This is a genomic window from Janthinobacterium sp. GW823-FHT03B06, assembly GCF_058796955.1.
The window spans coordinates 522,334-577,802 of record NZ_JBXAJE010000003.1 but is presented as its reverse complement, the minus strand read 5'-3'; the positions used below and the strand labels follow the sequence as shown (position 1 = coordinate 577,802).

Below are 55,469 nucleotides of genomic sequence, written 5' to 3'. Positions count from 1 at the left end.
TCCTTGATGAAGGGGAAGAACTTGAGCTTGTTCTCGATGTAGTTGGGGGCGAACATGGCGCCGCAATTCATCTTGCCCACGTCGGCCGCGCGGTCGATGATTTTCAAATGGCCTTCGCTGTCGAACACGCCCGCGTCGCCCGTGTGGAAGTAGCCGTCGTTGTCGATCACTTCGGCCGTGGCGTCGGGACGCTTGAAGTAGCCGCTCATGGTGGCGGGCGACTTGACCAGCACTTCGCCATTGGCCGCCAGCTTGACTTCCACGCCTGGCGCCGGCAGTCCGACGCTGTCGAACTTGATATTGCCGTCCGGTTGCAAACACACATAGGCGCAGGTTTCGGTGGAGCCGTACAGCTGCTTGAGGTTGACGCCGATCGAGCGGTAGAAGCGGAACAGGTCGGGGCCGATGGCGGCGCCGGCCGTGTAGGCGACGCGCACGCGCGACAGTCCCAGCACGTTTTTCAGGGGGCCGTAGACGAGCAGCTCGCCCAGCTTGTAGCTGAGACGGTCCGTCAGCGAGACTGGTTTGCCGTCCAAAATCTGCGCGCCGCAGCGCTTGGCCATGTCCATGAAATGGCTGAACATGCGGCGCTTGATGCTGCTCGCGTCTTCCATGCGTATCATCACGCTGGTGAGCATGTTTTCGAACACGCGCGGCGGCGCGAAGTAGCAGGTGGGGCCGATTTCGCGCATGTCGATCATCACCGTGTCGCCCGATTCGGGGCAGTTGACGGTAAAGCCGGCCACCATGGCCTGCGCCAGCGAGAACAGGCAGTCGCCGACCCACGCCATGGGCAGGTAGGACAGGATGTCTTCATTGTCGGTGAGCTGGTCGAAGGCGACGCCGCCTTCGCCGGCTGCCAGCAGCGCCGTATGGCTCTGGCACACGCCCTTCGGTTTGCCCGTGGTGCCCGAGGTGTACAGGATCACGGCCGAGTCGCTGCCCTGGCCCGCTGCCACGGCGGCGTCGAAAAACCCCGGATGTTCGCGGTCGTAGGCGCGGCCCAGCGTCTGCAGGGCGGCAAAGGACGTCAGCTCCGGCTGGCGGTAATGGCGCATGCCGCGTTCATCGTCATAGGCGATGTGGGCGACGTGCGGATACAGGGCCTTGAGTTCGAGCAGCTTGTCGACCTGCTCCTGGTCTTCGACGATGGCGTAGCGGATTTCCGCATCCTGCAGCACGTAGGCCATGTCGGCGGCCGGCGCGTCCTGGTAGAGTGGCACGGGCACGCCGCCCAGGCTTTGCGCGGCCAGCATGGCCCAGTACAGGCGGGGACGGTTGTCGCCGATGATGGCCAGATTCATGCCGCGCCGGAAGCCGATGGCGGCCAGGCCGCAGGCCAGCGCGCGCACTTCCTCGTTGACCTCGGACCAGGTCCAGGTTTGCCAGATGCCCAGGTGTTTTTCGCGAAATGCGGGCTTGTCGGATCGTACTGTCCCGTGTTGCAATAAGCGCCGCGGAAAAGTCGGCATTGCTGCTGTGGTATGCGTTTGCACCAGTGTCTCCCTGTTGCTTGTCTCAGGACCCACCTCGTTGGATGGCGCTCTGTGTTTTTTATGTGTAAGGCGTTTGTGCAATGATAGTAGCCTGCGTTAGTTTGCCGAGTTGTCTTTTCGGGGACATTTACCCACTTTTCGATGGTGCATCGCACAATGATCAATCCTGATATCAGCCTCAAGGATGCCGTGCGCGCGGCTCACTGGGCGCAGCTGCTCGACCCCGTGCAAATGGCCCGGGTCGAGGCCGATGTGTTCGAGACTTTCGTGCCGAAAGGCGGCTTTGTCTGCCGCAAGGGCGAGCCGGTGGACAACTGGATCGGCGTCATCAGCGGCATGGTCAAGATGAATAATTTTTCCGCTTCCGGCAAGGCCATGACGTTTACGGGCTTGTCACCGGGCAGCTGGTTTGGCGAAGGTTCGCTGCTCAAGCGCGAGATGCGCAAATACGACACCATCGCCGTGCGCGATACGCGCGTGGCGCGCCTGCCCGCCACCACCTTCCACTGGCTGCTGGAAACGAGCCTGCCATTCACGCGCTTCCTGCTGATGCAGCTCAACGAGCGCCTGGGCCAGTTCATCGGCATGATGGAAAACGAGCGCCTGCTCGACCTGAACACGCGCGTGGCGCGCTGCCTGGCCTCGATGTTCCACTCGCACCTGTACCCGAGCGTGGACACCCTGGTGCAGCTGTCGCAGGAAGAAATCGGCCTGCTGTCCGGTTCCTCGCGCCAGCGCGCCAACCAGGCCTTGCAGGTGCTGGAAAAAAAGGGTTTATTGCGCCTCGATTACGGCGGCATCCGCGTGCTGGACCTGGAAGGCTTGCGCCGCTACGAGGCCGATGATGGAGACTGAGATCTCCAGCCGTGCCGCAGCGCTGCGTGCACGCCTCGAGGGCGCTGCCGTCGACCATGCGCGTTTCGCGGGGCCGCCGGTCGATTTCAGCGACTGGACACCGGAAGAACTGGGCGCCGTCTGGGGTGCGCTGCACCGCGCGGCGGGCTTCGGCCATGACGATTATGCTCGGCGCGAACTGGCGCTGGCGCTATTGGCGCAAGCGAGCAGCATGAACCTGGCACCGGCGCTGGCAGGCGAGATGTTCCTCGATGCGCTGGACGCGGCCCGCGTGCACGACTGGGACTACGCAATCGGCTGCGTGGCTTGCCTGCGCGGCGCGCCACCGGAAGGCAGCGCGCAGCTGGCGCTGCGCATCCTCGATGAACCGAAGCATTGGGGCGAACAGCATTTTGCCGCCTGGCTGCTGGCGCAGCTGGCCGGCGGCGACGCCCTAACCCAGTTCGGGCAGATGATGGATGAGCGTCATGCGCGCTACCCGATGCCCTTGACCTTGCAGGAACTCACCGTGCTGCCGCAGCTGGCGAAAACGTCGCTGCTGGCGCTGGCCGGCTCGCGCTACAGCGGCCACTGGAACCGCGACAGCATCGGCGAGGCCGATCCCGCCGACGTGCTGGCCGACGATGCGGTGTATGTCGATTTTGCGCGCACGATACTGGAGCAGGCGGCGCGCCATATCGCCGCCATCCATGACGGCAGCGTGCCGTATGCTGCCGATGCCGCCTTTGCCACGGCAGATTCTCCGGTGCTGGCGCGCGCCGCGCGGGTGGCGTCCTATCGCGACGATGCCTGGTTCAGGCCCGTGATTACCGTCCTGCTGCCGTTGGCATGCGTGGCGCCTGGCGCGGCCAAAAGCGCGCCGTCGCAATCGCTGGCGATGGCGCTGGGCCATGCGGTGGAAACCATTCCCACGCCCGAAAGCCTGCAAGCCCTGCGCGCGGCGCTGGCCCAGGTGCGCCATGCGGGCATCCGCAAGAAACTGGAACGCAATCTGAAACCGGCCGAACGGGCGCTGGCCGAACGGCCCGATATCGCCTGGAGGATCGGCATGCCGGGTCCCATGGGCAAGCGGCGCCAGACCATGCTGGCGCGCCGCCTGGAAGCGGGCTACGCCAGCGAGGTGTGGTTTGGCCTGGACCAATGGCGTGGCCTGCGCGACGATGCCGATATCGACGCGGTGGCGCGCGCGCTGGTCTGGCGCACGGGCGATGGGCTGGCCTTCATGCTCGACGGGAAGGGCGCCATCGACGCGCAGGGGCAGCCGGTGGATGTGCCGGAGCAAGGCGAGATCGGCCTGTGGCACCCCTTGCATGGCAGCGGGGAAGAGCGCGCCGCCTGGCAAGCGCTGCTCGCGCGGCGGCGCCTGCGCCAGCCGCTGCGCCAGGTTTATCGCGAAATATATGCACCGCCCGGCGACGGCGGCGCCCCATTTGCCGGCTACCAGCTGTCGCTGCCCACCTTGCTGGGACTGGCGCGCCGCGAAGGCTGGCACCTGGACCACGATGAAGGCCTGTCGCGCCAGTTCGGTGCCTGGCGCGTGTCGCTGCGCATCGAGGGACACGTGTATCCGGGGGCGGGCGGCGCCTGCACGTCAAACGGGCTGGCGCCCGCGCAGATGATGCCGATGGCGCCGGTGGCGTATTCGGAAGCGTGCCGCGCGGTGGACCTGCTGGTCAGCGTCAGCGCCTTGGCGCTGGTGGAGGAAGAGCAAAGCGTGGAGCGCGAACAGCGCCTGTTTTACCTGGCCAACCTGGCACCGGGGCCGATGGCGGGCATGCGGCGCGCCGTGCTGGAACAGGTATTCGCGGACCAGATCGAGGATGGCCGGATGACGCTCGAAGCGCGCCACCTGATGGTGGGCCGGCATGCGATCCACCTGACCACCGGCAGGGTCACGAAGGATGGCGCCGAGGCGGTGATCGAGGCGGTAGCGCAGGGGAACAAGCTGGGCGCCGTGCCGTGGCTGCCCTACGACGAGGCGCTGCTGGAAAAAATCGCCGCCGCCGCCGGGGCGCTGCTGGCGTTGCAGCGAGTGCAACCCGGCTGCTAATCGCGGTATCATAGACGCTTCCCAGCACCGCTCCATTTTCGCTCCCATGCAGACACCAGACCAATCCACTCCCGCCTCCCGTTTGTCGCAGCTGCGCGGCGCCATGCGCGCGCAGCACATCGATGCCCTGATCGTGCCATCGGCCGACCCGCATTTGTCCGAGTACCTGCCGGCCCGCTGGCAGGGCCGCGAGTGGCTGTCGGGTTTTACGGGTTCCGTCGGCACCCTGGTGGTGACGCAGGATTTCGCCGGCGTGTGGACCGATGGCCGCTACTGGGAGCAGGCGGAAGACGAACTGGCCGGCAGCGGCATCGTCCTGAAGAAAATCCCGTCCGGCGCCAGCGTGCTGTATATCGACTGGCTGGGCGAGACCATGCGGCCGGGGCAGACGGTGGCCGTCGACGGCGCCGTGCTGGGCCTGGCCAATGCGCGCCTGCTGCAGCAGGCGCTGGGCGCGCAAGTGACTCTGCGCACGGATACCGATGTGCTGCAAGCCGTGTGGCCGGATCGTCCGGCCATGCCCGCCGCGCCGGTGTATGAGCATGCTGCCGCGTATCCAACGCTGTCGCGCACGCAAAAACTGGCGGCCCTGCGTGCCGGCATGGCGGCGCACGGCGCCAGCCACCACGTCATTTCCACCCTCGACGATATCGCGTATTTGTTCAACCTGCGCGGCGCCGACGTCAACTACAACCCCGTCTTCCTCGCGCATGCGCTGGTGGGCCCTGAGCGCGCCACCCTGTTCGTCGCCGACGGCAAGCTGCCCGCCGCCCTGCGCGCCATCCTGGAGAGCGAAGGCGTGGACGTGGCCGCGTATGACCGCGCGGCCGCCGCGCTGGCCGCCCTTCCGGTCGGCGCCACCCTGCTGCTGGACCCGCGCCGCGTCACGTTCGGCACGCGCCAGGCCGTGGCCGAGGGCGTGCGGGTGGTCGAATCGATCAACCCCACCACCCTGGCCAAGTCGCGCAAGACGGACAGCGAAGCGGCGCACGTGCGCGCCGCCATGGAGCAGGACGGCGCCGCCCTGTGCGAATTCTTCAGCTGGTTGGACGCCACCCTGGCCGACCCGCAGCGCGCGCCGTTGACGGAAATCGGCGTCGACGCGCACCTGACGGCCGCGCGTGCCCGCCGCGCCGGTTTTGTCAGCCCCAGTTTCGGCACCATCGCCGGCTTCAATGCGCATGGCGCCATCATGCATTACCACGCGCATGCGGATTCGGCCGCCACCATCGAAGGCGATGGCTTGCTGCTGATCGACTCGGGCGGCCAGTACTGGGGCGGTACCACGGATATCACGCGCGTGGTCCCCGTCGGCACGATCACGGCAGAACACCGGCGCGATTTCACCCTCGTCTTGCGCAGCATGATCGCCCTGTCGCGCGCGCAGTTCCCGCGCGGCGTGAAGTCGCCCATGCTCGATTCGATTGCCCGCGCGCCCCTGTGGGCCGAAGGCATCGACTTTGGCCACGGCACGGGCCATGGCGTGGGCTTTTTCCTCAACGTCCACGAAGGGCCGCAATCGATTTCGCAGTCCGCCATGCCGGAGCCGCAGACGGCGATGGAACCGGGCATGATCACCTCCATCGAGCCGGGCATCTACCGTCCCGGCCAGTGGGGCATCCGCATCGAGAACCTGGTGCTCAACGTGCCGGCCGATACGACGCAGTTCGGGGAATTCCTGCGCTTCGAGACATTGACCCTGTGCCCGATCGACACGCGCTGCGTGGAACGCTCGCTGTTGCGCGACGACGAGGCGGCCTGGCTCAACGACTACCACGCCACCGTGCGCGCGCGCCTGGCGCCGCACCTGGCGGCGCCGGCCGATGCGCCTGCGCTGGCGTGGCTGGAACAGCGCACGGGAGCCATCTGATGCGCTCGACCCGCGCCACGTCCGCCATCGAGCGGCTCAAGGAACGCACCGGCAACCGCCTCTACACGATGGCGCGCACGGGCGATGAACTGTTCTTCCTCACGGAAGGCCCCGGCTTGCCGCCCCTGTGCCCGCCGCTGGAACTCGACGCCTTCGTCGCCTTCGTAAACGGCCTGGGACCGCAAAAGGCGCGCCGCGTCAGCAAGCTCGACGTGGCGTTTGAAAAGCAGCTGACCAAAAAACCCCAGGATTAAATGCCGACCATCGACTTCCTGCGCGCCTACTGGTCGCCGGCCGAGCTGGCGACGAATGGCGTGATCCTGCTGAACCTGCTGGGCGCGCTGCTGCTGGGCTTGCTGGTGGGGTACGAGCGTTCGTATCACGGGCGCGCGGCCGGCATGCGCACCTACAGCCTCGTGTGCATGGCCTCGGCCGCGCTGACCGTGCTGGGCGGCTATCCCGAGTTCTGGTACGGCGGCCATGGCGCCGTCGTCGGCAGCGATCCCACGCGCGTCATCCAGGGCATCGTCACGGGCGTGGGTTTTCTGGGCGCCGGCGTCATCATGCGCGAGGGCTTCAATATCAGCGGCCTGACGACGGCCGCCTCGATCTGGGCTTCGTCCGTGATCGGCATCATGGTCGGCATCGGCTTTTATCTATCGGCCATGGGCCTGGCCTTTTTGTGCGCGATGGCGATGATTTTTCTGTCAAAATTGGAGAACTGGCTGCCGTCGCGCCATGCGGTGGCCATCACCATGCGCTTCAAGCAAGGCTTCATTCCGCGCGAGGATGCGCTGCGGCGCATGGCCGCCAAGCGCGGCTACGACATCGCCGGCGGCTCGCTGACCATCGGCAGCACGGACGGCATGCAGGAATGGCGCTTTGTCGCCATCGCGCATGGCAAGAACACGGGCGCCAGCCTGTCGGCCATGTCGGCCGAACTGGCCGCCTTCGACGGCATCGCCGGCTTCCAGCTGTCGCATGCACGCAACTGAAAAGGATGGACATGGACCCCCAGGCTCAAAAAGTACTCGATTTCTGGTTCCTGCCGCCGGATCACCCCGGCCACGGCCAGGCGCGCATGGAATGGTTCCGCAAGGATGACGGTTTCGATGTGCTGATACGCGCGCGTTTCGGCGCGCTGATCGATGCCGCCATAGCCGGCGGCTTGGGTGAATGGGATGCGACGCCGCACGGCGCGCTGGCGCGCCTCATCGTGCTCGATCAGTTTACGCGCAATGTGTACCGCGGCACGCCGCGCGCCTTTGCCGGCGACGCCTGGGCGCTGGCGCTGGCCGTCGCCATGACGCAGCAGGGGCTGGACCAGCAGCTGCCGCCGATGCTGCGCGCCTTCGTGTATTTACCGTTCGAACACGCGGAAGACCTGGCCATGCAGGCGCGCGCCGTCGAGCTGTTCCAGCGCTTGTCGCAGGCGCAGCCCGGTTTTGACAGCATGCTCGACTACGCCGAGCGCCACCAGGAAGTGATCGCCCGCTTCGGCCGCTTCCCGCACCGCAACGCCATCCTCGGCCGCGCTTCCACGCCGGAAGAAGTGGAATTTTTGCGCCAGCCGGGATCGAGCTTTTAGACAATCATCATGAACGTGACATTGAATATCATCGGCGCCGGCCACGTGGGCAAGGTGCTGGGCCGTCTGTTCGCCGGCGTGGACGGGATTGCGGTGCAGGATGTGCTGACGCGCTCGATGGCGTCGGCGCAGACGGCCGTGGACTTCATCGGCGCCGGCACCCCCGTCGACAGTTATGCGGCCTTGCGCCACGCCGACGTCACCATGCTGGCCGTGTCGGACGACCAGATCGGCCCGGCCTGCGCGGCGCTGGTGGCCGAGGGACGTCAGGCGGGCGCCATCGTGTTTCACTGCAGCGGTGCGCTGGCCTCGAACGTGCTGCTGGCGGCCACGCAGGCCGGCGCCTTTGTCGCCAGCGCCCACCCGATCCGCAGCTTCGCCGACCCGCAGCAGGTGGCCGCCACCTTCGACGGCACGTTTTGCGGCGTGGAAGGCGACCCGCTGGCGCTGGTTTTCCTCACGCCGGCCTTGATCGCCATCGGCGCGCGCCCCGTGCCCATCGATCCGGCCGCCAAGACCCTGTATCACGCCGCTGCCGTCTTCGCCAGCAATTACCTGGTGACGGTGCTCGACGCGGCCTTGCGCGCCTACCAGGCGGCCGGCATTCCCGAACCGGTGGCGCGCGAACTGGCGCAGCCGCTGGTGACGGAAGCGGTGGCGAACGTGTTTCGCCTGGGGGCCGCGCCCGCGCTGTCCGGCCCCATCGCGCGCGGCGATTCGGCTACCGTGCAACGCCAGCAGCTGGCCGTGCAAAGCTGGGATGCGGCCACGGGCGAGTTGTACCGGGCACTGGTGGCGCCCACGCAGGACCTGGCCCGGCGCAAGTCCGCGCTTTAAGCGGCGTGCAGGCGGTTGCGGCCCTGCTCCTTGGCCTGGTACAAGGCGCTGTCGGCGCGCGAAAAGAAGGCCGATTCGCTTTCCTCTGGCCGGTACTCGGTCACGCCCAGGCTGATCGTCACGGGGACGCGCGGTTCGGGCAGGCCGAAATCGTGGCGTTCGATGGCGGCGCGCAGGCTTTCCGCCACTTCCGCCGCTTTGGCCAGGCTGCAGTCATTCAGCAGCACCAGGTATTCCTCGCCGCCCCAGCGCGTGATGACGTCGCTTTCGCGCACGGTGGCGCGCGCCACGTCCGCCACGCCACGGATGACCTTGTCGCCCCACAGGTGGCCGTGGGTATCGTTGACGCGCTTGAAGAAATCGATGTCGAAGAGGATGGCCGACATCGGCTGTTCATTGCGTTTGGACAATAACATCGCGCGCTGGAACAGCAATTCCAGCGACTGGCGGTTCAATAGCCCGGTCAGCGCATCCGTCGAGGCGATGCGCTCGATGCGGCGCTGGTAGCGGTTCACCGTCAGCAGGGTCAGCAGCAGTACCAGCAGGGTGACGCCAAAGCTGATGGCCAGGTTGAAGATGAACACGCGCTGCAGCGACTGGACTTCGTCGCTGACGTTTTGCTCGACCACCAGGTACCAGCCCAGTTCGGGAATGAAACGCGAGTTGACGAGGATTTGCGCGCGGCCCAGCTGGTACGACAAATGCGTCGGCTCGCTGCGGTGGTTGATGATCTGCTCGGCAATGGCGTTCACGCCGGGCAGGCTGCGGATGTTGCCGTGCCCGTTGCGCACGCTCTTGCCTGCCAGCACCAGGGAGCCGGCGGCATCGACAAAATAGATGTTGCGGTGGAAGCGCGCCTGGTAGCGGTCGATGATGTGGCTCATGGTGGCCAGGGTCAGGCCGATGCCGGTGGCGCCGATGAACTGGCCATCGTAATCGACCACGCGGTGGTTGATGAAGATGGTCATGCTGTCGCGGTTGGCCATGTCCACGTCGACATTCGTTTCATAGTCGGTCTTGTCCATGGCGCGCACGCGGTAGTACCAGATGTCGCGCGTCGCCTCCGGACTGACGGATTTCAAGGTGCCTTCCGCGTAATAATATTTGCTGCTCTTGTCCGAGACGAGAAAGCTGGTGATGGCGCCGTACTTTTTCTTGACTTCGGCCAGGTAGCGCACGATCTGTTCCGGCTTGTTTTCGCCGGCCAGTATCCAGTCGCGCACGAAGGTGTCGTGCGCCATCAGCGAGGAGATGAAGACGGGGCGCAGCATGTCCTTCTGGATTTCCGAGTAAATATTGTCGCCCGTCAGCGGCAGGGTCTGGTCTGCGATGCCGTGCTCGATGGCCTGGCGCGAAGCCAGGTAGCTGGCCAGGCTGGTGGCCATGAAGCCCGCCCCCAGGATCAGGGTCAGGAGGATAAGCAGGCGGTATTTGATCGACAGAAGACGCATGGAGACGAGGTAGTGGCAGGCGGGAAGGCCATGGTGAGGCAAGCTAAAAGTATGCAGCAGGGCGGATATTGGCGCAATGATAACTGGTTTTATTGACAATTTATGCTGGCGAACGCGACAAGATAACCACGACTTACCAAATAAAAGTGCCGATTTGTCGACAAAGATGCAAATTAGCAATAAGATTTGATGAGGGGAATCATTGCGCATCGCCCCTGTCTTGCCGCCCGTTTCAGGCGCGGGACATTCCGCGCAGGGAGTGTTGCATGTTATTTTTAAAGAGTACGTCCGTTAGCAAGGCCCCCGGCATCTACGAGGTCGACATCGCCGCCAAGCCGCCAGGCAAGACCTTCGGCATTTTTCTTGCCACCGATCCCGACCATCCGCCGCTGGCCTTGCTGGAGCAATTGAAGGCGCTCGGTTTCGAGAACACCTATAGTTCGCCCTACCTGCACAAGGATTCGGGCAAGGTGCTGGACCTGCATTTCCAGAAGGATGGCACGGATATCTTCAAGGGCTGGAAAACCGAGGAGTGCACGCACAACCTGGCGGCCATCACTGCCCTGTTCGAAGAGCACGGCATTACCATCGCGCCACGGGTGATGTCGATGGCCGAAGCCTACGCGTAATTTATCTCAACCGCTTCAACCCGCCTCCACGCCGATGTGATACAGCGCCCACGGGCAGCTGGCGAAGCGCTCGGCCAGGGGCAGGGCCGCCACGGCCGCGATGCGGTCCGCGTCGTGGATCGCCCATAGCGGCCCCAGGCCGCCCAGCGCCATCGGCTGCCCATCGAGGTGGGTGGCGACAATAAAACGCTGTGCGCGCGCCTGCGCCATGGTCAGCGCCGCCGCATAGCCATCCACGGCGCGCAGCAGCAGGCGGACCTCGCCTTCCTCGGGTGCGCCCGCCGCCTTCAAGACATCGACCAGCAGCGGCCCGCGCAGCGCATGCGCCTTGCCGTCGTATTCCAGGGTGGGGCGAATCGTGTGTGCCGGCAAGTTCGTCAGCGCCGCAAAGTCGAATGCCCGCGCCCGCTCAAAACTGATTTTCTGCTTGTGCATCATCTGGTCGCGCACGGCGTCGAACGGGCCCCGGTTCGGCTTGTCGACGCTGCCCGTGACGGTCAGCAGGGCAGGACCGCGCAGGCCGGCGGGCGCCGCCCGGCCGATGGCCGGCAGGGTGGCTGCCGCCATGGCGGCGGCGAGAAACTGGCGTTTGTGCATGCACTGCTCCTTCGGACTGAAAATCGTTAATGTACTTAAGTCTAGCTTAAGTTCGTTCAACGGTGCGCATTTTACGGTTATTGTCAGTTTGCAATTTCCGCTTACATCTTGTCACAGTTCTTACGCAATGGAGAAAGACTTAGCTTTTTTCGGCTGTTATTGTGTACTCATCGCACTTCGCTGAACTGCGAATCCAGGCACCATTCACTAATTGAGAGAGAGAACATGATGAAGAAGAAAATCCTGTTTGCAATGATCGCTTCCGTTACTGCACTGACCGGCATGAGCGCCGCGCACGCCGAAGGCGCCTATGTGGGCGCCGGTGTCACGGGCAACCGCTACAACTTCGATATCCCCGGCGCCACCAGCGCCGATAATCACAGCGGCTACAAGGCCGGCGCCAAGATCTTCGCCGGTTACGATTTCGATAAAACCTGGGCGGTCGAGGGCGGCTACGCCGATTTCGGCAGCAAGGATTACAGCTATGTCACCGGCGCCGGCAACGGTTCCGTGAAAAGCGATTCGCACGGCTACTACCTGGCCGGCAAGGCCACCATGCCGGTGAGCGACAAAGTCGGCGTGTTCGGCAAGCTCGGCGTGGCCAAGGTCAAGAACAGCTTGAGCGGCACGGGCCTGTCGACCGGCATCAGCGGCAATGACAAGACGGGCGTGTACGCTTCCGTCGGTGCCCAGTACGCGATCAACGAGAAAGTCTCGCTGACGGCGGAAGTGGAACACTTCGGCAAGAGCGCCGACCAGGGCCGCAAGGCCACCGGTTTGGCACTGGGCGCACGCTACAACTTCTAATTTACTGGAAGTTTGCTGAAAAAAAAGGCAGTTACCGCGAGGTAACTGCCTTTTTGCATTGCCAGAGATAAATTACGTCGTCAATGGCTTGTAGCGGATACGCTTCGGTTTCGCGCCTTCTTCGCCCAGGCGTTTCTTCTTGTCGGCTTCATATTCCTGATAGTTTCCGTCAAAGAAGGTGACCTGCGAATTGCCTTCGAACGCCAGGATGTGCGTGGCGATACGGTCGAGGAACCAGCGATCATGGGAAATGACCATGACGCTGCCGGCAAATTCCAGCAGGGCGTCTTCCAGCGCGCGCAAGGTTTCCACGTCCAGATCGTTCGACGGTTCATCGAGCAGCAGGACGTTGCCGCCCATCAGCAGGGTTTTCGCCAGATGCAGACGGCCGCGTTCACCGCCGGACAGGTTGCCCACTTGCTTTTGCTGGTCCGAGCCCTTGAAGTTGAAGCGGCCCAGGTAGGCGCGCGACGGCATTTCGAAGCGGCCGACCGTCAGCATGTCGGCGCCGCCGGAGACGTCTTCGAACACGGATTTGTTGTCAGCGAGACTATCGCGGTTCTGGTCGACGATGGACACGCGCGCCGTCTGGCCGATGGCCACTTCGCCGCTGTCCGGCGTTTCCTTGCCGGTGATCATCTTGAACAGGGTCGACTTACCGGCGCCGTTGGGGCCGATGATGCCGACGATGGCGCCTGGCGGCACGGTAAAGCTCAGGTTATCGATCAGCAAACGGTCGCCGAACGCTTTCGACACGTTCTTGAACTCGATGACTTCATTGCCCAGGCGCTCTGCCACGGGAATGAAGATCTCCTGCGTTTCGTTGCGCTTCTGGTATTCGTGCTCGGACAGCTCGTTGAAGCGGGCCAGGCGGGCTTTCGACTTGGCCTGACGCGCTTTCGGGTTCTGGCGCGACCATTCCAATTCCTTCTGCAGCGCTTTCTGGCGCGCCGATTCCGTCGCTTCTTCCTGCTTCAGGCGGGCTTGCTTCTGGTCCAGCCAGGTCGAGTAGTTGCCCTTCCATGGAATGCCGTGGCCGCGGTCCAGCTCCAGGATCCACTCGGCCGCGTTGTCGAGGAAGTAGCGGTCATGGGTGATGGCCACCACGGTGCCGGGGAAGCGCAGCAGGAATTGTTCCAGCCAGTCGACCGATTCCGCATCCAGATGGTTGGTCGGCTCGTCGAGCAGCAGCATGTCCGGTTTCGACAGCAGCAGCTTGCACAGCGCCACGCGGCGCTTTTCGCCGCCGGACAGCACGCCGATGGTGGCGTCCCACGGCGGCAGGCGCAGCGCGTCGGCGGCCATTTCCAGCTGCAGATTCAGATTGCCGCCGTCGGAGGTCGAGATGATCGCTTCCAGGCGTGCCTGTTCCGTGGCCAGGGCGTCGAAATCGGCGTCTTCCTCGGCATATGCGGCGTACACGGCTTCCAGCTTGGCTTGCGCTTCAAACACTTCGCCCAGGCCCGACTCGACTTCCTGGCGCACGGTTTTTGCCGGGTCCAGCTGCGGTTCCTGCGGCAGGTAGCCGATGTTCAGGCCCGGCATCGGCACGGCTTCGCCCTGGATGTCGGTGTCGATGCCTGCCATGATTTTCAGCAGGGTCGATTTGCCGGAGCCGTTCAGGCCCAGCACGCCGATCTTCGCGCCTGGGAAGAAGGAGAGGGAAATATCTTTCAGAATCTGGCGCTTGGGCGGGACGATTTTGCCCACGCGATTCATGGTGTAGACGTAATTTGCCATTAGAAATCTCGGGTGATATACAAAGACGGACAGGATACGGTAAACGCCCGCTTCCGGCCAGCGCTGCGCGCTGCCGGAACGGACCGATCAGGCGGCCAGGCGCGCGCGGCGGCTACTCCACAGGCCTTCGGCCGCATACAGGCCCAGCGCCGTCCAGATGACGAGGAAGCCCAGCATGCGTTCGGGCGTGAACGATTCGTGGAAGACCCATACGCCGATCAGGAGCTGGCCCGTGGGGGCGATGTATTGCAATAGCCCCAGCACGGCCAGCGGCAGGCGGCGCGCGCCGGCGGCGAACAGCAGCAGGGGAATGGCCGTGATGGGGCCGGACGCCAGCAGCAGCGCGCGCGTGGCGGTGGAATCCGTATTGACGAAGCCGCTCTGGCCATGCCAGGCCAGCCACAGCATGTAGGCCAGCGCCAGGGGAAATAAAATCAGGGTTTCGAACGACAAGCCTTCCAGCGCGCCCAGCGCGGCCGTCTTGCGCAGCAAGCCATAGCCGCCGAACGTGGCGGCCAGCAGCAGGGCGATCCATGGTACTTGCCCCGCCTGCCAAGTGAGCCAGGCCACGCCGCAGGCGGCCAGGCCGATGGCCAGCCACTGCAGGCGGCGCAGGCGTTCGTGCAGCAGCAAAAAGCCCAGCATGACATTGATCAGGGGCGTAATGAAGTAGCCGAGGCTGGCGTCGACCACGTGGCCGTTGTTGACGGCCCAGATATAGATGAACCAGTTGGCGGACAGCAAAAACGCGCTGGCGACGAAGCTGGCCACCACCTGCGGCTGGCCTTTCAGGGCGCCCAGCCAGCTCCACTGGCGGCGCACGGTCAGCACGATGCCTAGAAACAACAGCGACCAGACCATGCGGTGCGCCAGGATTTCCTGTGGTGCAATCTCGCCGATGGCGTGGAAATACAGGGGAAACAGGCCCCAGCACAGGAAGGCGAGGGAGGCGTACAACATGCCTGGATTCATGATGGGCTTCGCTGGAGAGTAGACAGTCTGTCATTATGGCTGAAAACATCGGGGGCTGCCCGGCGCCGCTGGCGAAGCGTAGAATGGCAACAAATCAATGGCCGCAAGCCCGCGCAGCAAGGCGGAGCGGCACAAAACCACGACTTTGGGGCAGCCCGTAACCATGCAAAAATACTCTTGCTATTTGCTAATACCTATCATATTGTGCGATGCAACAAAACAAAAACGGGTGCAATCTTGACGTCGGAACATAAAAAAAGCGGCCTGGCCGGCTTGACGCTGGCGGCCGTCGGGATCGTTTACGGCGATATCGGCACCAGCCCGCTGTACACCCTGAAGACGGTCTTCGACCCGGCCCACGGCCTGGCGCTCTCGCCCGAGAATTTGCTGGGCATCGTTTCGCTGATTTTCTGGGGCCTGACGCTGATCGTCTCGCTCAAGTACGTGACCCTGGTGCTGCGCGCCGACAACCGCGGCGAGGGCGGCATCATGGCCCTGATGGCGCTGGTGCTGTCGTCCGTCAGCCGCCTGTCGCGCTGGCATTTTCCGCTGATGGTGATCGGCGTCTTTGGCGCCACCCTGTTCTATGGCGACAGCGTGATCACGCCGGCCATTTCCGTGCTGTCGGCGATCGAAGGCCTGGAAGTGGCCACGCCCGCCTTCAGTCCCTACGTGGTGCCGCTGACCATCGCCGTGCTGGTGGGCCTGTATTCCGTGCAGTCGCACGGCACGGCCGGCATCGGCCGCTATTTTGCCCCCGTCATGGTGCTGTGGTTTGCCGCGCTGGCGGGCATGGGCGTGGTCAACATCATCAAGTCGCCCGCCGTCCTGGCCGCACTCAATCCCCTGCACGCGGCGACCTTCCTGATGAATAACGGCTTCGTTGCCTTCGTCGCCCTGGGCGCCGTGGTGCTGGCGCTGACGGGTGCCGAGGCGCTGTACGCCGACATGGGCCACTTCGGCAAGAAACCGATCCGCCTGGCCTGGTTCCTGATCGCCTTCCCCGCGCTGGCGCTGAACTACCTGGGCCAGGGTGGCTTGCTGCTGGCCCATCCCGAAGCCGTCTCGAATCCGTTTTACCAGCAGCTGGGCGCGTGGAGCGTGTATCCGCTGGTGATTTTGTCGACCATGGCTACCGTGATCGCCTCGCAGGCCACCATTTCCGGCACCTTCTCGATGACCAAGCAAGCGATCGCGCTGGGTTTCCTGCCGCGCATGCGCGTGCGCCACACGTCGGAAAGCGAAATCGGGCAGATCTACATCCCCGCCGTGAACTGGCTGCAGCTGGCCGTGGTGCTGCTGGCCGTCATCGGCTTCGGCTCCTCGGAAAACCTGGCCGCCGCCTACGGCATTGCGGTCACGGCCACGATGCTGTCGACCACCATCCTGACCTTCTTCGTCATCCGTTACCGCTGGAAGATGAACCTGGCCCTGTGCTGGGCCGCCACGGGCTTTTTCCTGATCATCGACATCAACCTGGTGTCGGCGACCGCCTTGAAACTGTTCCACGGCGGCTGGTTCCCGCTGCTGCTGGGTTCGATCTTGTTCATCGTCATGCTGACCTGGAAACGGGGCCGCCAGCTGGTGTTCCAGAACCTGGAAAAGCATGCGATTCCGCTCAACGATTTCCTTTCGTCGCTGTTCATCGCGCCGCCGCTGCGCGTCCCCGGCACGGCCATCTTCCTGCGTGGCGAAACGGATGGCGTGCCGCATGCGCTGCTGCATAACTTGCTGCATAACAAGGTTCTGCACGAGCGCGTGATTTTCCTCACCGTCTTCATGCATGAAGAGCCGTGGGTGGCGCCATCGGAGCGCGTGCGCGTGGTGGAGCTGGGCCACCAGTGCTACCAGGTCAACGTGCATTACGGCTTCAAGGATGAACCGGACATTCCGGCTGCGCTGGCGCAGTGCGCGCAGCAGGGACTGGACTTCGAGATGATGGAAACGTCGTTCTTTATCGCGCGCCAGACTATCATCTCGACGCCGGGCGCCGGCATGATGCCGTGGCGCGAGCACCTGTTCGTCACCATGTCGCGCAATGCGCGCACGGCGGCCGACTACTATCAGATCCCGAGCAACCGGGTAATCGAACTGGGCACGCAGGTGGAAATCTAGACGCGACAGTGCGGCGGAATGGTTGTTGTGACAATGTTGTATTGTTGCGCAATCTTCCGCCGTGCTTACGTCTGCTTACAAATTGGCTGCGCGACTCCTGTTAAACTGCTGCTCGCACTGGTCCGCACCGTACGGGCTGAGCCACACACCAATATTTAAAGGGAAACCATGAAATCGGTATTTCAAATGATCGCCACCCTCGCTTGCGCCGTGGCCCTGACCGCTTGCGGTGCCGCTGCCAACACCGAGAAACCGGTCGTGCTCGATCCGAATACGCAAGTGAAAGAACTGACCATTACCGATACGGTGACCGGCACCGGCACGGCGGCGGCAGCGGGCGACACCTTGCTGGTGACTTACACGGGCTGGCTGTATGACGCAAGCAAGCCGGGCAACAAGGGCGTGCAGTTCGATGCGAGCCCGGCAGGCAGCGGTTTTACTTTCCCTCTGGGTGTCGGCCGGGTCATCCTGGGCTGGGACCGCGGCCTGGTCGGCATGCAGGTCGGCGGCACGCGCACCCTGGCCATTCCGTATGACCTCGGTTATGGCAAGGCCGGCAGCGCGCCGAAGATTCCTGGCTACGCCGGCTTGCTGTTCGAGATCAAGCTGGTGAGCGTGACGAAAAAATAAGTACGCGCAGCGCACATGAAAAGGGCGATTCCACGGAATCGCCCTTTTTGCTTTGCTGGCCGGTTTAAGCGGGCGCCAGCTCCTGGAAGTAATACGTGGCGCCGCCCAGCTTGGCCGGCGCGTCATATTGCAGCACTTGCGTGCGGCGCAGCGCCACGGGGGCGCTGAAGGCGGGGCCGTCGTAGACGAAGGTGTGGAATTCGCCGTTTTCGCCGCAGGCATCGACGCCGGGCGGCAGGTCGGCCAAAAAGGCGGCGTCGAACTCGCGCCCGCAAAATTCGCGTGGCAGATGCTGGCCATTGATGCACACGACGATAGCCTTGAAGCCGGCGGCGAGAAATTCGTCGACCAGCGCGCGCCGCGCTTCGCCCCACAGCGGCAGGTGCGCCGTCAGGCCGGCGACCGCGCAGACTTTTTCTTCCCAGTCGCGGTGCGGCTGCAGGTCGATGTCGCCGAAGATGGCGTGCTCGATGCCCTCGGCCTTGGCCGCGCGCAGCGTGGCGACGAACTGTTTTTCATAGCTGGCCCAGCTGGCGTGATAGCGCTGCAGGCGCGCGCCCAGGCTGGCCGCCTGCGCTTCGAGCAACTCGGGCGGCACGCCGTGCGAGCGCGACTTGCGGCCATCTTCATCCATGGCCGTGATCAACAGCGGCACGTCCATGCCGGCGTTGCGGGCGCGCCACAGGGCCAGGCAGGAATCCTTGCCGCCGCTCCAGGAAATCAAGGCCGTCGTCATGCCGCTGGCTCCGCGCGCAGCATGTCGACGTGCTGGATGCCGTCTTCGTCATACGGCGCGCTGACGGTGACAAAGCCGAACGATTGATAAAAGCGTTCCAGATAGTGCTGCGCGCCGATGCGAATGGCGTGGCCCGGATGCTGGCGCTCGGCCCGCGCGATGCCCTCAAGCAACAACTGCTTGCCGGCGCCGCTGCTGCGCGCCTCGGGCGCCGTCAGCACGCGGCCCAGCGACATTTCCACATACTTGGCGCCCGGCGCCAGCACGCGCAGGTAGGCGGCCAGCCGGCGCTGGCCATCGGCCGTTTGCCAGCCCAGCAAGTGCATCGCCTGCTGGTCATGGCCGTCCAGGTCCGGATAAATGCACTGCTGTTCGATGACGAACACGCGCTGGCGCAAGGCCAGCACCTGGTACAAATCGTGGGGGCCGAGTTCGTCGAACGTGTTCCATTGCCAGCTGATCATGGTTCATCCTTGATTGAGAGTGGCCGTGATTTTACCGGCTTCACGCCCCCGGCGTGGGATAGCGCTGCGCATACCACTGCTTCAGGTGCTCGATGCAGCGCGTCACGCGGGGCGCCACCAGCTGGCGCGACGGGTAGATGGCGAACAGCGCCAGGCTGGGGCGCTCGATTTCCGGAAACAGCTCGACCAGGGCGCCGCTGGCCAGTTCCTCGCGGCAGACAAAGGTGGGCAGGATGCCGATGCCCAGGCCGCGCAGGATCAGGCTGCGCATGAACAGCGTGTTGTTGGTGCGCACCCAGTTCGGCACTTCGATATCGCTGTGCGGCCCCGCATGGCGCAGTGGCCAGCGGCTGCCGAACAGGGCGTGGCTGTAGATGAAGCAGCGCTGGCGCGTCAGGTCCGTGGGTTCGGCCAAGGGGCCGTGGCGTTCCAGGTAGGCGGGCGCGCAGCAGATGTGCAGGCGGTAGTCGTGGATGTGGCGCGCCACATAGCTCGAATCGGTGAGCGCGGTGGTGACGCGAAAGCCCAGGTCGTAATTGGCGGCCGCCAGGTCGACATATTCATCCTTCAGGTCGACGTCCAGGCGCAGCGCGGGCCAGTCGGCCATGAAATCGGCCAGGCCTTCGGCCAGCTCGCCCACGCCCAATGTCAGCGGCGCGTTGATGCGCAGGCGGCCCGTCACGTGCGCCGTGGAATGGGCCACCATGTCCTCCGCCTGCGCCAGCTCATCGAGCAGCTTGCGGCAGTGCTCGAGATAGGCGGCGCCCGTTTCCGTCAGGGCCAGCTGGCGCGTGGTGCGCGTCATCAGGCGCCCGCCCAGTTCCTGCTCCAGCTGGCCGATGCGCCGGCTCACGTACGAGGCCGACAAGTCCAGTTCATCGGCCGCGCGGCGAAAGCTGCCCAGCTCGGCCACGCGGCGAAACAGCTGCATCGCCTGCAATTTATCCATCCCGGCTCCATTCAGTCGTATTCCGCATCAGTACTGTGCATTATTCATCATTTTTCCGTATTTTGATTCGGAATATGCTGGTGTCCTCTCTACAGAAAGGCCACACCATGAAAAAATTACTGATCAGCAGCCTGTTGCTCGCCGCCTTTTCCACCGCCCAGGCGGCCGACGTCCTCGTCGTGCTGTCGGATGCGAATCATCTCGACTTGCGCGACGGTAAGGTCTTCCAAACGGGCTTTTATCTGAATGAACTGATGCAGCCGGTGAAAAAGCTGCTCGACGCGGGCCACACGGTGACGTTCGCCACGCCGCAGGGCCAGGCGCCGACCCTGGACGCCAGCTCCGATACGGACGCGTATTTTGGCGGCGACGCGGCGGTCCATGCGGCGCACAAGGCCTTGCTCGAGCAGCTGGCGCTGACGGTGCCGGGCCGCTCGCCCGTGATCAGCCTGAAACGGGTGGAGCAGATCGGCTATGGCCACTATGCGGCCGTGCTGGTGCCGGGCGGCCACGCGCCCATGCAGGACTTATTGAAGGACGCCAGCCTGGGCGCCTTGCTGCGCCAGTTCCACGCGGACGGCAAGCCGACGGCGCTGCTGTGCCATGGTCCCATCGCACTGCTGTCGGCCCTGCCGCAGGCGGCGCAGTTTACGGCCGCGCTGGAAGCGGGCCGGACGCCGCCCACGCCGGCTGACTGGATCTACAAGGGCTACCGCATGACGGTGATCAGCAATGAGGAAGAGCTGGCGGCGCAGGGCGCGCTGAAGGGCGGATTGATGAAGTTCTATCCGCAGTCGGGCTTGCAGGCGGCCGGCGCGCAATATGTGCAGAACCAGGCGCCGTGGACCAGCAATGTAGTGGTCGACCGCGAGTTGATCACGGGACAGAATCCCGCCTCGGCGCCGGCCCTGGCAGACAAGCTGCTGCAGGCGCTGCGCTAAAAAAAAGCCCCGGCGGCGCCAAGGCGCGGCCGGGGAGTTACAGTGCGTGCAGCGTGGATTACACGATCGTCAGCGTGACGTCGATGTTGCCGCGCGTGGCGTTCGAGTAGGGGCACACGATGTGGGCGGCGGCGACCAGCGCTTCGGCGGCGGCGCGGTCCATGCCCGGCAGCGAGATTTTCAGTTCCACTTCGATGCCGAAGCCCGTCTCGATGGCGCCGATGCCGACGTTGCCTTCGATCGACAGGTCCGCCGGCACGGCGATCTTGTCGCGGCCGCCGACGAATTTCATGGCGCCGATGAAGCAGGCCGAGTAGCCGGCGGCGAACAGTTGTTCCGGATTGGTGCCGACGGCGCCATTGCCGCCCAGTTCTTTTGGCGTCGTCAGCTTGACGTCCAGCACATTGTCGGACGACACGGCACGGCCTTCGCGGCCTCCGGTGGCGGTGGCTTGCGCGCGGTACAGGACTTGTTTGATCGACATGATGGTTTCCTTTAGGTGGATAAATAGGTGACTACTAAATAGTGTGCTACTTGTTTCGCGGGCCGTGGCCCCAGGATGCCCGTCTGAAGAAGCAATTCCGGCGTCCATGTGTGCAATATATATCGCGCACTATTTAATTGCAAGCGATTTTATTTTCAGGCGATGCGGATTTGTGCTTTATTTTCTTGCCTTTGTCGCCACTATGGGGCTTCCATCGCATAATGGCCACCGCCGCCGGCGCCGATCGCTATGCTTGGCCTCACTTCAATACCCAAGGAAAAATCATGACCAGCCTTTTCTTTATCCTGCGCCTCACCCTGGCCGCGATGCTCACGTACATCATCGCCACGGCGATCCTGGTCGAGAACTTTCTGCGCTATCTCTTTGGGAATACGGAAGGCTTCTTTGTCATCATCGGCGCCTTGCTGGCCTGCGCCGTCGTCACGAATGCGTTTTCGCACGTGCGCCGCGTGCGCCTGATCGCCGGCGCCGTCAATGCCGCCACCCTGTCGAGCCGCCAGCGGCGCCAGATCGAGATTCCGTTCGAGGCGGGCGAAGCGTTCGACATGGTCGATGCGGCCATCCGCGAACTGCCGGGCAGCGAAGTGGTGGAAAGCGCGCGCGACAGCCTGCAGGTGCAGGCGCGCGTGCGCCGCGCGGCGCCGTACACGCATACGGGCTTGCCCCGCATGCGCGTGCTGGGTTTCCTCGAGCCGCGGCCGAATCAGATCCTCGCCACCGTCACGCCGAATGGCGAGGCGGGCAGCGTGACCCTGATCTGCGAGCCGGCGCGCAATGCGTGGACCGACTGGTTCCTCGTCGACCATGGCAGCAACCTGGAAAACGCGGAGGCGGTGACGCGGGCCATCACGCGCCGGGTGGCGCAGCGCCGCCGCGGCGAGCAGGCCGAGGCGCGCCAGACGGTGACGGAAAAGGAACTGACGGTGGCCAAACTGAGCCTGCTGCATGCGCAGGTCGAGCCGCACTTCCTGTACAACACGCTGGCCAGCGCGCAGCTGCTCACGCGCAGCGACCCCGTGCGCGCCGACGCGATGCTGGGCAACCTGATCCTGTACCTGCGCCACTCGCTGCCGCGCACGGAGCAAGCCATGTCGACCCTGGGCACGGAGCTGGAACGGGCGCGCGCCTACCTCGACATCCTGAAAATCCGCATGGGCGAGCGTCTGAACCTGCAGATCGAGGTACCGCAATACCTGCGCCAGGTGGAGCTGCCGCCGATGATGCTGCAAACCCTGGTGGAAAACGCCATCAAGCATGGCCTGGAGCCGAAAAGCGGCGGCGGTACCATCTGGATCATGGCGCGCAGCGGCAATGGCACGGTGATCGTCACGGTGGCCGACGACGGCAAGGGTTTCAGCGACGACGGCGCCGGCACGGGCATTGGCCTGCGCAATGTGCGCGAGCGCCTGCGCCTGACCTACGGCAATGCCGCCGCGTTTGCCATCGTCGCCAACTTCCCCGACGGCGTGACGGCCACCATCACGGTGCCGGACAGCACGGCGCAAGGAGTGTCGTATGCATCCGCCTGAAATGACTTGCGTCGTCGCCGAAGATGAAACCCTGCTGCGCGATGCGCTCGTGGCCCTGCTGGCCGAAGAGTGGCCGGCACTGCGCATCGTCGCCGCCTGCGACGACGGCGGCACGGCGCTCGAGGCCATCGCCACGCGCAAGCCCGACGTCGCTTTCCTCGATATCCGCATGCCGGGCCTGACGGGGCTGGAAGTGGCGGGCGGCGCGCTCGAAGCGAGTCCCGCCACGCAGGTGGTGTTTGTCACGGCCTACGACCAGTACGCGATCGACGCCTTCGACAAGGGCGCCGTCGATTATTTGTTGAAACCGGTCGCCCGCGAGCGCCTGCAGGCGACCCTGCAGCGCGTGCGGGCGCGGACCGGCAAGGCCCGGGCGGGCGACGGCGCGCTGGCCGGCCTGCTGCAGCAATTGAGCAGCGCCTTGCCGGCGGCGGCCAAGTCGCCGCCGCTGGTGTGGCTGACGGCCAGCAGCGGCAAGGATACGCGTCTGATCATGGTGGAAGACATCGCCTATTTTCAATCCGACACCAAGTACACGGCCGTCATGACGGCCGACGGCGAGGCGCTGCTGCGCAAGCCGATCCGCGAACTGCTCGACGTGCTCGACCCGGCCATTTTCAAGCAGATCCACCGCTCCACCATCGTCAACATGAAGATGGTGGCGTCGGTGACGCGCGACGAGGTGGGACGCGGCGCCCTGCGCCTGAAGACGCGGCCGGAAACCCTGGCCGTGAGCCAGCCGTTCATGAGTTTGTTCCGGAATATGTAGGTCGGCTTAGCCCGCGAGGGCGTAAGCCGACATCACCACAGGCCTACTCCGCCGTCTCAAAACCTTCCAGCACGTTCACCACATTGATGCCGATTTCCTTCACCGCATAGCCGCCTTCGAGGATGAAGGCGGTGGGCAGGTTCAGATGCGCGAGGCGTTCGCCCACGCGCAGGTAGTCGCCGCTTTGCAGCGAGAAATGCGACAGCGGGTCGCCCACGAAGGTGTCGACACCGAGCGACACCACCAGCGCGTCGGGCGCGTACATATTGATGCGCAGGCAAGCCGTTTCCAGCGCGGCGAACCAGCTGGCCGTGGACGTGCCGGCCGGCAGCGGCAGGTTGACGTTGTAGCCGAGCCCCGCGCCGCTGCCCGTCTCGTCGGCGTGGCCCAGGTAAAACGGATATTCGCTGCGCGGGTCGGCGTGGATCGAGGCGAACAGCACGTCGTCGCGCGCATAAAAGATGCTCTGCGTGCCGTTGCCGTGGTGGTAATCGATGTCGAGGATGGCGACCTTGCGCGCGCCGTCGTCGAGCAGGTGCTGCGCGGCCAGGGCCGCGTTGTTCAGAAAACAGTAGCCGCCAAAGAAATCGCTGCCCGCATGGTGGCCCGGCGGGCGCGTGAGGGCGAACGTGGCCCGTTCGCCCAGGCGCAATGCGTGCGCCGCATTGACGGCGCAGTCGGCGCCCGTCTTGGCCGCCGTCCAGGTGCCGGCCGTCAGCGGCGTGCCGTTGTCCATCGAATACAGGCCCAGCTTGGCCGTGAAGTCGTCCGGTTCGATATCGCTGCGCAAGGTGCGCACGGGCCACACGGACGGCAAGGCATCCTTGCCCCCGTTGTCGGGGTCGAGCGCCAGCCAGTCGTGCCAGGCATGGCGCAGGAAATGCAGGTAGCGGGGCGTGTGGATGCGCTCCAAGGAGGTCAGCGGCACGCCGTGCGGCGTGACGATGCGGCCCAGGTTGCGCCGCCCCAGCTCGGCCACCACCATGTCGGCCCGCTCCGGTGTCTCGAAGCAGGGCACCATGGTGCCGCGAAACATCTCGAAGCGGCCCCGGTGCTGGCCGTGCAATTCATTGTAGAAGGTCAGCATGGGGTGCCAGGCAAAAAGTCAGGCAAGGTCAGGTGTGCGAACACAGGGTGCTGGCGCGGTAGGCGGCGACGAAGTCGTCGAAGCTGCCGGCGGGCGCCGCTTCCATGGCGCGCTGCTCGGCCAGCGAGCTGGCGGCCATCTCGTCGAAATACGCGCTTTGCTCGGGGGTGGGCGGCTGCGCGCGGAACCAGGCAGCGTGGCGTTCGCTCTGGCGCAGGCCGAAGGCGGCAAACGAGCCGCCGTTGGCGCGCAGTTCGGCCAGGACCTTGGCCGATGGCGTCGTGTCCGGGTCGGCCAGCTTACGGGCTTGCGCGGCCAGGCTGTCCGCGTGCTGCGTGCCGCCCTGGCGCGCGTCGAGCAGGGCGGCCACGGGCGCGATACGGGCCAGCAATTCCTCGCCCCAGGCTTGCAGGGTGATGTCTTCGCCATCGCGGCGCAGGCTCAAGCCCGGCTTGCGGCCTTCCTTGACGGTGCGGGCGAAATTGTTCGTGTAGCACGCGCTTTGCTCGGCAGAAATCGGCGCGCTGTCGTCGAGCGCGCAGAACAGCAAAAACGCGTCGAGGAAGCGGCCCGTTTCCAGGCTGATGCCCACCGGTTCGAACGGATCGACATCCATGCAGCGCACTTCGATGTATTGCACGCCGCGCAGGCACAGGGCCTGGATGGGGCGCTCGCCCGTGCGGATCACGCGCTTCGGGCGGATGGTCGAATAGTATTCATTTTCGATCTGCAGCACGTTGGTGGACAATTGGATCCACTCGCCATCCTTCTTCGTGCCCAGCGTTTCGTACGGCGGATACGGGTCGTTGACGGCGTGCGTGAGGGCGTTGACGTAATCATCGAGGCTGTTTTCGTGCGGGCGCAGGCCGGACTGGGCGTCGTTCTGGTAGCCGAGGTCGCTCATGCGCAGGCTGGTCGCGTACGGCAGGAACAGGGTATCGTCGGACAAGGTGTCGAGCTTGTGCGCGCGGCCGCGCAGGAATCCGGCGGACAGGGCCGGCGAGGCGCCGAACAGGTACATCAACAGCCAGCTGTAGCGGCGGAAATTGCGGATCGTCGCCAGGTAGCTTTCCGACTGTACGTCTTTTGGCGTCGCGGCTGCGTGCGTGGGGCTGGCGCTGGTGTCCGGATGGCTGGCCAGCACTTGCCACAGCTGCTCGTCGAGCGAATAGTTGTAATGGATGCCGGCGATGCATTGCATGGCCTTGCCGTAGCGCAATGCCAGGCCGCGCCGGTAGACGTGCTTGAGCATGCCCATGTTCGACGTGCCGTAGTTGGCGATCTCGATGTCCGCTTCGGGCGGCAGCTGGCAGGGCATCGACTGGCTCCACAGCAACTCGTCGCCGAGGCGGCTGTAGGCATGGCGGTGCACGGTATCGAGCTTGTCGAGCGTGACGGCGATGTCGGCTTCGGCCGGGGTGATGAATTCGAGCAGCGCTTCGGCGTAGTCGGTGGTGATTTCAGGGTGCGTCAGCGCCGAGCCCAGGGCGGCGGGGTGGGGCGTGGAAGCCAGATGGCCGGCGTGGTCGACGCGCAGGGTTTCGCGCTCGATGCCGCGCAAGCCGCCCAGCAGCGCGCGGTTGGCATCTTCGGTCAGCAATGCCAGGCGGCGAGTCAACAGGTTGGGCAATTTGAGCTTCCTTTCTTGTGCAGCATATAAATAATTTGTGCTGAGATTAACCGAATTTTGGCAAATGCGTCGGCGCCGGCCCAAAAAACGCCGCGTCGCCAGCGTCCGCCCCGGGCAACGGGGACGGCGCTTCGGTCAGGAATTCGCTTGATATTTTAACAAACTGCGGGGGGATCTGGCGCGCCGCCGGGTCAAGCTTTGCGCAGGTGGCAACGGTCAGCCCAGGCGGGCGCCGCTGACTCTTTCGATGCCGGCCAGGTCGCGCCAGCTTTGCACCTTGTTGTAGCCGGCAGCTGCCAGCAGCTCGCGCACGGATGCCGCCTGGTCGTAGCCGTGTTCCATCAGCAGCCAGGCGCCGGACGCCAGGTGGCGCGCGGCGCCGGCAACGATGGTGCGCAGGGCCGACAGGCCGTCCGCATGGTCGGTCAGCGCGCCCGCCGGCTCGAAGCGCAAATCGCCTTCGGCCAGGTGGCGGTCGCCGCTGGCGATGTAGGGGGGATTGGAGACGATCAGGTCGAACTTTTCCGTGCCCAGCGCTTCGAACCAGTCGCTGGCCATGAAGGTGATGTTGACGCCGTTGGCGCTGGCGTTGCGACGCGCCACGGCCAGCGCCGTGCTGCTCACGTCCAGGGCCGTGACGACGGCGTCGGGCCGCGTATGCGCCAGCGCGACGGCGATGGCGCCGCTGCCCGTGCCCATGTCGAGCACCCGTCCGCCCGGCGGCAGGCGCTCGAGCGCCAGTTCCACCAGCACTTCCGTATCGGGGCGGGGGATCAGCACGGCGTCGTTCACTTCGAACGGCAAGCCGAAAAATTCGCGCTGGCCGACGATGTAGGCGATCGGCTCGCCCTGCAGCCGGCGCGCCAGCAAGCCCGATAACCGCTCGGTTTCATCAGGAGTAAGGACTCGCTCCGATTGCGTGATCAAGCTGACGCGCGACAGGCCCAGCGCATGGCCCAGCAGGATGCGGTTGTCGAGCGGGTCGAGCAGCGGACGGATTTGCAGGGCGCCGACAGTGCTGCCGGCGGGGATCAGTGTTTCTGGCATAGATAATTGATTATTGTTTGCGGCGCAGCAAAGTCCACAACATGGTGATGGCGAAGATGGCGAACCAGATGAATGCCCATTGCGGAATCGACAGGCCGAAAAATGGCTCGCCGGCATTTTCGCAGGCGCCATACGATTCAAACATGAAGGGCATGAGTTCGGCCGTGAAGACCTTGTTCAGCGCCGTTTCCACCGGATCGATGCCGCACGAGAAGCCGGGGTTGGCCAGCACGTACAAATGCTTGGCGCCCACGCCCAGGCCGCCCAGGGCCGCCAGCAAGCCGACGCCGGCGCCGATCTTCGGACGGTTGGCTGCCGCGCCAGCCAGGCAGGCGATGCCGATGGCGAGGAACAGGTAACGCTGGATCACGCACAGCGGGCACGGCGCCATGTTCATGGCATGCTGCAAATACATGGCCACGCCCAGCATCAGGAAACACAGGGCGGCGGTCAACAGGAGGACGGTGCGTGAATTTTTCATGGGCGACACGGTGAGGTGGATGGAATCGAGCTGGTCATTTTCGCACAAGGGCCGATTTTTATTGCTTAGCCGCTACTTAAAGCTGTCGGCTTACGCGCTGCGCGCTAAGCCGACCTACAACTTAACGCGGGGTCAGACCCGCCGGGTCTGACCCCGGCTATTGCTAATCGCCCAGCGCTGCTAAAAGTTCCGCCTGGTGCTCCGCCGCCAGCGCATTCGTCAGCTCCGTCAAATCCCCATCCATGATGAAGTCCAGTTTATATAACGTCAGGTTGATGCGGTGGTCCGTCAGGCGGCCTTGCGGGAAATTATAGGTGCGGATGCGCTCGCTGCGGTCTCCCGAGCCGATCAGGCTCTTGCGCGTGGCCGCTTCCTTCGACTGCTGCTCGCGCAATTGCACGTCCTTGATGCGCGCGGCCAGCACTTTCATCGCCTGCGCCTTGTTCTTGTGCTGGCTGCGGTCATCCTGGCACTCGACGACGATGCCGGTCGGCAAGTGGGTGATGCGCACGGCCGAATCCGTCTTGTTGATGTGCTGTCCGCCCGCGCCCGAGGCGCGGTAGGTGTCGATGCGCAGGTCGGCCGGGTTGATGTTGACGTCTTCCACTTCATCGGCTTCCGGCATCACGGCCACCGTGCAGGCGGACGTGTGGATGCGGCCCTGCGTTTCCGTGGCCGGCACGCGCTGCACGCGGTGGCCGCCCGACTCGAATTTCAGCTTCGAATACGCGCCATTGCCGACCACGCGCACGATCACCTCGCGGTAGCCGCCCAGGTCGGAATCGGACGAGGACACCAGTTCCACCTGCCAGCGGTTGCGCTCGGCAAAGCGCGTGTACATGCGCAGCAGGTCGCCGGCGAACAGGGCCGATTCATCGCCGCCCGTGCCGGCGCGAATTTCCAGGAAGATATTGCGCTCATCGTTGACGTCCTTCGGCAGCAGCATGGTCTGCAGTTCGCGCTCGAGCCGCGCCATGGTGGCCTTGGCCGCCTCGATCTCTTCCTGGGCGAATTCCTTCATGTCCGGATCGCCCAGCATCTCTTGCGCCGTGGCGATGTCGTTGCCCGCTTCCTGGTAGGAGCGGTACAGGGCCACCAGCGGGCCCAGTTCGGCGTGCTCGCGCGTCATCTTGCGGTAGCTGTCCATGTTCGACGTGGCGTCCGGATGCATCAGCAGTTCGTCGAGTTCGACCAGGCGGTTCGCCAGTTGATCGAGTTTGGCCAGCATGGATGGTTTCATAGCGATTCGCGGTAAAAGAGTGTAGGGATGATGCAAGCCCGGCAGGCGGGCAGGGGTAGCCGCGCGCGGGCGGCCAGCGGGGCTGCGCTAACGGCGGGGGCGGAACAGTTTCGGCAGCAGGGTGACCAGCTGCTTGCGCTCGTCGCCTTGCGCATGGTGCAGCGCTTGCTGCGGGCCGTGCAGGAACTTGGCCGTCAAGCCTTTCGACAGCGCTTCGAGTACGGCGTCGATGTCGGCGCCCTTGGCCAGCATCTTGCGCGCCCGTTCCACTTCCAGCAGGCGCAAGGTTTCGCTGTTTTCATGCAGATGCTGGATGACGGGCACCATGGCACGGTCGTCGACCCAGCTCATGAAGGATTGCACGCGCGTTTCGATGATGGCTTCGGCTTGCGCCACGGCCGCTTGGCGGCTTTCCAGGCCCGTCTGCACGACCTTGCCCAGGTCGTCGACCGTGTACAGGAAGACGTCGTTCAAACGGCCCACTTCCGCCTCGATGTCGCGCGGCACGGCCAGGTCGACCATGAACATGGGCTTGTGGCGGCGCGCCTTGATGGCGCGCTCGACCAGGCCCAGGCCCAGCAGCGGCAAGGACGATGCCGTGCACGAGATGACGATGTCGAACTGGTGCAGCTGCTCCGGCAGGTCGGCCAGGCGGATCGCCGTGCCGTTGAAGCGGTGCGCGAGTTCCTCGCCCCGTTCCATGGTGCGGTTGGCAATGGTGATGCTTTTCGGGTTTTGCGCGGCAAAGTGCGTGGCGCACAATTCGATCATTTCGCCGGCGCCGATGAACAGCACGTTCTGCTCGGCGATCTTGTCGAAGATACGCTGCGACAGGCGCACGGCGGCGGCCGCCATGGATACGCTGTGGGCGCCGATTTCCGTGCTGCTGCGCACTTCCTTGGCCACCGAAAAGCTGCGCTGGAACAACTGGTGCAGATACGTGCCCAGGCCGCCCGCCTCGTCGGCCGTGCGGATGGCGTCCTTGATCTGCCCCAGGATCTGCGTTTCGCCCAGCACCATCGAATCGAGCCCGGAGGCGACGCGGAAGGTGTGGCGCACGGCATCGTGCTGCGGCAGCATGTACAAGTGGGGGCGCAGCTCGCTGTAGTTGAGCTGGTGGTAGTCGGCCAGGAAATGCGCACCGGCGTCGAGCGGGTTCGGCACATGGCTGGCCGCATACAGTTCGGTGCGGTTGCAGGTCGACAGGATGGCCGCTTCGTCGTTGTCGCGCAAGTCGATGCGCTGGAACCAGGTGCGCGCCGCCATCACCGCCTGGCCCAAGTGCTCAGGCGCAAACGCCAGCTGTTCGCGGAGCGACACTGGGGCGGTGGTATGGTTGAGGCCGACGGCGAGCAGTTGCATTTCAGGGCTGTTGGATGACTTATGGCGACATTATAACGCTTTGTGCCCGCGCTTTGAGCAGGTCAGCCGTTTGCCGCCGTTCAGCCGCCCAGTTTTTCCAGGCGATAACCGTAGCTGTAGACGGGCACGAGCCGGTAGCCGTGTTCCGGTTTCAGCTGCAGCTTGTTGCGCACGCGCGAGACGTGGGTATCCATGGTGCGCGAGGGCAGGGCCGTGTCGCGCTGCCACACGGCTTCGTGGATGTAGGCGCGCGACAGGGGACGGCCCAGGTTGCGGAAAAACAGCAGCGCCAGGGCGAATTCCTTGTGCGTCACGTCCAGCACTTCGCCATCGCGCAACAGGCGGCCGGGACGGGTTTCAAACGTGTAATGACCAAATTGCAAGTACTCGGCGCCATTCTGGGCCGGGTACGCCACGCGCAGCAGCGCCTGGGTGCGCAAGGTCAGTTCGCTGCGCCGCAGGGGCTTGATCATGTAGTCGTCGGCGCCTGCCGTCATGCCCGCCACCACGTCGTCTTCGCCGGAACTGTTGGTCATAAACAACACGGGCGCCTTCGGCGCCAGTTTTTCCCGGGCACGGCGCAAGACTTCCGCACCGTCCAGATCGCTCACATGCCAGTCGAGGATGAGCATGTCGCAACTGTCCTTGCGCAGCTGCCCCAGCATTTCCTTGCCACTCTGAAACTCGTGGCAAGCGTGGCCGGCGGCGGTGAGCACCTGGCAGATCAGTTCTGCCTGGCTATGGTCGCTATCGAGTACGGCAATTCGCATAATTGGCTGGAGTGTGTAGCAACAAACAGACGGTCTGCTCTGCTTATCGTAATGTTAAGGAATGCTCAAGTGAAATATAACAGAGATTGCAACTGTGTCCAGTGAAATCGGAGGGCAGATCCTTTACGTTACACTTGTTCATCTACCCCTACTAGCGGAGAAGCGGCCATGCCAGACAAGAGCACTACCGATTGGACACTGATACCGGCCAGTCGTGCCGAAATCGAGCAAGTGCGCGAGCGTTGCCGGAGCCTGGTGCAGCGGCGCGCCATGATGTCGGCGGGCGCCTCGGCCATCCCCATTCCCGGCATCGACCTGATGTCCGACGTGGGTCTGTTTTCCATGTTGATCAACGATATCAACCACGAATTCGGCCTGACGCCCGAGCAGATCGAGCGCCTGAACCCGCAGTTCAAGATGATGGCCTACCGCGCGGCGGTGGGCATGGGGGGCATGCTGGTAGGAAAGCTGGTGTCGCGCGAACTGATCCTCCACCTGCTCAAGCGCAGCGGCGTCAAGATTGCCACCAAGCAGGTGGCGCGCTTCGTGCCGTTCGCCGGCCAGGCGGTGGCGGCAGCCATCGGCTACGCCGTGTTCCGCCAGATCGGCAACCAGCACGTGAACGCCTGCGCCGCGGTGGCGCAGGAATTGCTCACGGTCAGGCCGGAGTAAACCTTACGCGTCCGGCAGCACCACGTTGACGTCGAGCACTTCCAGGTTGCCCTGGCGGTCCAGCGAGATCTTGATGTCGTCGGCATTCACCTTGGTGTACTTGGAAATGACAGCGATCAATTCCTTGTGCAGGGCGGGCAGGAAGTCCGGACCATCGCGTCCGCTGCGTTCGCGGGCGATGATGATCTGCAGGCGTTCCTTGGCCGCGGTGGCCGTCTTCGGCTTGGGGGGGAAGAGGAAAGAAAGCAAGGCCATATCACTTCGCCCCAAAAATGCGCTGGAGTAATCCAGGCTTTTCATAGTTGGTAAAGCGCAACTCGACCTCTTCGCCGAGGAAACGCGAGACCACGTCTTCATAGGCTTGCGCCACGTCCGTGCCCGTGAAATGGATGGCCGGATTGCCTTGGTTCGAGGCGGCCAGCACTTGCTCCGATTCCGGGATGATGCCCACCAGCGGGATGCGCAGGATTTCCTGCACGTCCTGATAGGACAGCATTTCATCCGATTCCACGCGTTTCGGCGAGTAGCGGGTGATCAGCAAATGTTCCTTGACCGGTTCGCCGCCCGTCTGCGCGCGGCGCGACTTGGCTTGCAGGATGCCGAGGATGCGGTCCGAATCGCGCACCGACGACACTTCCGGATTGGTGACGATGATGGCTTCGTCGGCGAACGTCAGCGCCATCAGCGCGCCATGCTCGATGCCGGCCGGCGAATCGCAGATGATGAACTCGAAACCCATGTTGATCAGGTCGTTCAACACGCGTTCCACGCCTTCTTCCGACAAGGCATCCTTGTCGCGCGTCTGCGAGGCGGGCAGGATGAACAGGTTGTCGCAGTGCTTGTCCTTGATCAGGGCCTGGTTCAGGGTTGCTTCTTTATTGATCACATTGATCAAGTCATACACGACGCGGCGCTCGCAACCCATGATCAGGTCGAGGTTGCGCAGGCCCACGTCGAAATCGAGCACGGCTGTCTTGTGGCCGCGCATGGCCAGGCCAGTGGAAAAACTGGCGCTAGAGGTCGTCTTGCCGACACCGCCCTTGCCGGACGTCACAACAATAATTCTTGCCACAAATAATCCTTTTCAGATATCTCTTGAATTGTGCAGCTTAAGAGCGGTTCACGGGAGTGACCGGATTGACAGAGTGTATATCGATTCTGTCTCCAGCCAAACGAATTTGCGCGGGTCCGCGCGCCATTTCTGCAGGGAAACCATCCTCGAACGTGCGGTATACGCCCGCGATCGAGACCAGTTCCGGTTCCATGGCCAGCGCGAAGATGCGCGCCTGGGGATTGCCCGAGGCGCCGGCCAGCGCGCGGCCGTACAGCGAGGAATACACGTGGATGCTGCCGTCGGCGATGATTTCGGCGCCATTGTTGACGACGGCAGTGATGATCAGGTCGCAGCCGCGCGCATAGATGCGCTGGCCGGCCCGCACGGGCGTGTCGATCACCATCACCTGGGCGTCGGCGCCCGACTGGGCCGCCGCCGTGGGTGTATCCTTGGGACCATCCTTGGGCGGCGCATCGTCGCGCGTCTTGCCGCTGTCGAGGCTCAAGCCTTGCGCCAGGATGGCGTCATGCATGTCGGCCGGCGCATTGCGCACGGCCACGGCATTCAAACGGTATTTTTTCAGCAGGGCCACGAGGGCGGCCCAGTCGATGGGCACGCTGCCGGGCGGCAAGGCCGCCACGTCCAGCACGGCCAGGTCGTCTTCGAAAAAGTCCGCCACGCCTCCCGTCATGTCGCGCAAGGCGGCATCGAGTGCCTGCGTATCGGCGCTATGCAGGATGGCGGAGACAGCAACGACGGTGGAAATCTTGATTTCGATAGGCTTCTGCGACGGGCTTTTGGACATAAACATTTATCAAAGTGAAACTGCGGCAGGCCAGATGTTCCGTACGGCAACAATGGGAGCAGTAAATTTCTTGCATTCTACTGCAAAAAAATCAGCGTCAGGGGCCTGGCGCATGCTATTCCGCAGGGCAATACCTACTTCATGTCAAAAAAAACGGGCGGCGCCCCGGAAAACCGGTGCGCCGCCCCGAAAGCCGCCGCCCATGCGCCCTCAGGCGCCATGTCCGATTACGCTGCGCGCATCTGCCGTGCCGCCTCGACCATATGACGCAACGCTGTTTCCGTTTCCACCCAGCCACGCGTCTTCAAGCCGCTGGCTTTTTGCAGTAATGTCACCATGTCGACGGCGGTGGGGATGCGCGGCGAGTGGATGCCGTACACGCCGGGGCCGATTTCGTTCGAGTATTGGAACTGGACTGAGCCCGTCAGCGGTTTCACGTCCGAGCGATTCGTCTCTATCGTGATGACGTCGGCATCCATGGCGGCGATCTGCGGCAGGATGTCGTTGAACTCGGCATAGCACATGTGGGTGTGGATCTGCGTCGTGTCGCCGACCACCGAGGCGGCGATGCGGAAGGCGCGCGTGGCCCAGTCCAGATAGGCGTCCCACTGGCCGCGGCGCAGCGGCAAGCCTTCGCGGATGGCCGGCTCGTCGATCTGGATGATGCCGATGCCGGCCGTTTCCAGGTCCTGCACTTCGTCGCGGATGGCCAGGGCCAGCTGCAGCGCCGTGGCGGCGCGCGGCTGGTCGTCGCGCACGAACGACCATTGCAAGAGCGTCACCGGGCCCGTCAGCATGCCCTTCATCGGTTTGCTCGTCAGGCTTTGCGCATGGGCCGTCCATGCGACCGTCATGGGGGCCGGACGCTGCACGTCGCCGTAGATGATGGGCGGCTTGACGCAGCGCGAGCCGCACGATTGCACCCAGCCGTGACGGGTCAACACGAAGCCGTCCAGCTGCTCGCCGAAGTAGTCGACCATGTCATTGCGTTCCGCTTCGCCATGCACGAGCACGTCCAGGCCCAGCGCTTCCTGGCGGCCCACGGCGTGGGCGATTTCGGCGCGGATGGCCGGCGTCTGCGGGAAGGCGCCAATGGTCGTCGTCGGGAAGTCGGGCAGGCGCAAGCGTGCATGCTGCGCGGCCTGGCGCAACGGGAAGCCGGAATCGCGGCGGTCGATGGTGGGCGACAGCGTCTGCAGGCGCTGCGCGACCGGCGCACGGTGCACGCGGGCGCTGCCACGGCGGCCGACAATGGCCAGGCGGGAAACGGCCAATGCGGCCAGCGCGTCGTCGTCGGGGGTGCCCGCCAGCGCGTCCTTCAGCAACGCAAGTTCCGTGAGTTTTTCCGTGGCAAACGCCAGCCAGCTCTTGATGTCGCCATCGAGCGCCGTCTCTGCTTCCAGGCTGAACGGTACGTGCAGCAGTGAGCACGACGGCGCCAGCCACAGGTGCCCGTTGCGCTTGGCGGCCAGCGGCTGCAGCACGGCCAGGGCAGCGTCGAGGTCGGTACGCCAGATATTGCGGCCATCGACTATACCGATCGACAAGACTTTATGCGCGGGCAGCCAGTCCGTCACGCTGATCAATTCATGCGGCGCGCGGATGCCGTCCACGTGCAGGCCGGCCACGGGCAGGCGGCATGTCAGGCTGAGGTTTTCTTCCAGCGGCGAGAAATACGTGGCCAGCAGGATATTGACGCCCACCTGGTTCAGCTGCCAGTAGGCGCTTTCAAAGGCACTGCGCCACGCATGGGGCAAGTCCAGGCCCAGGATCGGTTCGTCGAGCTGCACCCACGTCACGCCTTGCTGCTTGAGGCGGTCGAGCAGGGCGCCGTAGACGGGCAGCAATTGTTCCAGCAGCGCCAGGCGCTCGAAGCCCGGGGTCTTTTCCTTGCCCAGCCACAGGAAGGTGAGGGGGCCGATCAGGGCCGCCTTGACCTGGTGGCCGAGCGCCTGCGCCTCGGCCACTTCCGCCAGCAGGCGCTCGCACGCCAGCGAAAATTGGGTGTGCGGCGACAATTCGGGCACCAGGTAATGGTAATGGGTGTCAAACCACTTGCTCACTTCCAGCGCATGGCCGTGGCGGCAGCCGGAATGCTCCGCTTGGCTTGCACCGCCGCGCGCCATCGTGAAATAGCGCGACAGCGGCGATTGTTCCGCGCCGAAATCAAAACGCGCCGGCTCGCAGCCCAGCAGCTGGATATGCCTGGCCACGTGGTCGTAGAAGGCGAAGTCGCCCACGGTGACGTAGGCCAGGCCCGCGTCCCTTTGCACGGCCCAGTGGCGCGCGCGCAATTGCTGGCCCGTCGCTTCCAGCGCCGCCTCGGACAGCTCGCCGCGCCAGTGGCTTTCCAGCGCCAGTGTCAGCTCGCGCGCGGCGCCGATACGGGGAAAGCCAAGGATGTGCGTACGAATGGGCATGATGTCATCGAGATTTAATGTGAATGCGCTAGAGTGTGCGGCAACTTGGTCTATAATCAAAACGAAACATTTTGCCGAATAACATGAAAATATTTCACGTACAGCCCCCACTTTTCCGATGCTAGAAATTCGCCACCTGCGCACCCTGAGTGCCCTGCGTTCCTCCGGCAGCCTGGTGCGCGCCGCGCAGCTGCTCAACCTGACCCAGTCGGCCCTGTCGCACCAGATCCGTTTGCTGGAAGAGCGCTACAAGGCGCCCCTGTTCGAGCGCAAGTCGATGCCGATCGCCTTCACGGCCACGGGCAGCCGGCTGCTGGAGCTGGCCGACAAGCTGCTGCCCGAGATCGAGCTGGCCGAGCGCGACGTGGCGCGTTTGTCGCAGGGCGACAAGGGGCAGTTGCGCGTGGCGCTCGAATGCCATACCTGTTTCGACTGGCTCATGCCCGTGATGGATGCGTTCCGTCAGCGCTGGCCGGAAGTGGAAATCGACCTGGTGTCGGGTTTTCATAGCGAGCCGGCCGACTTGCTGCGTTCGGGCGAGGCGGACCTCGTGATCGGCTCGCCGTACGGCCCCGATTTCACCGTGTTTCCCCTGTTCCGCTTTGAAATGCTGGTGGTGATGGCGCAGAAGCACCGGTTGCAGGCGCAGCGCCGCCTTGCGGCGAGCGACTTTACGGGCGAGACTTTGATTACCTATCCCGTGCCGGAAGAGCGCATCGACCTGATCCGCGAAGTGCTGAAGCCGGCCGGCATCCAGTTTGAACGCCGCACTGCCGAATTGACGGTGGCCGTGCTGCAACTGGTGGCGAGCCGGCGCGGCATCGCCGCCTTGCCGAACTGGGCCATCAAGAATTACGTCGATTACGATTATGTGGTGGCGCGCCCGGTGGGCGAGCATGGCTTGTGGAGCGATTTGTACGTGTCCGTGCCGGAGCCGTTGCAGGACAAGGCCTATGTGCGCGATTTCGTCAGCGTGATACGCGAGCAGTGCGCGGCTACGCTCGATGGTATCAAGTTGTTGTCTTGATCAACGTTGAGGTGGAAACAAACCAACAGCAAAGCTTGATAAATATCAAGGTTCAGCAATGAACCACCGCTTACAGTTGAGCACTGTGCGGCGCAACATGGCGCTGCCTACTCTTTGGGGAGGAACGACATGTTTTCATTTTCCGAACAATGGGCATTGGCTGGCAAGGCCGTGGTGGAAGCGCAATTGATCAGCGCGCAAGCGTATGCCCAGGCCGCCGTCGACAGCGGCGCCAACGTGCTGGAGTTGCAGCTCGATGCGGCCCGCGCGGCACTGGCTGCCGCTACGGTGGCGGGCAATCAGCTGCTGTCCGTGAAGGATACGCAAGCGCTGCTGCAACTGTCGCGCACCCAATCGCAACTGGCCATCGAACGCATCGGTGCATATGGCCGCCAGGCAAAGGATGTTGCTCAAGAAACCCAGGAGAAATTCGATACCGTGACAAAGGGTGAGTTTGCTGCATCGCGTCAAAAATTTGGCGAGCTGTTGCAGGTGGTAAAGCAAACACCCGTACCCCTGATTATTCCCTTCAATAATTTTCTAAAAACCACTTTCGGCGGTGCCGATGAAGGGTATGATAAAAATAAAAACACGCGTCCTGCTCGCCAGGCCTAAGCGTTTTGCGGCCCGGCAGCGGCTATCCGCCGCGCCAGGTTGCCCGCCGCCACCGCAAGCAGGCTGTCATCGCCGCCGCCAGCGGTGCGGCGCTGGAACTGCGGCGCATGCCGCGCTAGAATGAAACGCAGCTTGCTGTGTCTTCCCGGATTCACTGGATTCCAATTGGATTCTATTAGCACCTTGACCTTGGCCCTCGTGGCCAGCATATCGGAGAAATAAATGGATGATGTCGTAATCGTGGCCGCCGGCCGTACCGCAGTCGGCAAATTCGGTGGCAGTCTGGCCAAGATTCCTGCGTCCGAACTGGGCGCGCATGTAATCAAGGGCTTGCTGGCACAAACCGGCATCGACCCGAACCTGATCGGCGAAGCCATCCTGGGCCAGGTGCTGACGGCCGCCGTCGGCCAGAACGCCGCGCGCCAGGCCGTCATCAAGGCTGGCTTGCCCAGTTCCATCCCGGCATTCACCATCAACAAGGTCTGCGGCAGCGGCCTGAAGGCCACGCACCTGGCGGCGCAAGCGATCAAGTGCGGCGACGCCAACATCATCATCGCCGGCGGTCAGGAAAACATGAGCGCCTCGCCGCACGCGATGAACGGTTCGCGCGACGGCTTCCGCATGGGCGACTTCAAGATGATCGACACCATGATCGTCGATGGCCTGTGGGACGTGTACAACCAGTACCACATGGGCATCACGGCGGAAAACGTCGCCAAGAAATACGAAGTGACGCGCGCCGAGCAGGATGAATTCGCGCTGCAGTCGCAGCTGAAGGCGGAAGCGGCGCAAAAGGCGGGCAAGTTCAAGGATGAAATCCTGCCGCTGGAAATCGCCAACAAAAAAGGCACGGTCGTCTTCGACAGCGACGAATACATCAAGCCCGGCTCGACCCTGGAATCGCTGGCCGGCCTGCGCCCTGCGTTCGCCAAGGACGGCACCGTCACGGCCGGCAATGCATCGGGCCTGAACGACGGCGCCGCCGCCGTGATCATGATGTCCGCTTCGCAAGCGAAGGAACTGGGCTTGAAGCCGCTGGCGCGCATCAAGGCTTATGCCTCGTCGGGCCTGGACCCGGCCGTCATGGGCATGGGCCCCGTCTCTGCCTCGCGTCTGTGCCTGAAAAAAGCCGGCTGGACGCATGAAGAGCTGGACCTGATGGAAATCAACGAAGCGTTTGCCGCGCAAGCGATTGCCGTGAACAAGGAAATGGGCTGGGATACCAGCAAGATCAACGTGAACGGCGGCGCGATCGCCATCGGCCACCCGATCGGCGCCTCGGGCGCGCGCATCCTGGTCACCCTGATCCACGAAATGATCCGCCGCGACGCCAAGAAAGGCCTGGCAGCGCTGTGCATCGGTGGCGGCATGGGTGTCGCTTTAGCGATCGAGCGCGATTAAGTAGCTGGCACCGAATCCCGCCGTCGCGCGCAGTGCGTGACGGCGGGGTTCGCGGCGGTACGCCGCTGTAATTCTCGGCGGAACTGGGTTGCTTTCACTAAATAATTAACTTTTTGGCAATAGAACGACACTGAGGGGATGAAAATGGCAAGAGTTGCATTGGTAACTGGTGGCATGGGTGGTCTGGGCGAAGCGGTGTGTTTTAAGCTGGCGGCGCTCGGCTATCGCGTGGTGACCACATATTCCCCAGGCAATCCGAAGGTTGAGGAATGGCTGGCGACGACCAAGGACATGGGCTACGACTTCAAGGCATATCCGTGCGACGTGGCCGACTACGATTCGGCCGCTGCCTGCGTGGCGGCAGTGGAAGCGGAAATCGGTCCTGTCGATGTGCTGGTGAATAACGCCGGCATCACGCGCGACATGACGTTCAAGAAGATGGACAAGACGAACTGGGATGCCGTGATGAGCACCAACCTCGATTCCGTCTTCAACATGACCAAGCCCGTCTGCGACGGCATGGTGGAACGCGGCTGGGGCCGCATCATCAATATCTCGTCCGTGAACGGCCAGAAGGGCGCTTTCGGCCAGACCAACTATGCGGCCGCGAAAGCGGGCATGCATGGTTTCACCAAGTCGCTGGCGCTGGAAGTGGCGCGCAAGAACGTCACCGTCAACACCATTTCGCCAGGCTACATCGGCACCAAGATGGTCATGGCGATTCCGCAGGAAGTGCTCGACAGCAAAATCATCCCGCAAATTCCGATGGCGCGCCTGGGCAAGCCGGAAGAAGTGGCCGGCCTGGTCGCCTACCTGGCTTCCGATGAAGCGGCGTTCGTCACGGGCGCGAATATTTCGATCAACGGCGGCCAGCACATGTCGTAATCGTTGTTGAAGTAAAACAGAAAAGACAGCTGCGGCTGTCTTTTTTTATGCTTGCCAGCAAAACAAGGAGATCGCCGGATTTGCCTTAGAATCAGCATTTCTCCACCGCATCATCTCCATGACCCTTGTTCCCGCCTTGCGCCGCGCCAGCGTGGCCGCCATCCTTTTCCTGTGCGCCAGCGCGGCCCAGGCCAGCGTCGCGTTCCACATCACGGTGGTTACCGAGCGCGTCAACCAGCCCGGCGTGAAAACCAGCCTGCCCGCGCGCGAGACGCAGGACAGCGATGTCGTGCTGGGACCGCATTACCTGAGCGTACGCGATGGCAAGCGCTTGTCCGTGCTCGACTTTGCCACGCGCCGCCGCCACGTCATCGATACGGCGGCGTCCACCTACGACACGTATTCGCTGTTTGACGTGGCGGGCTTTCGCGCCGCCGAGCTGCGCCACCGGCAGGGGCTTGGCGGCATGCTGAAGGCGGGCGGCCTGGAGCAGCACGCAACGCCTCGCGTGTATGAGGAGCAGGCTTTGTCGGTGCTGGACAACAAGCGGCGCGGCGCTCTGCAGCCGCAAGTGCTCGACGGCGCCGTGCTGTGGTCGCTTGACGGGCAGCCCCTGCTGCGCCTGGGGATCGCGGGCAGTCCCGTCAGCGGCGACGACGCGACGGCGTTTGCCCAGTACCTGCGCTACACCTGGGGCGGTCATCCGCTGGTGCTGAAGATGCTGGCCGACGGCAAGCGCATTCCCGCCGACTTCACCTTGCATTACCAGGAGGTGGGCGGCGCGGTGACGCGGCAGTTCCGCATCAGCGCCGTGACGGCGGGCGCACCGGCCACCTATACCTTGTCCGCCTACCGGCCCCGTCCGCTGGCGGCCGATGCGCCCCCACTCGAGCGCGTGCTGGCGCAGGCGGCGCTGTTACCGCCGCCGGGACCCCAGGCGCCTCAGGCACACCCTGCGCTGCGGGCCGAAGCGGAAAAACTGTTTGCCACCGACCAGCCTTTCGAGGCTTTCTTGACCATGCTGGAAGACCATTTTTCCACAGGCGCGCTGGTGGAAAAGCTCACGGCCCGGCAGCAGCAGGCCATGCAGGAATGCCAGCCCATCCACGATTTGACGCGGGGATTGCTGGCCAAGGACCAGCAGGGTATCGCGGCCGCGATGGCCACCGTGCAGGAGCTGAGAAAGCAAACGGGGATGGAGCAGCCCGTGCTGGCCTTGTTCGAGGGGAATTTGCGCGCCAAGCTGGGGCAATGGCCGCAAGCGACGGCCTTGTATCTGCAAGTGCTGCAGGCAAAACCGCAGATGGCGGCCGTGTACCAGGACCTGGGCGACGCCTTGCTGGCGCAGTTCGATGCGCCGAACGCCTGGCGCAGCTGGGATGCGGGGCGGGCGATGGCGCCGGCGCTGCGGCAATTTCGCAAGGTTAACGACCTCGAGCGCAGCCTGCTGAACGATTACCCCGCCTTCTTTGCCGGCGGAGCGCCGCTGCCGCCGACAGTTCAGCCCAGCACCAGCCGTCCGGCCAGCAAGACGAAGACGGTGGGCAGCACGAACTTGCCGTAAGGCGAGGGTTTACCGCGCAGGCGGCGCGCCAGACGCGCGGCCAGCACGGCGTAGATGGCGTCGAACAGTAATCCCACCAGCACCAGGATGGCGCCCAGGCGCAGGTATTGCAGGCCCACGCTGTCGCTGCCCATGACGAATTGCGGCAGGAACATGCTGCAAAACAGCAGTGCCTTCGGATTGAGCAGATTCGTCAGGAAGCCGCGCACCAGGCTGGCACGGGCGCTGTGCGCCGTGGCGGGGGCGGCTTTCTCCTCCGTTGTTTTGGCCGACAGGGCCGACTGCAGCAGGCGCAGCGCCAGGTACAGCAGGTAGGCGGCGCCCGCCCATTTGACCCACTGCAAGGCTTGCGGATGCGTGACCATCAGCGCCGCCAGGCCCGCGCCCGATAGCGCCACGTGCACGGCGCGCGCGCCGGCGATACCCAGTGCCGTCACCAGTGCCGTGGCCACGCCGCGCGCGGCGCCCGTCGCCAGCACCAGCGCCATGTCGGGTCCCGGCAATAAAAAGGCGCCGGCCAGTGCCAGCAGGTACATCAGGAAGGTAGAATCGGACATGGCTCAGTCGAAAAGAAAAGCGGGAGCATGCGCACGCTGCAGCCTGCTCGCCGGGCCCCATTATGTTCTTGACGCGATGAAATGTGCTTGCTTTTCCTGCCCTGCATGCCCTAGTATTCGGGTAGATTCCACTCGTATCAAAACAAAAATTAGATGAAAATTCCAGAAGTTAGCCTCGACGCCACCGATTTGCAGATACTCAGGCTGCTGCAGGATGAAGGACGGCTGTCCAACGCGCGCCTGGCCGAGCGCTTGAAGCTGAGCGAAACCCCCGTCTGGCGCCGTTTGCGCCGCCTGGAAGAGGAAGGGTTTATTACCGGCTACCAGGCTTTGCTCAACCGCAAGAAGCTGGGCATCGGCCTGGTGGCGTTCGTACGCGTCGTGTTTGCCAACCATGGCGGCGAGCAGCCGTCGCAGTTCGAGCAAGCCATCGCGACGATTCCCGAAATTCTGTCGTGCCACAATGTGGCGGGCGAAGCCGATTATTTCCTGCAAGTGGTGGCGCGCGACCTGGAAGCGTATGGCGAATTCGTCTCGACCGTGCTGCGCCGCCTGCCTGGCGTGGCGGAAATCCAGTCCAGCCTGTCGATGCGCGAAATCAAGTCGTCGAACCGCCTGCCCTTGCTACTGGCCTGAGCCGGCGGCGGCGCACTATAATTGGAACAGTTGCCAGGCCTCATGCCTGGCGCCCTGACCGCCATTCCAAGGACCGCTCGCCATGCCCGATTCTTTGTCACCCCTGTTTCCCGCCCTGACGCCGAACCGGCACGGCATGCTGGCGGTCGATGACATCCACACCATTTACTGGGAAGAGTGCGGCAACCCCGACGGCATTCCCGTGCTGTTCCTGCATGGCGGCCCGGGCGCGGGCCTGTCGCCGCAGCACCGCCGCTTTTTTGACCCGCAGCGCTACCGCGTGATCCTGTTCGACCAGCGCGGCGCCGGCAAGTCCACGCCGCTGGGCGAATGGCGCAACAACACGACGCAGCTGCTGATCGAGGACATCGAACGCCTGCGCGCCCAATTCGGCATCGCCCAATGGCTGGTGTTTGGCGGCTCCTGGGGTTCGACCCTGGCGCTGGCATATGGCCAGGCGCATCCGGCGGCCTGTCTCGGTTTCGTGCTGCGCGGTATTTTCCTGTGCACGCAGGCGGAAATCGACTGGTTCATCGAAGGCGTGCGCTGGTTTTATCCGGAACTGTACGAGGAATTCGCCGCCCCGATTCCGCTCGAGGAGCGGGGCGACTTGCTGGCGGCTTACGTGCAACGCATCCTCAGCAGCGACCCGGCCGTGTACTGGCCGGCCGCGCGCGCCTGGAGCCGCTTCGAAGGCCGCCGCGTGTATCTGATGCCGCAGCCGGAAGACGCGCCGAACGATGCGCTGGATCTGGGCGTGGGCCGGCTCGAATCGCATTACATGGCCAATCTCGGTTTCTTCGAAGAAGACCAGCTGATCCGCAACATGGGACGCATCGCGCATTTGCCGGCCGTCATCGTGCAGGGACGCTACGACGCCATCTGCCCGCCGCTGTCGGCCTACCGCCTGCAGCAAGCCTGGCCTGGTTCCCAGCTGGAAATGATTCCCGACGCGGGCCATGGCGCGCTCGAGCACGGCATCGCTTCGGCGCTGGTGCGCGCCACCGAGCGCTTTGTGCCGGGGCGCGGCTTCGCATGACCTTGCAACACGCCGGTTGGCAAAGCGGCCAGCCGGCGTGCGCCACCTGCTACACTATGGCCTGTGCTGGCGCCAGGGTCGGGCGCCGGTGTGAACCCACGACTTTTTATCCATGAACATACAGATCGGCGACATCGGCCATATCATCCAGCTGGCGATTGCGCCGGTTTTCCTGTTGACCGGTATCGGCACCATGCTGGTGGTACTGACCAACCGCCTGGGCCGCATCATCGACCGCACGCGCGTGCTGGAAGACCGGCTCGACATCGGCTACAACGATTTCTATATGGATGAGCTAGATACCCTGTATCGGCGTACCCATCTGATCAATTATTCGATTTCGCTGAGCACGGCGTGCGGTTTCTTCGTCTGCGTCATCATCGCCATGCTGTTTTTGGGCGATATTCTGAACCTGACCCTGGACAAATACATCGCGGCCTTCTTTGTGCTGGCCGTGATTTGCCTGATCGGCTGTTTTATTTATTTACTGCGCGAAATTTACCTGGCTGCCAGGGCCCAGCGCATCCGGCGCCATATCCGCCCGCCCCGCTAGGCGGCGCGCCGGTTTACCCTACTATTGAAGAACGAGTCCAGCATGCACGATTACAAACGTCCCCCCACCCTGCACCGCTACGGCCAGCGCAGCGAACTCGAGCTGGCGCTGAGCCTGGGCCAGTTCCGCCTGATGCCAGCGGGCAATTGTTTGACCCTGAGTTTTTCGCAAGTGTGGGACAAGCAACTGTTCGACCTGTTTGCCCCGGCCGACGCTTGTTTGATCATCCACAATACGGAAGAATTCGGCGAACGCCTGCACCGCGCCGTGCAGCGCACCTTGCCCAGCTGGGCCGGCATCGACGGCCTGGTCGAATACGGCCAGCGCGCGGCCCTGGGCGCCGCCTTCACCAAGACGCGCGCCGAAGCGCCCGAACAGGAATGGCTGTTCGCCTGGCGCTCGATGCAGCCGCAAGCGAGCCTGAACCCCGTCACCGTAAAACTGGGCAGCCTGGAAAACTTCGCGGAAATCCGCGACCGCGACACCTATCTGGCTTGATTTAACCTGCCTTTTCCGCGTGCTGGCTGTCGATGCGGGTGAGTACGGCCGCCATCATGCGTTCGATATCGCCGCGTATCATGGTCGTGCCCAGCATGCCGGGCACATAGAAGCCCGGCATCAGCCGGCTGGAAAAGACGATGCGCGTGCCGCCCGTCTCGGGCACGGGAGACAGTTGCCAGCGCGATTCGTAATGCCGCATGTCGCCCGAGATCAGGGCGATGTCGATGGCCGTGATCGGCGTTTCCGTGGCCCGCACCACCAAGTGGATGGGGTGGTTCATGAACAGGAAGCGCGCCATGCCCTGCTGCTCGATGATGACTTCATTGCCGTTGCGCGACAGCACGCGGCAGGAACTGAGGTCGGGCACGAATTCGCTCATGCGCTCGTAGGTGGTCAGGGTCTTCCACACGGAGGCCGGCGGCGCCTGCACGCTGCCGCTGGCATCGACTTCATACATGCGCTGCCCGTCGACCTCGATGCGCTTGACCTCGACCTTCAGCTTGTCCAGGCGTATGGCCTGTGCCGGCGCGGTAGCGGGGACGGCGCACAGCATCAACAGGCAGAGGAAGAGTCGCTTCATGCCACCTAGCCTACGGGAAAGTACCGCCCGGCACAAGCTGTACGCACCGCCGTCGGGCGCGCGGGGCGATTTAGAACTCCCGGTCTAGAGAAAGTCGCTGCGGCGAGCGGCAATGCTTGCTACCGTACGGCCTGCAACCACCTTACCGGACCGATCACCATGACTGCCTACCCCCATCTGCTGGCCCCGCTCGACCTGGGTTTTACCACCTTGCGCAACCGCGTCATCATGGGGTCCATGCACACGGGCCTGGAAGACCGTTTTTATCATTATGGCAAGCTTGCCGCGTTTTACCGCGAACGGGCACGCGGCGGCGTGGGGCTGATCGTCACGGGCGGCATCTCGCCGAACCGGCAAGGCTGGCTGCTGCCGTTCGGCGGCACCTTGAACTTCCTCGGCGACGTGCCCAACCACCGCAAGGTCACGCGCGCCGTGCACGAGGAGGGCGGCAAGATCGTCATGCAGATTCTGCACGCGGGCCGCTATGGTTATCAACCGTTCGTCGTCTCGGCATCGGCCAAGAAATCGCCGATCTCGCCGTTCCGCCCCCGTCCCCTCACGGAACGGGGCATCGAGCGCACCATCTGCGACTACGTGCGCTGCGCGCGCCTGGCGCAAAAGGCCGGCTACGACGGCATCGAAGTGATGGGCAGCGAGGGCTATTTATTGAACCAGTTCCTGTGCGCGCGCACGAATCTGCGCCAGGACCGCTGGGGCGGCACGATCGAGAACCGCATGCGCCTGCCCGTGGAGATCGTGCGCCGCATCCGCGCCGCCGTCGGCCCCAACTTCATCATCATGTACCGGCATTCCTTGCTCGACCTGGTCGAGGGCGGCAATACCTGGGACGACGTGGTGACGGTGGCCAAGGCGCTGGAACAGGCGGGCGTGACCATTCTCAATACCGGCTTCGGCTGGCATGAGGCGAGGGTGCCCACCATCGTCACCTCGGTGCCGCGCGCCGCGTTTGCCAGCGTGGCGGGCCGGCTGCGCCGCGAAGTGACGATTCCCGTGGTGGCGTCGAACCGCATCAACATGCCGCACGAGGCCAATGCCATCCTGGAGCGGGGTGACTGCGACCTGGTGTCGATGGCGCGCCCCTTCCTGGCCGACCCTGACTTTGTCGCCAAGGCGGCAGCGGGCCGCGCGGACGAGATCAACACCTGCATCGGCTGCAACCAGGCCTGTCTCGACCACACCTTTGCCAACAAGCGCGCCAGCTGCCTGGTCAACCCGCGCGCCTGCCATGAAACGGAACTTGTGTACGCGAAAAAAGCCGTGCCGCGCCGCGTGGCCGTCGTCGGCGCCGGGCCGGCCGGCTTGTCGGCCGCCACCGTGGCCGCCGAATGCGGGCACGAGGTGACCCTGTTCGACAGCAGCGACAGCGTGGGCGGCCAGTTCAAGGTGGCCATGCAGATACCGGGCAAGGAAGAGTTTACGGAAACCATCCGCTATTTTGCCCGCCGCATCGCCTTGTCGACTATCAAGCTGCGCCTGGGCCAGCGCGTCACGCGCGAGCAATTGCTGGCCGGCGGTTATGACGACGTCATCATCGCCACCGGCATCAAGGTGCGCCTGCCGGCCATTCCCGGCATCGACCATCCGACAGTGCTGTCCTACCTGGATGTGCTGCAAGCCAAGAAGCCCGTGGGCGCGCGCGTGGCCATCATCGGCGCGGGCGGCATCGGTTTCGACGTGGGAGAGTATTTGCTGCACGACCCGGCGCACCCGCTGCCGCAGCCCGTATCGACCTGGGCGGGCGAGTGGGGCGTGGACTTGAACGCGGCGACGGGCGGCGGCCTGGTGCCGCCCGTGGCGCCCCATCCCGTGCGGCAAATCTTTCTGTTGCAGCGCAAGACGTCGAAAGTGGGCGCGGGGCTGGGCAAGACCTCGGGCTGGGTGCACCGCGCGGCGCTGGCGCGCAACGGCGTGGCCATGCTGGCCGGCGTCACCTACGACAAGATCGACGGGCAAGGCTTGCACATCACCGTCGGCGGCGAGCAGCGCCTGCTGGCGGTGGATAACGTCATCATCTGCGCGGGTCAGGACAGCCTGACGGAACTCATGCCGCCAGTCGACAAGGATGGCAAGCCGCTGCTCGCGGGCGGTCCCCGTTTCCACAAGATCGGCGGCGCCGCGCTGGCGGCGGAGCTCGACGCCAAGCGGGCGATACGGGAAGGGGCGGAGCTGGCGGCACGTTTGTAACCCTGAAAAAAAACCGGGGTCGGACCCTCAGGGTCCGACCCCGGCATTTGCATGGGTCACAGATTCGGCATCAAAGAGCCTTAATGGCCATGCCCCTTGCTGGCCGTCTCAAAACTCTGCAGCACGTGCTCGGCCATGCCATTGGCCAGTTCGTGCTCGCCGATAAACACCTTGCCCGCGTTTTCCGCGCGCAGCAATTCCGCCTCTTCCTCGCTGTGCGTGCGCACCACCGTCAGGATGTGCGGGTTCAGCGCGCGCGCCGTCTCGATCATAGCGCGCACGTGGAAGGTGTCCGGCGTGGCGATGACGAGCATGGTGGCGTGCGTGATGTGCGCCTGGATCAGTACGGCCGGTTCGCCCGCATTGCCGGCCACGGCCGGGATGCCCTGCTTGCGCAGCTGATCGACGATTTCGCGGTTTTCCTCTGCCACGACAAAGTGGATGCCCCGTTCCATCAGGGCGGCGGCGATGCGCCGGCCCACGCGGCCGTAGCCGACCAGCACGATCTGGCCCGACAGCTTTTCCTGCGGCACCGTCATCGGCAGCTCGGCCAGCGGGTCCGTGGTGCGTTCGAACTTGCGCGCGAAATCGCTGTTGCCGATCACGCGCAGCAGCGGCTTGGCCATGCTGAAGACGAGCGGGTTGAGGGCGATCGACAGGATGGCGCCGGCCAGGATCAGGCTTTGCCCTTCCTGCGGCATCAGGCCCAGCGACAGGCCCAGGGCGGCCAGGATGAACGAGAATTCGCCGATCTGCGCCAGGCTGGCCGAGACGATGATGGCCGTTTTCGGCGGATAGCGCAGGGCCATCACCAGCAGGAAGGCGGCGATCGACTTGCCGAAGATAATGATCGCGCACACGGCCAGCACTTGCAGGGGCTTGTCGATGAGGATGGTCGGCTCGAACAGCATGCCGACGGACACGAAGAACAGCACGGCGAACGCGTCGCGCAAGGGCAGGGACTCTTCCGCGGCGCGGTGACTGAGTTCCGATTCGCGCAGCACCATGCCGGCGAAGAAGGCGCCCAGCGCGAACGACACGCCGAACAGCTTGGTCGAGGCGTAGGCGATGCCGACGGCGGCGGCGATCACGCACAGGGTGAACAGTTCGCGCGAACCGGTGCGCGCCACTTGCCACAGTATCCACGGGAACAGCTTGCGGCCGACGACCAGCATGAAGATGATGAAGCCGGCCACTTGACCCAGGGTCACTGCCAGGGTTTGCCACAGGCTGACGGCTTCGGCATCGGGCGCGGCCTTGCCGCCGAGCACACTGGCGAACGCCGGCAGCAGCACGAGGACCAAGACGGTGACCAGATCTTCCACCACCAGCCAGCCGACGGCGATGCGGCCATTGAGCGAGTCGAGGATGCCCCGTTCTTCCAGCGCGCGCAGCAGCACCACGGTACTGGCCACGGACAGGGCCAGGCCAAAGATCAGCCCGCCACCGAGGGTCCAGCCCCACCAGTGGGCCAGGCCCATGCCCATCGCTGTGGCGACGCCGATCTGCAGGATGGCGCCAGGCAGCGCGATCTTGCGCACGTCCCACAAATCTTCGATGGAAAAGTGCAGGCCGACACCGAACATCATCAGCATCACCCCGATTTCCGCCAATTGTCCCGCTATTTCCGCATCCGCCACAAAACCGGGCGTGGCCGGTCCGATGATGATGCCGGCGGCCAGATAGCCGACCAGTGCCGGCAGTTTCAGGCGCGCGGCGATGAAGCCGAAGATGAGGCCGAACCCGAGGGCGGCGGCGATGGTGGTGATCAGGCTGATGTCATGGGGCATGCGTGTGGGGTTCCTTATGGGGACGTGCGGGTAGAAAAAGATGTTGCTCAGCGACCAAGTATAAACGCATCAAAGCCCTTGCCGGAATGTTCCTGCGGCTTTATCGCAAAAAACCTGTGCTATATCTTCGTCCAGCAGGAAGCGAACGCCCGCCTATCCATCACGAACATCGCCTAATTCAGCAATCAGGCGATGTTACACCCAGGCGCTCAGAGCTTGCGCACGACCACGCAGCCGATGGAATAGCCGGCGCCGAACGAGCAGATGACGCCGGTGCTGCCTGCCGCCATGTCATCCTGATATTTATGGAAGGCGATGATGGAACCGGCCGACGAGGTATTCGCGTAGGTGTCGAGGATCACGGGCGCTTCGTTCTCTTGCGCGTCGCGGCCCAGGATCAGGCGCGCGATCAGCAGGTTCATGTTCAGGTTGGCCTGGTGCAGCCAGTAGCGGGAGACTTGCGCCACTTCCACGCCGGCCTTGGCCAGGGTCGCCTTGATCATCTCGGCGGCCATCGGGCACACTTCCTTGAAGACCTTGCGGCCTTGCTGGCGGAACAATTTGTCGGCCTTGCCCACGCCGGACTCGTCAAAACGGTTGAGGAAGCCGAAATTGTTGCGGATGGCGTTAGAGAAGCGCGTTTTCAGTTCCGTGCCGATGATCTCGAACTGGTGCTGCGAGACGGCCGTGTCCTTCGCTTCGACGATGATGGCGGTGCAGGCGTCGCCGAAAATGAAATGGCTGTCGCGGTCGCGCCAGTTCAGGTGGCCGCTGGTGATTTCCGGATTCAAGACCAGCACGGCGCGCGCCTGGCCGCTTTGCACGGCGGCCACGGCTTGCTGGATGCCGAAGGTGGCGGACGAGCACGCCACGTTCATGTCAAAACCATAGCCATCGATGCCGAGCGCATCCTGCACTTCCACGGCCATGGCCGGGTAGGCACGCTGCATATTGCTGCACGCTACCAGCACCATGTCGATGTCGGCCGGCGTACGGCCGGCGCGCGCCAGGGCGTCTTTGGCGGCGGCGACGGCCATTTCCGCCTGCAAGGACAGTTCGTCATCGCCCCGTTCCGCAATGCGCGACACCATGCGCGCCGGGTCGAGGATGCCTTCCTTTTCCATCACGAAGCGCGACTTGATGCCGGACGCCTTTTCGATGAAGGCCACGCTCGACAGTTCCAGCGCCGTCACCTCGCCCGCGGCGATCGCGTCGGCGTTATCGGCATTGAACTTTTCCGCGTAGGCATTGAAGCAGGTGACCAGCTCTTCGTTGGAGATCGAAAAGGGCGGCGTATACAGTCCGGTACCGCTGATGACGACTTGTTTCATTGTTAAACTTTCAAATTTGGCAATCGACGTGGCGCCGATAAGTGAAGCAAATTTTACACAAACGGGCTCGACTGTAGAGAGTTTCGTGTTGCGGGGGAGGGGGAAGTGTGGCGGAAGATTGATTTTTGTCGCGTGGACGGGTGCTGGGGGTATTGCGTGTGATGGGGTCAGACCCGGCGGGTCTGACCCCAAACTGCCTACTTTTTCTGTTCTTTCTTGACGTCGGCCTGCACCACCACCGGTTCGGCCTTGGCCAGCTGCACCGGCAAGCCCTTCAGATGGTTCAGCGCCTGGTGCAATTGAAAATCGTCCTGGCTGCCAAATTCCAGCGGCTTGCGGGTCTTTTCCAGGGCGATGATGCGCAATTGCTCTTCCATCTCGTCGTTGACGGGCGCGGCCTTGGCACTTTCTTGGTCGCGGTCGTTGCTCAGGTGCTTGGTCAGGTCCGCTTCGCGGATGCGCAAGCCGTTCAAGCCGTCACCGTCCGCATTCTCATCGACCAGCAGGTCGGGCACGATGCCCTTGGCCTGGATCGAGCGGCCGTTCGGCGTGTAGTAGCGGGCCGTCGTCAGCTTGACGGCCGTGTCGGCCGTCAGCTGGCGGATGGTTTGCACGGAACCCTTGCCGAAGGTTTGCGTGCCGATGATGGTGGCGCGCTTGTAATCCTGCAGGGCGCCGGCGACGATTTCCGAGGCCGAGGCCGACCCCGTGTTGACGAGCACCACCAGCGGTACTTTCTTGATGGCGGCCGGCAATTTCGCCAGCGCGTCGCCTTCCGAGCGGAAGGTATAGTATTCGGCGCGGCCGTAGAACACCTGTTTCGAGTCCGGCAACTGGCCGTTGGTCGAGACGATGGCCGCGTCCTTCGGCAGGAAGGCGGCCGAGACGCCGATGGCGCCCTGCAGCACGCCGCCCGGATCGTTGCGCAGGTCCAGCACCATGCCCTTGATGTTCGGGTCTTGCTGGTATAGCGCCGTGATCTGCGCGGCCATGTCGTCGACGGTCGGTTCCTGGAATTGCGATACGCGCAGCCAGGCGTAGCCGGGTTCGACCATCTTCGCCTTCACGCTCTTTTGATGGATTTCCTCGCGCGTGATGGTGAACGCCAGCGGCTGCGGTTCATCCTTGCGGGCAATGGTCAGCGACACCTTGGTGCCCGGTTCGCCGCGCATGCGCTTGACGTTATCGTCCAGGCTGACGCCTTTCACGGGCTGGCCATCGAGGCGGGTGATCAAATCGCCGGCCTTGATGCCGGCGCGGTAGGCGGGCGAATCCTCGATGGGCGAGACGATCCTGATGTAGCCGTCTTCGCTCAGGCCGATTTCGATGCCCAGGCCGACGAACTTGCCTTCGGAGCCTTCGCGCAGCTCGGCATAGGCTTTCTTGTCCAGGTAGGCGGAATGGGGGTCGAGCGAGGCGACCATGCCGGCAATGGCGTCTTCCAGCAGTTTTTTGTCTTCCACCGGCTCGACGTAATCGGACTTGATCAGGCCAAACACGTCGGCCAGCTGGCGCAGCTCTTCCAGCGGCAGGGGCGGCTCGACGGTTTTTTGCGCCATGGCGGAAAATTGCAGCGACACGGCGACGCCGGCCACCACGCCCAGGCCGATCAAGCCGGTATTTTTGAGTTTGCCCATCATTGCACCTTTGCAGCTAGCGTGTCTTGCACAAGCGCCAGTCCCCGTGGAGCGGCGCTTTGTTGAAAGTATAGACCTGAATCTCTGCCGGCGCGGGCCGGCCGCGGAAAAAGCATGCCTTGGCCCAGTCTACGCGCGAAAACGGGGCTGTCAGCTTGCCATATGTTGCGGTTTTGTATGCGATGTATAGGGGGTCTTGAGGGGAGTAAGCATTTGTAAGAGTCGAAAAAAAGCGTGTGCGGCGGCCCTATAGTGGACTCGCATTCTCGACCCGAAGTGGTTTTGCCTGCGTCCGCGGACGCAGGCTTTTTTTTGTCGGCGGGCTCAAGCTCATTTAGACTGGCGCTTCTTCCTTGGCAGCGGATAAAAGATGTTAACTGATTTGCAGGCACGTGCCGCGCTCACAGCGCTGATTGAAAAGTATCTGCGGGGGCGGGATCCCGATGCCGGCCTGCTGATCGACATCGTTCAGGATCCGTCACGGCAAGTGCCGATTCGGGGTGTGCTCGAAGATATCGGACAGTTCAACGGCACGCAGTTCACGCAACAGGAGCTGGCGCTGATCGACGACTTGCTGTATCTGTATGGATAAACGTGTGAATATACCTTGAGCCTGGCCGAACTGAGCGGCGATTCCCGGGCAGTTCCCGGGGCAAGGATGGTCAAATGGCATGGCCGCGTGCTACATTCCCGTAGCGCCCGGCGCGACGGGCTATCCGCCCGCAGCTATCTGCCCGGTCTTTTTGACATGCCCCATAAGGACAATTCGTGAATCGCTATCTCTTAAGCAGTCTGACCCTGACCCTGTTGGCTGCGTTTGCCCATGCCGCCGAACCCGTATCCGCCGTGGCCGCGCCGACCGTAGCCCCGAGCGCCGCGCCTGCCGCCGCCGGCGTCGTTTCCGGCATCGACGTGCAATACATCGACCCCGCCGTGCGCGTGCAGGATGACTTCTTCACCCATTTGAACGGCAAGTGGCTGGCCACGACCGAGATTCCTGCCGACAAATCGAGCTGGGGTTCGTTCGCCAAGCTGCGCGACGACACGACGCCGCAGTTGCGCGGCATCATCGAGTCCACGCAACAGGACAAGAACAAGAAGGCCGGTTCCGAAGCGCAGAAGATTGCCGACCTGTACGCCAGCTACATGGATGAAGCCAAGCTCGAAGCGCTGGGCACGAAGCCGCTGGCCGGCGAACTGAACCGCATCCGCTCGCTGCGCGACAAGAAGGGCGTGCCCGCCCTGATCGCCCACCTGAGCCAGACGGGTGTTTCGACCCCGTATGCCGTGTATGTGGGCCAGGATGCGCGTGCCTCGACCAAATATGCGGCGTATGTGAGCCAAAGCGGCCTGGGCATGCCCGACCGCGACTATTACCTGGAAGCCAAGCAGGCGGGCGTGAAGGAAAAATACCAGGCGCACGTGGAAAAAATGCTGGCCATGGCGGGCGACAAGAACGCCGCCGCCCGCGCCAAGGCCGTCGTTGCCCTGGAAACGGCTCTGGCCGAAGTGCAATGGACCAAGGTCGAGAACCGCGACCCCGTCAAACGCTACAACAAGACCGACATCAATAAACTGAACGACCTGACCCCGGGCTACGACCTGAAGTCGGGCCTGGCCGCCCTGGGCATCGCCAACAAGGTCGATTACGTCATCGTCAACCAGCCGAGCTACCTGGCCGGCTACGACAAGGTGCTGGCCGCCACCGACCTGGATACCCTGAAAGCGTATTTCGAATGGCAGTTGCTGCGCAGCTACGCCAGCTACCTGTCGAAAAACTTCGTCGACGAGAGCTTTGCCTTCTACGGCACGGTACTGAGCGGCGTGACGGAAAACCAGCCGCGCTGGAAGCGTGGCGTGGGTGCCGTCGAAGGCGTGCTGGGTGAAGCCGTCGGTAAGCTGTATGTGGCGCAATATTTCCCGGCCGAGCGCAAGGCGCACATGCAGGAACTGGTGAAAAACGTGCTGGCCGCCTACAAGGACAGCATCGACACCCTGGACTGGATGAGCCCGGAGACCAAGAAAGAAGCGCAAGCCAAGCTGGCCAAGTTCACGCCGAAGATCGCGTATCCGAACAAATGGCGCGATTACACGAAGCTGCAAATCGTCCAGGGCGACCTGGTGGGCAACATGATGCGCGCCGCCAACTTCGGTTCCGCGCGCCAGGTGGCCAAGCTCGGCAAACCGATCGACCGCGAAGAGTGGGGCATGACGCCGCAAACGGTGAACGCCTATTACAGCTCGACGATGAATGAAATCGTCTTCCCCGCCTCCATCCTGCAGCCGCCGTTTTTTGACGCCAACGCGGACGATGCCGTCAACTATGGCGCCATCGGCGCCGTCATCGGTCATGAAATCAGCCACGGCTTCGACGACAAGGGCAGCCAGTCCGACGGCGACGGCAACCTGCGCGACTGGTGGACCCCGGCCGACCGCAAGAACTTTGCGGCCAAGGCCGACGCGCTGACCAAGCAGTACGACGGCTACAGCCCATTGCCGGGCTATCACGTCAACGGCGCGCTGACCCTGGGCGAAAACATCGCCGACAACTCGGGCGTGGCGATCGCCTATAAAGCGTACAAGATCTCGCTGGGCGGCAAGCCGGCGCCTGTGCTGGACGGCCTGACGGGCGACCAGCGCTTCTACATGGGCTTTGGCCAGGTGTGGCGCAGCAAGATGCGCGAAGCGCAGCAGATCGTGCAGATCAAGACCGACCCCCATTCGCCGGGCCAGTACCGCGCGAACGGCACCATGGTCAACCAGCCTGGCTTCTATGAAGCGTTTGGCGTGAAACCGGGCGACAAGATGTATGTCGCCCCGGAAAACCGCGTGATCATCTGGTAAGTGTCATCCGACATACCGATGGCGCTCACCATGTTGTCGGCTTACGCCCGCCGGGTTAAGCCGACCTACGTCATGTAAACGTTATCTTGTCACAACAAAAGAGACCACCGCGCGTGGTCTCTTTTGTATTTCTGTCAAAGTTCTTTCTGTCATTTCGGCCGGTATGCTACAGTCAAAAACCGGGCCAGAAGCCTAGGGCCTTCTGA

Annotated in this window: 52 protein-coding genes (1 of these 52 running past the window's edge); 27 read left to right on the top strand and 25 right to left on the bottom strand. The window is 63.8% G+C overall.

Annotation, left to right across the window (positions count from 1 at the left end; translation table 11 throughout):
- Positions 1 to 1,472: the 5' portion of an AMP-binding protein gene (locus AC1RBA_RS13660; RefSeq protein ID WP_492418634.1), read on the bottom strand. The gene continues 460 nt to the left of window position 1, outside the view; only the first 1,472 of its 1,932 coding nucleotides appear in the window; its start codon is at positions 1,470 to 1,472; its stop codon lies off the left edge, out of view.
- Positions 1,473 to 1,652: 180 nt separating this feature from the next.
- Between AC1RBA_RS13660 and AC1RBA_RS13655 the strand changes: the two genes are divergently transcribed.
- Genes AC1RBA_RS13655 through AC1RBA_RS13625 form a run of 7 tightly spaced genes read left to right on the top strand, consistent with a single transcriptional unit; the run spans position 1,653 to position 8,696 of the window.
- Positions 1,653 to 2,351 carry a Crp/Fnr family transcriptional regulator gene (locus AC1RBA_RS13655; protein WP_070289386.1) on the top strand — a complete coding sequence of 233 codons (699 nt, stop codon included), beginning with the start codon at positions 1,653 to 1,655 and terminating at the stop codon, positions 2,349 to 2,351.
- Positions 2,338 to 4,401 (top strand): DUF4132 domain-containing protein, encoded by a 2,064-nt coding sequence (locus AC1RBA_RS13650; RefSeq protein WP_230504274.1) that lies wholly within the window; start codon positions 2,338 to 2,340, stop codon positions 4,399 to 4,401. Before AC1RBA_RS13655 ends, AC1RBA_RS13650 begins: the two co-directional genes overlap by 14 nt.
- 46 nt (positions 4,402 to 4,447) lie before the next feature.
- Positions 4,448 to 6,271 (top strand): aminopeptidase P family protein, encoded by a 1,824-nt coding sequence (locus AC1RBA_RS13645; RefSeq protein ID WP_492418632.1) that lies wholly within the window; start codon positions 4,448 to 4,450, stop codon positions 6,269 to 6,271.
- Complete coding sequence (locus AC1RBA_RS13640; protein WP_046681889.1) at positions 6,271 to 6,525, top strand: hypothetical protein; 255 nt, start codon at positions 6,271 to 6,273, stop codon at positions 6,523 to 6,525. The genes AC1RBA_RS13645 and AC1RBA_RS13640 overlap by 1 nt, the downstream gene beginning before the upstream one ends.
- On the top strand, positions 6,526 to 7,266 hold the full coding sequence (locus AC1RBA_RS13635) for an MgtC/SapB family protein (RefSeq protein WP_070218976.1): 741 nt from the start codon (positions 6,526 to 6,528) through the stop codon (positions 7,264 to 7,266).
- A 5-nt stretch (positions 7,267 to 7,271) separates the two neighbouring features.
- On the top strand, positions 7,272 to 7,859 hold the full coding sequence (locus tag AC1RBA_RS13630; RefSeq protein ID WP_492418630.1) for a DUF924 family protein: 588 nt from the start codon (positions 7,272 to 7,274) through the stop codon (positions 7,857 to 7,859).
- 9 nt (positions 7,860 to 7,868) lie between these two features.
- Positions 7,869 to 8,696: a Rossmann-like and DUF2520 domain-containing protein gene (locus AC1RBA_RS13625; protein ID WP_070289392.1), complete on the top strand. Its 828-nt coding sequence runs from the start codon at positions 7,869 to 7,871 to the stop codon at positions 8,694 to 8,696.
- Here the strand turns inward: AC1RBA_RS13625 and AC1RBA_RS13620 are convergent.
- Positions 8,693 to 10,189, bottom strand: a complete 1,497-nt coding sequence (locus AC1RBA_RS13620; protein ID WP_492402440.1) for a sensor domain-containing diguanylate cyclase — start codon at positions 10,187 to 10,189, stop codon at positions 8,693 to 8,695. The two genes, AC1RBA_RS13625 and AC1RBA_RS13620, sit on opposite strands and share 4 nt — an antisense overlap.
- Before the next feature lie 224 nt (positions 10,190 to 10,413).
- On the opposite strand from AC1RBA_RS13620, the gene AC1RBA_RS13615 reads away from it, so the two are divergent.
- A complete protein-coding gene (locus AC1RBA_RS13615) occupies positions 10,414 to 10,776 on the top strand; it encodes a hypothetical protein (protein WP_070218980.1) in 363 nt (120 codons plus the stop codon).
- Between the two features lie 15 nt (positions 10,777 to 10,791).
- Here AC1RBA_RS13615 and AC1RBA_RS13610 read toward each other — a convergent pair whose 3' ends face one another.
- Entirely contained in the window at positions 10,792 to 11,373 is a 582-nt protein-coding gene (locus tag AC1RBA_RS13610) for a putative pterin-binding protein (RefSeq protein WP_070218981.1), read from the bottom strand.
- Between the two features lie 225 nt (positions 11,374 to 11,598).
- On the opposite strand from AC1RBA_RS13610, the gene AC1RBA_RS13605 reads away from it, so the two are divergent.
- Positions 11,599 to 12,180, top strand: a complete 582-nt coding sequence (locus AC1RBA_RS13605; RefSeq protein WP_070218982.1) for a porin family protein — start codon at positions 11,599 to 11,601, stop codon at positions 12,178 to 12,180.
- A gap of 72 nt (positions 12,181 to 12,252) precedes the next feature.
- Here AC1RBA_RS13605 and ettA read toward each other — a convergent pair whose 3' ends face one another.
- Both ettA and rarD read right to left on the bottom strand, forming a co-directional pair.
- Positions 12,253 to 13,920, bottom strand: a complete 1,668-nt coding sequence (gene ettA, locus AC1RBA_RS13600) for an energy-dependent translational throttle protein EttA (RefSeq protein ID WP_034752850.1) — start codon at positions 13,918 to 13,920, stop codon at positions 12,253 to 12,255.
- A gap of 87 nt (positions 13,921 to 14,007) precedes the next feature.
- Complete coding sequence (gene rarD / locus AC1RBA_RS13595; RefSeq protein WP_070218983.1) at positions 14,008 to 14,892, bottom strand: EamA family transporter RarD; 885 nt, start codon at positions 14,890 to 14,892, stop codon at positions 14,008 to 14,010.
- Positions 14,893 to 15,129: 237 nt separating this feature from the next.
- Here rarD and AC1RBA_RS13590 point away from each other — a divergent pair, with 237 nt between their 5' ends.
- Together AC1RBA_RS13590 and AC1RBA_RS13585 are read left to right on the top strand one after the other, a co-directional pair.
- Entirely contained in the window at positions 15,130 to 17,007 is a 1,878-nt protein-coding gene (locus tag AC1RBA_RS13590) for a potassium transporter Kup (RefSeq protein ID WP_070313096.1), read from the top strand.
- Positions 17,008 to 17,175: 168 nt separating this feature from the next.
- Positions 17,176 to 17,637: an FKBP-type peptidyl-prolyl cis-trans isomerase gene (locus tag AC1RBA_RS13585; protein WP_070218985.1), complete on the top strand. Its 462-nt coding sequence runs from the start codon at positions 17,176 to 17,178 to the stop codon at positions 17,635 to 17,637.
- A 64-nt stretch (positions 17,638 to 17,701) separates the two neighbouring features.
- Here AC1RBA_RS13585 and AC1RBA_RS13580 read toward each other — a convergent pair whose 3' ends face one another.
- From AC1RBA_RS13580 to AC1RBA_RS13570, 3 genes are read right to left on the bottom strand one after another with little or no spacing between them, the layout of a single operon-like run.
- Positions 17,702 to 18,373: a Dph6-related ATP pyrophosphatase gene (locus tag AC1RBA_RS13580; protein WP_492418628.1), complete on the bottom strand. Its 672-nt coding sequence runs from the start codon at positions 18,371 to 18,373 to the stop codon at positions 17,702 to 17,704.
- The gene (locus AC1RBA_RS13575; RefSeq protein ID WP_070289398.1) at positions 18,370 to 18,837 is read right to left on the bottom strand and encodes a GNAT family N-acetyltransferase; all 468 of its coding nucleotides are present in this window, start codon (positions 18,835 to 18,837) and stop codon (positions 18,370 to 18,372) included. Before AC1RBA_RS13575 ends, AC1RBA_RS13580 begins: the two co-directional genes overlap by 4 nt.
- A gap of 40 nt (positions 18,838 to 18,877) precedes the next feature.
- Complete coding sequence (locus AC1RBA_RS13570) at positions 18,878 to 19,786, bottom strand: LysR family transcriptional regulator (protein ID WP_121670821.1); 909 nt, start codon at positions 19,784 to 19,786, stop codon at positions 18,878 to 18,880.
- A gap of 107 nt (positions 19,787 to 19,893) precedes the next feature.
- Here AC1RBA_RS13570 and AC1RBA_RS13565 point away from each other — a divergent pair, with 107 nt between their 5' ends.
- Positions 19,894 to 20,727 carry a type 1 glutamine amidotransferase domain-containing protein gene (locus AC1RBA_RS13565; RefSeq protein WP_492418625.1) on the top strand — a complete coding sequence of 278 codons (834 nt, stop codon included), beginning with the start codon at positions 19,894 to 19,896 and terminating at the stop codon, positions 20,725 to 20,727.
- Between the two features lie 58 nt (positions 20,728 to 20,785).
- Here AC1RBA_RS13565 and AC1RBA_RS13560 read toward each other — a convergent pair whose 3' ends face one another.
- Positions 20,786 to 21,211 carry an organic hydroperoxide resistance protein gene (locus tag AC1RBA_RS13560; RefSeq protein WP_070289401.1) on the bottom strand — a complete coding sequence of 142 codons (426 nt, stop codon included), beginning with the start codon at positions 21,209 to 21,211 and terminating at the stop codon, positions 20,786 to 20,788.
- A 284-nt stretch (positions 21,212 to 21,495) separates the two neighbouring features.
- Between AC1RBA_RS13560 and AC1RBA_RS13555 the strand changes: the two genes are divergently transcribed.
- Both AC1RBA_RS13555 and AC1RBA_RS13550 read left to right on the top strand, forming a co-directional pair.
- Entirely contained in the window at positions 21,496 to 22,761 is a 1,266-nt protein-coding gene (locus AC1RBA_RS13555) for a histidine kinase (protein WP_070313092.1), read from the top strand.
- A complete protein-coding gene (locus AC1RBA_RS13550) occupies positions 22,748 to 23,530 on the top strand; it encodes a LytR/AlgR family response regulator transcription factor (RefSeq protein ID WP_121670823.1) in 783 nt (260 codons plus the stop codon). Before AC1RBA_RS13555 ends, AC1RBA_RS13550 begins: the two co-directional genes overlap by 14 nt.
- Positions 23,531 to 23,573: 43 nt before the next feature.
- On the opposite strand, the gene AC1RBA_RS13545 is transcribed toward AC1RBA_RS13550, so the two are convergent.
- From AC1RBA_RS13545 to AC1RBA_RS13515, 7 genes are all read right to left on the bottom strand, one after another.
- Positions 23,574 to 24,617 carry a histone deacetylase family protein gene (locus AC1RBA_RS13545; RefSeq protein WP_492418622.1) on the bottom strand — a complete coding sequence of 348 codons (1,044 nt, stop codon included), beginning with the start codon at positions 24,615 to 24,617 and terminating at the stop codon, positions 23,574 to 23,576.
- A 28-nt stretch (positions 24,618 to 24,645) separates the two neighbouring features.
- Positions 24,646 to 26,247: a glutamate--cysteine ligase gene (gene gshA, locus AC1RBA_RS13540; protein ID WP_492418621.1), complete on the bottom strand. Its 1,602-nt coding sequence runs from the start codon at positions 26,245 to 26,247 to the stop codon at positions 24,646 to 24,648.
- A 216-nt stretch (positions 26,248 to 26,463) separates the two neighbouring features.
- Positions 26,464 to 27,294: a peptide chain release factor N(5)-glutamine methyltransferase gene (prmC, locus tag AC1RBA_RS13535; RefSeq protein WP_492418619.1), complete on the bottom strand. Its 831-nt coding sequence runs from the start codon at positions 27,292 to 27,294 to the stop codon at positions 26,464 to 26,466.
- Between the two features lie 10 nt (positions 27,295 to 27,304).
- The gene (locus AC1RBA_RS13530) at positions 27,305 to 27,775 is read right to left on the bottom strand and encodes a disulfide bond formation protein B (protein ID WP_492418799.1); all 471 of its coding nucleotides are present in this window, start codon (positions 27,773 to 27,775) and stop codon (positions 27,305 to 27,307) included.
- A 163-nt stretch (positions 27,776 to 27,938) separates the two neighbouring features.
- Positions 27,939 to 29,015, bottom strand: coding sequence for a peptide chain release factor 1 (gene prfA, locus AC1RBA_RS13525; protein ID WP_475416953.1), 1,077 nt, complete (start codon positions 29,013 to 29,015; stop codon positions 27,939 to 27,941).
- A gap of 87 nt (positions 29,016 to 29,102) precedes the next feature.
- Complete coding sequence (gene hemA / locus AC1RBA_RS13520) at positions 29,103 to 30,377, bottom strand: glutamyl-tRNA reductase (protein ID WP_070218996.1); 1,275 nt, start codon at positions 30,375 to 30,377, stop codon at positions 29,103 to 29,105.
- Between the two features lie 80 nt (positions 30,378 to 30,457).
- On the bottom strand, positions 30,458 to 31,147 hold the full coding sequence (locus AC1RBA_RS13515; RefSeq protein ID WP_046681910.1) for a response regulator transcription factor: 690 nt from the start codon (positions 31,145 to 31,147) through the stop codon (positions 30,458 to 30,460).
- 168 nt (positions 31,148 to 31,315) lie between these two features.
- On the opposite strand from AC1RBA_RS13515, the gene AC1RBA_RS13510 reads away from it, so the two are divergent.
- A complete protein-coding gene (locus AC1RBA_RS13510; RefSeq protein ID WP_492418617.1) occupies positions 31,316 to 31,819 on the top strand; it encodes a hypothetical protein in 504 nt (167 codons plus the stop codon).
- A 3-nt stretch (positions 31,820 to 31,822) separates the two neighbouring features.
- Here AC1RBA_RS13510 and minE read toward each other — a convergent pair whose 3' ends face one another.
- From minE to AC1RBA_RS13490, 4 genes are all read right to left on the bottom strand, one after another.
- Complete coding sequence (minE, locus tag AC1RBA_RS13505; RefSeq protein WP_034752886.1) at positions 31,823 to 32,074, bottom strand: cell division topological specificity factor MinE; 252 nt, start codon at positions 32,072 to 32,074, stop codon at positions 31,823 to 31,825.
- A 1-nt stretch (position 32,075) separates the two neighbouring features.
- The gene (gene minD, locus AC1RBA_RS13500) at positions 32,076 to 32,891 is read right to left on the bottom strand and encodes a septum site-determining protein MinD (protein WP_034752889.1); all 816 of its coding nucleotides are present in this window, start codon (positions 32,889 to 32,891) and stop codon (positions 32,076 to 32,078) included.
- Between the two features lie 37 nt (positions 32,892 to 32,928).
- Entirely contained in the window at positions 32,929 to 33,678 is a 750-nt protein-coding gene (minC, locus tag AC1RBA_RS13495) for a septum site-determining protein MinC (RefSeq protein ID WP_070289408.1), read from the bottom strand.
- Positions 33,679 to 33,905: 227 nt separating this feature from the next.
- The gene (locus AC1RBA_RS13490) at positions 33,906 to 36,098 is read right to left on the bottom strand and encodes a 5-methyltetrahydropteroyltriglutamate--homocysteine S-methyltransferase (protein ID WP_492418615.1); all 2,193 of its coding nucleotides are present in this window, start codon (positions 36,096 to 36,098) and stop codon (positions 33,906 to 33,908) included.
- 118 nt (positions 36,099 to 36,216) lie between these two features.
- Between AC1RBA_RS13490 and AC1RBA_RS13485 the strand changes: the two genes are divergently transcribed.
- The 5 genes from AC1RBA_RS13485 (at position 36,217) to AC1RBA_RS13465 (ending at position 41,590) form a co-directional block, all read left to right on the top strand.
- Complete coding sequence (locus AC1RBA_RS13485) at positions 36,217 to 37,125, top strand: LysR family transcriptional regulator (protein ID WP_070218999.1); 909 nt, start codon at positions 36,217 to 36,219, stop codon at positions 37,123 to 37,125.
- Positions 37,126 to 37,254: 129 nt separating this feature from the next.
- Positions 37,255 to 37,740, top strand: coding sequence for a phasin family protein (locus tag AC1RBA_RS13480; RefSeq protein WP_230504244.1), 486 nt, complete (start codon positions 37,255 to 37,257; stop codon positions 37,738 to 37,740).
- 222 nt (positions 37,741 to 37,962) lie between these two features.
- Positions 37,963 to 39,141 carry an acetyl-CoA C-acetyltransferase gene (locus AC1RBA_RS13475; protein ID WP_034783723.1) on the top strand — a complete coding sequence of 393 codons (1,179 nt, stop codon included), beginning with the start codon at positions 37,963 to 37,965 and terminating at the stop codon, positions 39,139 to 39,141.
- A gap of 144 nt (positions 39,142 to 39,285) precedes the next feature.
- Positions 39,286 to 40,026, top strand: a complete 741-nt coding sequence (phbB, locus tag AC1RBA_RS13470; protein WP_070219113.1) for an acetoacetyl-CoA reductase — start codon at positions 39,286 to 39,288, stop codon at positions 40,024 to 40,026.
- A gap of 118 nt (positions 40,027 to 40,144) precedes the next feature.
- Positions 40,145 to 41,590, top strand: a complete 1,446-nt coding sequence (locus AC1RBA_RS13465) for a hypothetical protein (protein WP_492418613.1) — start codon at positions 40,145 to 40,147, stop codon at positions 41,588 to 41,590.
- Here AC1RBA_RS13465 and AC1RBA_RS13460 read toward each other — a convergent pair.
- Positions 41,527 to 42,147, bottom strand: coding sequence for a LysE family translocator (locus AC1RBA_RS13460; protein WP_230504240.1), 621 nt, complete (start codon positions 42,145 to 42,147; stop codon positions 41,527 to 41,529). The two genes, AC1RBA_RS13465 and AC1RBA_RS13460, sit on opposite strands and share 64 nt — an antisense overlap.
- Positions 42,148 to 42,300: 153 nt before the next feature.
- Here AC1RBA_RS13460 and AC1RBA_RS13455 point away from each other — a divergent pair, with 153 nt between their 5' ends.
- The 4 genes from AC1RBA_RS13455 (at position 42,301) to AC1RBA_RS13440 (ending at position 44,873) form a co-directional block, all read left to right on the top strand.
- The gene (locus AC1RBA_RS13455; protein ID WP_034783718.1) at positions 42,301 to 42,783 is read left to right on the top strand and encodes an Lrp/AsnC family transcriptional regulator; all 483 of its coding nucleotides are present in this window, start codon (positions 42,301 to 42,303) and stop codon (positions 42,781 to 42,783) included.
- An 82-nt stretch (positions 42,784 to 42,865) separates the two neighbouring features.
- Complete coding sequence (gene pip / locus AC1RBA_RS13450) at positions 42,866 to 43,822, top strand: prolyl aminopeptidase (protein ID WP_070219002.1); 957 nt, start codon at positions 42,866 to 42,868, stop codon at positions 43,820 to 43,822.
- A gap of 112 nt (positions 43,823 to 43,934) precedes the next feature.
- Positions 43,935 to 44,375, top strand: a complete 441-nt coding sequence (locus tag AC1RBA_RS13445) for a DUF2721 domain-containing protein (RefSeq protein ID WP_070219003.1) — start codon at positions 43,935 to 43,937, stop codon at positions 44,373 to 44,375.
- Positions 44,376 to 44,417: 42 nt separating this feature from the next.
- On the top strand, positions 44,418 to 44,873 hold the full coding sequence (locus AC1RBA_RS13440; RefSeq protein WP_099408108.1) for a hypothetical protein: 456 nt from the start codon (positions 44,418 to 44,420) through the stop codon (positions 44,871 to 44,873).
- A 1-nt stretch (position 44,874) separates the two neighbouring features.
- On the opposite strand, the gene AC1RBA_RS13435 is transcribed toward AC1RBA_RS13440, so the two are convergent.
- Positions 44,875 to 45,456, bottom strand: coding sequence for an SRPBCC family protein (locus tag AC1RBA_RS13435; RefSeq protein ID WP_492418610.1), 582 nt, complete (start codon positions 45,454 to 45,456; stop codon positions 44,875 to 44,877).
- Between the two features lie 159 nt (positions 45,457 to 45,615).
- On the opposite strand from AC1RBA_RS13435, the gene AC1RBA_RS13430 reads away from it, so the two are divergent.
- Complete coding sequence (locus tag AC1RBA_RS13430) at positions 45,616 to 47,661, top strand: NADPH-dependent 2,4-dienoyl-CoA reductase (protein WP_070289414.1); 2,046 nt, start codon at positions 45,616 to 45,618, stop codon at positions 47,659 to 47,661.
- An 80-nt stretch (positions 47,662 to 47,741) separates the two neighbouring features.
- Here AC1RBA_RS13430 and AC1RBA_RS13425 read toward each other — a convergent pair whose 3' ends face one another.
- From AC1RBA_RS13425 to AC1RBA_RS13415, 3 genes are all read right to left on the bottom strand, one after another.
- Positions 47,742 to 49,451 carry a cation:proton antiporter domain-containing protein gene (locus AC1RBA_RS13425; RefSeq protein WP_070219007.1) on the bottom strand — a complete coding sequence of 570 codons (1,710 nt, stop codon included), beginning with the start codon at positions 49,449 to 49,451 and terminating at the stop codon, positions 47,742 to 47,744.
- A gap of 209 nt (positions 49,452 to 49,660) precedes the next feature.
- Complete coding sequence (locus AC1RBA_RS13420) at positions 49,661 to 50,782, bottom strand: beta-ketoacyl-ACP synthase III (protein WP_409027445.1); 1,122 nt, start codon at positions 50,780 to 50,782, stop codon at positions 49,661 to 49,663.
- A gap of 197 nt (positions 50,783 to 50,979) precedes the next feature.
- Positions 50,980 to 52,422 carry a S41 family peptidase gene (locus AC1RBA_RS13415; protein ID WP_070289417.1) on the bottom strand — a complete coding sequence of 481 codons (1,443 nt, stop codon included), beginning with the start codon at positions 52,420 to 52,422 and terminating at the stop codon, positions 50,980 to 50,982.
- A 367-nt stretch (positions 52,423 to 52,789) separates the two neighbouring features.
- Between AC1RBA_RS13415 and AC1RBA_RS13410 the strand changes: the two genes are divergently transcribed.
- On the top strand, positions 52,790 to 53,011 hold the full coding sequence (locus AC1RBA_RS13410; protein ID WP_492418607.1) for a hypothetical protein: 222 nt from the start codon (positions 52,790 to 52,792) through the stop codon (positions 53,009 to 53,011).
- 176 nt (positions 53,012 to 53,187) lie between these two features.
- Complete coding sequence (locus tag AC1RBA_RS13405) at positions 53,188 to 55,263, top strand: M13 family metallopeptidase (protein WP_070289420.1); 2,076 nt, start codon at positions 53,188 to 53,190, stop codon at positions 55,261 to 55,263.
- The last annotated feature ends 206 nt before the right edge of the window (positions 55,264 to 55,469 follow it).

What these genes read in the sequence shown, in the direction of transcription:
- AC1RBA_RS13485 (WP_070218999.1), top strand. Translation starts at nt 36,217, where the DNA reads ATGCTAGAAATTCGCCACCTGCGCACCCTGAGTGCCCTGCGTTCCTCC.
- AC1RBA_RS13650 (WP_230504274.1), top strand. Translation starts at nt 2,338, where the DNA reads ATGATGGAGACTGAGATCTCCAGCCGTGCCGCAGCGCTGCGTGCACGC.
- AC1RBA_RS13510 (WP_492418617.1), top strand. Translation starts at nt 31,316, where the DNA reads ATGCCAGACAAGAGCACTACCGATTGGACACTGATACCGGCCAGTCGT.
- AC1RBA_RS13635 (WP_070218976.1), top strand. Translation starts at nt 6,526, where the DNA reads ATGCCGACCATCGACTTCCTGCGCGCCTACTGGTCGCCGGCCGAGCTG.
- AC1RBA_RS13460 (WP_230504240.1), bottom strand. Translation starts at nt 42,147, where the DNA reads ATGTCCGATTCTACCTTCCTGATGTACCTGCTGGCACTGGCCGGCGCC.
- minC (WP_070289408.1), bottom strand. Translation starts at nt 33,678, where the DNA reads ATGTCCAAAAGCCCGTCGCAGAAGCCTATCGAAATCAAGATTTCCACC.
- AC1RBA_RS13640 (WP_046681889.1), top strand. Translation starts at nt 6,271, where the DNA reads ATGCGCTCGACCCGCGCCACGTCCGCCATCGAGCGGCTCAAGGAACGC.
- AC1RBA_RS13480 (WP_230504244.1), top strand. Translation starts at nt 37,255, where the DNA reads ATGTTTTCATTTTCCGAACAATGGGCATTGGCTGGCAAGGCCGTGGTG.
- AC1RBA_RS13550 (WP_121670823.1), top strand. Translation starts at nt 22,748, where the DNA reads ATGCATCCGCCTGAAATGACTTGCGTCGTCGCCGAAGATGAAACCCTG.
- AC1RBA_RS13410 (WP_492418607.1), top strand. Translation starts at nt 52,790, where the DNA reads ATGTTAACTGATTTGCAGGCACGTGCCGCGCTCACAGCGCTGATTGAA.
- minE (WP_034752886.1), bottom strand. Translation starts at nt 32,074, where the DNA reads ATGGCCTTGCTTTCTTTCCTCTTCCCCCCCAAGCCGAAGACGGCCACC.
- hemA (WP_070218996.1), bottom strand. Translation starts at nt 30,377, where the DNA reads ATGCAACTGCTCGCCGTCGGCCTCAACCATACCACCGCCCCAGTGTCG.
- AC1RBA_RS13575 (WP_070289398.1), bottom strand. Translation starts at nt 18,837, where the DNA reads ATGATCAGCTGGCAATGGAACACGTTCGACGAACTCGGCCCCCACGAT.
- prmC (WP_492418619.1), bottom strand. Translation starts at nt 27,294, where the DNA reads ATGCCAGAAACACTGATCCCCGCCGGCAGCACTGTCGGCGCCCTGCAA.
- pip (WP_070219002.1), top strand. Translation starts at nt 42,866, where the DNA reads ATGCCCGATTCTTTGTCACCCCTGTTTCCCGCCCTGACGCCGAACCGG.
- AC1RBA_RS13490 (WP_492418615.1), bottom strand. Translation starts at nt 36,098, where the DNA reads ATGCCCATTCGTACGCACATCCTTGGCTTTCCCCGTATCGGCGCCGCG.
- AC1RBA_RS13570 (WP_121670821.1), bottom strand. Translation starts at nt 19,786, where the DNA reads ATGGATAAATTGCAGGCGATGCAGCTGTTTCGCCGCGTGGCCGAGCTG.
- AC1RBA_RS13560 (WP_070289401.1), bottom strand. Translation starts at nt 21,211, where the DNA reads ATGTCGATCAAACAAGTCCTGTACCGCGCGCAAGCCACCGCCACCGGA.
- AC1RBA_RS13475 (WP_034783723.1), top strand. Translation starts at nt 37,963, where the DNA reads ATGGATGATGTCGTAATCGTGGCCGCCGGCCGTACCGCAGTCGGCAAA.
- AC1RBA_RS13605 (WP_070218982.1), top strand. Translation starts at nt 11,599, where the DNA reads ATGATGAAGAAGAAAATCCTGTTTGCAATGATCGCTTCCGTTACTGCA.
- ettA (WP_034752850.1), bottom strand. Translation starts at nt 13,920, where the DNA reads ATGGCAAATTACGTCTACACCATGAATCGCGTGGGCAAAATCGTCCCG.
- AC1RBA_RS13425 (WP_070219007.1), bottom strand. Translation starts at nt 49,451, where the DNA reads ATGCCCCATGACATCAGCCTGATCACCACCATCGCCGCCGCCCTCGGG.
- AC1RBA_RS13430 (WP_070289414.1), top strand. Translation starts at nt 45,616, where the DNA reads ATGACTGCCTACCCCCATCTGCTGGCCCCGCTCGACCTGGGTTTTACC.
- phbB (WP_070219113.1), top strand. Translation starts at nt 39,286, where the DNA reads ATGGCAAGAGTTGCATTGGTAACTGGTGGCATGGGTGGTCTGGGCGAA.
- AC1RBA_RS13565 (WP_492418625.1), top strand. Translation starts at nt 19,894, where the DNA reads ATGAAAAAATTACTGATCAGCAGCCTGTTGCTCGCCGCCTTTTCCACC.
- AC1RBA_RS13580 (WP_492418628.1), bottom strand. Translation starts at nt 18,373, where the DNA reads ATGACGACGGCCTTGATTTCCTGGAGCGGCGGCAAGGATTCCTGCCTG.
- AC1RBA_RS13630 (WP_492418630.1), top strand. Translation starts at nt 7,272, where the DNA reads ATGGACATGGACCCCCAGGCTCAAAAAGTACTCGATTTCTGGTTCCTG.
- AC1RBA_RS13585 (WP_070218985.1), top strand. Translation starts at nt 17,176, where the DNA reads ATGAAATCGGTATTTCAAATGATCGCCACCCTCGCTTGCGCCGTGGCC.
- AC1RBA_RS13655 (WP_070289386.1), top strand. Translation starts at nt 1,653, where the DNA reads ATGATCAATCCTGATATCAGCCTCAAGGATGCCGTGCGCGCGGCTCAC.
- rarD (WP_070218983.1), bottom strand. Translation starts at nt 14,892, where the DNA reads ATGAATCCAGGCATGTTGTACGCCTCCCTCGCCTTCCTGTGCTGGGGC.
- AC1RBA_RS13420 (WP_409027445.1), bottom strand. Translation starts at nt 50,782, where the DNA reads ATGAAACAAGTCGTCATCAGCGGTACCGGACTGTATACGCCGCCCTTT.
- AC1RBA_RS13610 (WP_070218981.1), bottom strand. Translation starts at nt 11,373, where the DNA reads ATGCACAAACGCCAGTTTCTCGCCGCCGCCATGGCGGCAGCCACCCTG.
- AC1RBA_RS13645 (WP_492418632.1), top strand. Translation starts at nt 4,448, where the DNA reads ATGCAGACACCAGACCAATCCACTCCCGCCTCCCGTTTGTCGCAGCTG.
- AC1RBA_RS13555 (WP_070313092.1), top strand. Translation starts at nt 21,496, where the DNA reads ATGACCAGCCTTTTCTTTATCCTGCGCCTCACCCTGGCCGCGATGCTC.
- AC1RBA_RS13455 (WP_034783718.1), top strand. Translation starts at nt 42,301, where the DNA reads ATGAAAATTCCAGAAGTTAGCCTCGACGCCACCGATTTGCAGATACTC.
- AC1RBA_RS13445 (WP_070219003.1), top strand. Translation starts at nt 43,935, where the DNA reads ATGAACATACAGATCGGCGACATCGGCCATATCATCCAGCTGGCGATT.
- AC1RBA_RS13625 (WP_070289392.1), top strand. Translation starts at nt 7,869, where the DNA reads ATGAACGTGACATTGAATATCATCGGCGCCGGCCACGTGGGCAAGGTG.
- AC1RBA_RS13530 (WP_492418799.1), bottom strand. Translation starts at nt 27,775, where the DNA reads ATGAAAAATTCACGCACCGTCCTCCTGTTGACCGCCGCCCTGTGTTTC.
- prfA (WP_475416953.1), bottom strand. Translation starts at nt 29,015, where the DNA reads ATGAAACCATCCATGCTGGCCAAACTCGATCAACTGGCGAACCGCCTG.
- AC1RBA_RS13415 (WP_070289417.1), bottom strand. Translation starts at nt 52,422, where the DNA reads ATGATGGGCAAACTCAAAAATACCGGCTTGATCGGCCTGGGCGTGGTG.
- AC1RBA_RS13435 (WP_492418610.1), bottom strand. Translation starts at nt 45,456, where the DNA reads ATGAAGCGACTCTTCCTCTGCCTGTTGATGCTGTGCGCCGTCCCCGCT.
- AC1RBA_RS13515 (WP_046681910.1), bottom strand. Translation starts at nt 31,147, where the DNA reads ATGCGAATTGCCGTACTCGATAGCGACCATAGCCAGGCAGAACTGATC.
- AC1RBA_RS13545 (WP_492418622.1), bottom strand. Translation starts at nt 24,617, where the DNA reads ATGCTGACCTTCTACAATGAATTGCACGGCCAGCACCGGGGCCGCTTC.
- AC1RBA_RS13440 (WP_099408108.1), top strand. Translation starts at nt 44,418, where the DNA reads ATGCACGATTACAAACGTCCCCCCACCCTGCACCGCTACGGCCAGCGC.
- AC1RBA_RS13465 (WP_492418613.1), top strand. Translation starts at nt 40,145, where the DNA reads ATGACCCTTGTTCCCGCCTTGCGCCGCGCCAGCGTGGCCGCCATCCTT.
- AC1RBA_RS13615 (WP_070218980.1), top strand. Translation starts at nt 10,414, where the DNA reads ATGTTATTTTTAAAGAGTACGTCCGTTAGCAAGGCCCCCGGCATCTAC.